The organism is Neobacillus jeddahensis (assembly GCF_000612625.1).
GTDB classification, from domain to species: domain Bacteria; phylum Bacillota; class Bacilli; order Bacillales; family Cytobacillaceae; genus Neobacillus; species Neobacillus jeddahensis.
Genome location: NZ_CCAS010000026.1, coordinates 1 through 57,525 on the forward strand (window position 1 = coordinate 1; position 57,525 = coordinate 57,525).

59 protein-coding genes and 1 other RNA gene are annotated in these 57,525 nt (G+C 37.7%); 17 read left to right on the forward strand and 43 right to left on the reverse strand.

The window, feature by feature from the left end:
• Positions 1-185: 185 nt before the first annotated feature.
• Positions 186-446, reverse strand: a complete 261-nt coding sequence (locus tag TY15_RS12690; protein ID WP_040208445.1) for a hypothetical protein — start codon at positions 444-446, stop codon at positions 186-188.
• Positions 447-723: 277 nt separating this feature from the next.
• On the opposite strand from TY15_RS12690, the gene cspD reads away from it, so the two are divergent.
• The gene (gene cspD, locus TY15_RS12695) at positions 724-924 is read left to right on the forward strand and encodes a cold-shock protein CspD (RefSeq protein WP_007084796.1); all 201 of its coding nucleotides are present in this window, start codon (positions 724-726) and stop codon (positions 922-924) included.
• 59 nt (positions 925-983) lie between these two features.
• Here the strand turns inward: cspD and TY15_RS12700 are convergent, their stop codons facing one another.
• Both TY15_RS12700 and TY15_RS12705 read right to left on the reverse strand, forming a co-directional pair.
• The gene (locus TY15_RS12700) at positions 984-1,169 is read right to left on the reverse strand and encodes a zinc-finger domain-containing protein (protein WP_040208444.1); all 186 of its coding nucleotides are present in this window, start codon (positions 1,167-1,169) and stop codon (positions 984-986) included.
• Between the two features lie 19 nt (positions 1,170-1,188).
• Complete coding sequence (locus TY15_RS12705) at positions 1,189-1,845, reverse strand: reverse transcriptase-like protein (RefSeq protein ID WP_040208442.1); 657 nt, start codon at positions 1,843-1,845, stop codon at positions 1,189-1,191.
• A 170-nt stretch (positions 1,846-2,015) separates the two neighbouring features.
• Here TY15_RS12705 and TY15_RS12710 point away from each other — a divergent pair, with 170 nt between their 5' ends.
• Both TY15_RS12710 and TY15_RS12715 read left to right on the forward strand, forming a co-directional pair.
• Complete coding sequence (locus TY15_RS12710; RefSeq protein ID WP_040208440.1) at positions 2,016-2,435, forward strand: RNase H family protein; 420 nt, start codon at positions 2,016-2,018, stop codon at positions 2,433-2,435.
• Entirely contained in the window at positions 2,432-3,352 is a 921-nt protein-coding gene (locus tag TY15_RS12715; RefSeq protein ID WP_040208439.1) for a DMT family transporter, read from the forward strand. Before TY15_RS12710 ends, TY15_RS12715 begins: the two co-directional genes overlap by 4 nt.
• Before the next feature lie 37 nt (positions 3,353-3,389).
• On the opposite strand, the gene TY15_RS12720 is transcribed toward TY15_RS12715, so the two are convergent.
• On the reverse strand, positions 3,390-3,659 hold the full coding sequence (locus TY15_RS12720; RefSeq protein WP_040208488.1) for a DUF6123 family protein: 270 nt from the start codon (positions 3,657-3,659) through the stop codon (positions 3,390-3,392).
• 39 nt (positions 3,660-3,698) lie between these two features.
• The gene (locus TY15_RS12725) at positions 3,699-4,190 is read right to left on the reverse strand and encodes a divergent PAP2 family protein (protein ID WP_040208438.1); all 492 of its coding nucleotides are present in this window, start codon (positions 4,188-4,190) and stop codon (positions 3,699-3,701) included.
• 84 nt (positions 4,191-4,274) lie between these two features.
• On the opposite strand from TY15_RS12725, the gene sspL reads away from it, so the two are divergent.
• The gene (gene sspL, locus TY15_RS12730; protein ID WP_040208486.1) at positions 4,275-4,412 is read left to right on the forward strand and encodes a small, acid-soluble spore protein L; all 138 of its coding nucleotides are present in this window, start codon (positions 4,275-4,277) and stop codon (positions 4,410-4,412) included.
• 92 nt (positions 4,413-4,504) lie between these two features.
• Here the strand turns inward: sspL and TY15_RS12735 are convergent, their stop codons facing one another.
• The 5 genes from TY15_RS12735 to TY15_RS12755 form a co-directional block, all read right to left on the reverse strand.
• Positions 4,505-5,374, reverse strand: coding sequence for a 5'-3' exonuclease (locus tag TY15_RS12735; protein ID WP_040208485.1), 870 nt, complete (start codon positions 5,372-5,374; stop codon positions 4,505-4,507).
• A 92-nt stretch (positions 5,375-5,466) separates the two neighbouring features.
• Positions 5,467-6,288 carry a sulfurtransferase gene (locus tag TY15_RS12740; protein ID WP_040208437.1) on the reverse strand — a complete coding sequence of 274 codons (822 nt, stop codon included), beginning with the start codon at positions 6,286-6,288 and terminating at the stop codon, positions 5,467-5,469.
• A 25-nt stretch (positions 6,289-6,313) separates the two neighbouring features.
• On the reverse strand, positions 6,314-9,967 hold the full coding sequence (locus TY15_RS12745) for a dynamin family protein (RefSeq protein WP_040208436.1): 3,654 nt from the start codon (positions 9,965-9,967) through the stop codon (positions 6,314-6,316).
• Positions 9,968-10,355: 388 nt separating this feature from the next.
• Positions 10,356-10,925: an isoprenylcysteine carboxyl methyltransferase family protein gene (locus tag TY15_RS12750; RefSeq protein WP_179301838.1), complete on the reverse strand. Its 570-nt coding sequence runs from the start codon at positions 10,923-10,925 to the stop codon at positions 10,356-10,358.
• Positions 10,926-12,014, reverse strand: coding sequence for a type III polyketide synthase (locus TY15_RS12755; RefSeq protein ID WP_040208434.1), 1,089 nt, complete (start codon positions 12,012-12,014; stop codon positions 10,926-10,928). It abuts the gene before it with no gap.
• Between the two features lie 700 nt (positions 12,015-12,714).
• Here TY15_RS12755 and TY15_RS12760 point away from each other — a divergent pair.
• From TY15_RS12760 to TY15_RS12770, 3 genes are read left to right on the forward strand one after another with little or no spacing between them, the layout of a single operon-like run.
• Positions 12,715-12,870: a cytochrome c oxidase subunit 2A gene (locus TY15_RS12760; RefSeq protein WP_040208433.1), complete on the forward strand. Its 156-nt coding sequence runs from the start codon at positions 12,715-12,717 to the stop codon at positions 12,868-12,870.
• A 21-nt stretch (positions 12,871-12,891) separates the two neighbouring features.
• Positions 12,892-13,368 carry a cytochrome c oxidase subunit II gene (locus TY15_RS12765; RefSeq protein ID WP_040208431.1) on the forward strand — a complete coding sequence of 159 codons (477 nt, stop codon included), beginning with the start codon at positions 12,892-12,894 and terminating at the stop codon, positions 13,366-13,368.
• A complete protein-coding gene (locus tag TY15_RS12770; RefSeq protein WP_040208430.1) occupies positions 13,368-15,035 on the forward strand; it encodes a b(o/a)3-type cytochrome-c oxidase subunit 1 in 1,668 nt (555 codons plus the stop codon). The genes TY15_RS12765 and TY15_RS12770 overlap by 1 nt, the downstream gene beginning before the upstream one ends.
• 66 nt (positions 15,036-15,101) lie before the next feature.
• On the opposite strand, the gene TY15_RS12775 is transcribed toward TY15_RS12770, so the two are convergent.
• Together TY15_RS12775 and TY15_RS12780 are read right to left on the reverse strand one after the other, a co-directional pair.
• Positions 15,102-16,622 (reverse strand): carboxypeptidase M32, encoded by a 1,521-nt coding sequence (locus TY15_RS12775; RefSeq protein ID WP_040208429.1) that lies wholly within the window; start codon positions 16,620-16,622, stop codon positions 15,102-15,104.
• A 291-nt stretch (positions 16,623-16,913) separates the two neighbouring features.
• The gene (locus TY15_RS12780) at positions 16,914-19,280 is read right to left on the reverse strand and encodes a nitric-oxide reductase large subunit (RefSeq protein ID WP_040208428.1); all 2,367 of its coding nucleotides are present in this window, start codon (positions 19,278-19,280) and stop codon (positions 16,914-16,916) included.
• Between the two features lie 219 nt (positions 19,281-19,499).
• Between TY15_RS12780 and TY15_RS12785 the strand changes: the two genes are divergently transcribed.
• From TY15_RS12785 to TY15_RS12805, 5 genes are read left to right on the forward strand one after another with little or no spacing between them, the layout of a single operon-like run.
• A complete protein-coding gene (locus TY15_RS12785; RefSeq protein ID WP_040208482.1) occupies positions 19,500-20,192 on the forward strand; it encodes a Crp/Fnr family transcriptional regulator in 693 nt (230 codons plus the stop codon).
• Between the two features lie 48 nt (positions 20,193-20,240).
• Positions 20,241-20,474 carry a DUF2249 domain-containing protein gene (locus TY15_RS12790; RefSeq protein ID WP_040208427.1) on the forward strand — a complete coding sequence of 78 codons (234 nt, stop codon included), beginning with the start codon at positions 20,241-20,243 and terminating at the stop codon, positions 20,472-20,474.
• Between the two features lie 31 nt (positions 20,475-20,505).
• Positions 20,506-20,712: a DUF2249 domain-containing protein gene (locus tag TY15_RS12795; RefSeq protein ID WP_040208426.1), complete on the forward strand. Its 207-nt coding sequence runs from the start codon at positions 20,506-20,508 to the stop codon at positions 20,710-20,712.
• A gap of 14 nt (positions 20,713-20,726) precedes the next feature.
• Positions 20,727-21,971 carry a hypothetical protein gene (locus TY15_RS12800; RefSeq protein WP_040208424.1) on the forward strand — a complete coding sequence of 415 codons (1,245 nt, stop codon included), beginning with the start codon at positions 20,727-20,729 and terminating at the stop codon, positions 21,969-21,971.
• Positions 21,972-21,984: 13 nt separating this feature from the next.
• Complete coding sequence (locus TY15_RS12805; protein WP_040208423.1) at positions 21,985-22,284, forward strand: metal-sulfur cluster assembly factor; 300 nt, start codon at positions 21,985-21,987, stop codon at positions 22,282-22,284.
• A gap of 85 nt (positions 22,285-22,369) precedes the next feature.
• On the opposite strand, the gene TY15_RS12810 is transcribed toward TY15_RS12805, so the two are convergent.
• The 8 genes from TY15_RS12810 to TY15_RS12840 all read right to left on the reverse strand — a co-directional run bounded on the left by TY15_RS12810 (position 22,370) and on the right by TY15_RS12840 (position 31,653).
• Complete coding sequence (locus tag TY15_RS12810) at positions 22,370-24,292, reverse strand: ATP-dependent DNA helicase (protein WP_040208422.1); 1,923 nt, start codon at positions 24,290-24,292, stop codon at positions 22,370-22,372.
• Between the two features lie 22 nt (positions 24,293-24,314).
• The gene (locus tag TY15_RS12815) at positions 24,315-25,469 is read right to left on the reverse strand and encodes a THUMP domain-containing class I SAM-dependent RNA methyltransferase (protein WP_040208421.1); all 1,155 of its coding nucleotides are present in this window, start codon (positions 25,467-25,469) and stop codon (positions 24,315-24,317) included.
• Between the two features lie 184 nt (positions 25,470-25,653).
• An RNA gene (gene rnpB / locus TY15_RS23670) (RNase P RNA component class B) lies at positions 25,654-26,056 on the reverse strand.
• Positions 26,057-26,135: 79 nt separating this feature from the next.
• Entirely contained in the window at positions 26,136-26,438 is a 303-nt protein-coding gene (gene gpsB, locus TY15_RS12820; RefSeq protein ID WP_040208420.1) for a cell division regulator GpsB, read from the reverse strand.
• Between the two features lie 126 nt (positions 26,439-26,564).
• The gene (locus TY15_RS12825) at positions 26,565-27,134 is read right to left on the reverse strand and encodes an SLOG family protein (protein ID WP_040208419.1); all 570 of its coding nucleotides are present in this window, start codon (positions 27,132-27,134) and stop codon (positions 26,565-26,567) included.
• A gap of 125 nt (positions 27,135-27,259) precedes the next feature.
• Positions 27,260-27,631, reverse strand: a complete 372-nt coding sequence (locus TY15_RS12830) for a CotD family spore coat protein (RefSeq protein WP_040208418.1) — start codon at positions 27,629-27,631, stop codon at positions 27,260-27,262.
• 456 nt (positions 27,632-28,087) lie between these two features.
• Positions 28,088-29,359, reverse strand: a complete 1,272-nt coding sequence (locus TY15_RS12835; RefSeq protein ID WP_040208417.1) for a ribonuclease H-like domain-containing protein — start codon at positions 29,357-29,359, stop codon at positions 28,088-28,090.
• Between the two features lie 2 nt (positions 29,360-29,361).
• Complete coding sequence (locus TY15_RS12840) at positions 29,362-31,653, reverse strand: DEAD/DEAH box helicase (RefSeq protein ID WP_040208416.1); 2,292 nt, start codon at positions 31,651-31,653, stop codon at positions 29,362-29,364.
• Positions 31,654-31,869: 216 nt separating this feature from the next.
• Here TY15_RS12840 and TY15_RS12845 point away from each other — a divergent pair, with 216 nt between their 5' ends.
• The gene (locus tag TY15_RS12845; RefSeq protein WP_040208414.1) at positions 31,870-32,568 is read left to right on the forward strand and encodes a Crp/Fnr family transcriptional regulator; all 699 of its coding nucleotides are present in this window, start codon (positions 31,870-31,872) and stop codon (positions 32,566-32,568) included.
• 61 nt (positions 32,569-32,629) lie between these two features.
• On the opposite strand, the gene hcp is transcribed toward TY15_RS12845, so the two are convergent.
• Positions 32,630-33,928, reverse strand: coding sequence for a hydroxylamine reductase (gene hcp, locus TY15_RS12850; RefSeq protein ID WP_040208412.1), 1,299 nt, complete (start codon positions 33,926-33,928; stop codon positions 32,630-32,632).
• 188 nt (positions 33,929-34,116) lie between these two features.
• On the opposite strand from hcp, the gene TY15_RS12855 reads away from it, so the two are divergent.
• A complete protein-coding gene (locus TY15_RS12855; protein WP_306454197.1) occupies positions 34,117-34,602 on the forward strand; it encodes an Hsp20/alpha crystallin family protein in 486 nt (161 codons plus the stop codon).
• Positions 34,603-34,674: 72 nt separating this feature from the next.
• Here TY15_RS12855 and TY15_RS12860 read toward each other — a convergent pair whose 3' ends face one another.
• A complete protein-coding gene (locus tag TY15_RS12860; RefSeq protein WP_040208411.1) occupies positions 34,675-35,232 on the reverse strand; it encodes a YppG family protein in 558 nt (185 codons plus the stop codon).
• 187 nt (positions 35,233-35,419) lie between these two features.
• Here TY15_RS12860 and yppF point away from each other — a divergent pair, with 187 nt between their 5' ends.
• A complete protein-coding gene (gene yppF / locus TY15_RS12865; protein ID WP_040208410.1) occupies positions 35,420-35,629 on the forward strand; it encodes a YppF family protein in 210 nt (69 codons plus the stop codon).
• Positions 35,630-35,662: 33 nt separating this feature from the next.
• Here the strand turns inward: yppF and TY15_RS12870 are convergent, their stop codons facing one another.
• The 3 genes from TY15_RS12870 to TY15_RS12880 form a co-directional block, all read right to left on the reverse strand.
• On the reverse strand, positions 35,663-36,019 hold the full coding sequence (locus TY15_RS12870) for a DUF1798 family protein (RefSeq protein WP_040208408.1): 357 nt from the start codon (positions 36,017-36,019) through the stop codon (positions 35,663-35,665).
• A 90-nt stretch (positions 36,020-36,109) separates the two neighbouring features.
• A complete protein-coding gene (locus TY15_RS12875; protein ID WP_040208407.1) occupies positions 36,110-36,379 on the reverse strand; it encodes a hypothetical protein in 270 nt (89 codons plus the stop codon).
• Positions 36,380-36,720: 341 nt separating this feature from the next.
• Positions 36,721-37,698, reverse strand: a complete 978-nt coding sequence (locus tag TY15_RS12880) for a DUF2515 domain-containing protein (protein ID WP_042374544.1) — start codon at positions 37,696-37,698, stop codon at positions 36,721-36,723.
• 196 nt (positions 37,699-37,894) lie between these two features.
• Here TY15_RS12880 and recU point away from each other — a divergent pair, with 196 nt between their 5' ends.
• Both recU and TY15_RS12890 read left to right on the forward strand, forming a co-directional pair.
• Positions 37,895-38,497, forward strand: a complete 603-nt coding sequence (gene recU / locus TY15_RS12885) for a Holliday junction resolvase RecU (RefSeq protein WP_040208404.1) — start codon at positions 37,895-37,897, stop codon at positions 38,495-38,497.
• Between the two features lie 101 nt (positions 38,498-38,598).
• Positions 38,599-41,220 (forward strand): PBP1A family penicillin-binding protein, encoded by a 2,622-nt coding sequence (locus tag TY15_RS12890; protein WP_040208403.1) that lies wholly within the window; start codon positions 38,599-38,601, stop codon positions 41,218-41,220.
• 174 nt (positions 41,221-41,394) lie between these two features.
• On the opposite strand, the gene TY15_RS12895 is transcribed toward TY15_RS12890, so the two are convergent.
• The 18 genes from TY15_RS12895 to TY15_RS12975 form a co-directional block, all read right to left on the reverse strand.
• Positions 41,395-41,757, reverse strand: coding sequence for a YpoC family protein (locus TY15_RS12895; RefSeq protein ID WP_052353770.1), 363 nt, complete (start codon positions 41,755-41,757; stop codon positions 41,395-41,397).
• A complete protein-coding gene (nth, locus tag TY15_RS12900; RefSeq protein WP_040208400.1) occupies positions 41,750-42,412 on the reverse strand; it encodes an endonuclease III in 663 nt (220 codons plus the stop codon). The genes TY15_RS12895 and nth overlap by 8 nt, the downstream gene beginning before the upstream one ends.
• Positions 42,413-42,606: 194 nt before the next feature.
• Positions 42,607-43,305, reverse strand: coding sequence for a DnaD domain-containing protein (locus TY15_RS12905; protein WP_040208398.1), 699 nt, complete (start codon positions 43,303-43,305; stop codon positions 42,607-42,609).
• 141 nt (positions 43,306-43,446) lie between these two features.
• Complete coding sequence (locus TY15_RS12910; RefSeq protein ID WP_040208478.1) at positions 43,447-44,634, reverse strand: pyridoxal phosphate-dependent aminotransferase; 1,188 nt, start codon at positions 44,632-44,634, stop codon at positions 43,447-43,449.
• A 32-nt stretch (positions 44,635-44,666) separates the two neighbouring features.
• On the reverse strand, positions 44,667-45,140 hold the full coding sequence (locus TY15_RS12915; RefSeq protein ID WP_040208397.1) for a cell wall elongation regulator TseB-like domain-containing protein: 474 nt from the start codon (positions 45,138-45,140) through the stop codon (positions 44,667-44,669).
• Positions 45,141-45,153: 13 nt separating this feature from the next.
• Positions 45,154-45,324 (reverse strand): YpmA family protein, encoded by a 171-nt coding sequence (locus TY15_RS23675; protein WP_074432810.1) that lies wholly within the window; start codon positions 45,322-45,324, stop codon positions 45,154-45,156.
• A gap of 129 nt (positions 45,325-45,453) precedes the next feature.
• Positions 45,454-46,305 carry a ComEC/Rec2 family competence protein gene (locus TY15_RS12920; RefSeq protein ID WP_042374540.1) on the reverse strand — a complete coding sequence of 284 codons (852 nt, stop codon included), beginning with the start codon at positions 46,303-46,305 and terminating at the stop codon, positions 45,454-45,456.
• Between the two features lie 48 nt (positions 46,306-46,353).
• The gene (gene dinG, locus TY15_RS12925; RefSeq protein WP_040208396.1) at positions 46,354-49,155 is read right to left on the reverse strand and encodes an ATP-dependent DNA helicase DinG; all 2,802 of its coding nucleotides are present in this window, start codon (positions 49,153-49,155) and stop codon (positions 46,354-46,356) included.
• 259 nt (positions 49,156-49,414) lie between these two features.
• Positions 49,415-49,798 carry an aspartate 1-decarboxylase gene (gene panD, locus TY15_RS12930; RefSeq protein ID WP_040208394.1) on the reverse strand — a complete coding sequence of 128 codons (384 nt, stop codon included), beginning with the start codon at positions 49,796-49,798 and terminating at the stop codon, positions 49,415-49,417.
• 26 nt (positions 49,799-49,824) lie between these two features.
• A complete protein-coding gene (gene panC / locus TY15_RS12935; protein WP_040208393.1) occupies positions 49,825-50,673 on the reverse strand; it encodes a pantoate--beta-alanine ligase in 849 nt (282 codons plus the stop codon).
• Positions 50,670-51,506: a 3-methyl-2-oxobutanoate hydroxymethyltransferase gene (gene panB / locus TY15_RS12940; protein WP_040208392.1), complete on the reverse strand. Its 837-nt coding sequence runs from the start codon at positions 51,504-51,506 to the stop codon at positions 50,670-50,672. The genes panC and panB overlap by 4 nt, the downstream gene beginning before the upstream one ends.
• A gap of 272 nt (positions 51,507-51,778) precedes the next feature.
• On the reverse strand, positions 51,779-52,756 hold the full coding sequence (locus TY15_RS12945; protein WP_040208390.1) for a biotin--[acetyl-CoA-carboxylase] ligase: 978 nt from the start codon (positions 52,754-52,756) through the stop codon (positions 51,779-51,781).
• Positions 52,741-53,940, reverse strand: a complete 1,200-nt coding sequence (locus TY15_RS12950; protein ID WP_040208388.1) for a CCA tRNA nucleotidyltransferase — start codon at positions 53,938-53,940, stop codon at positions 52,741-52,743. The genes TY15_RS12945 and TY15_RS12950 overlap by 16 nt, the downstream gene beginning before the upstream one ends.
• A gap of 12 nt (positions 53,941-53,952) precedes the next feature.
• Positions 53,953-55,080 carry an N-acetyl-alpha-D-glucosaminyl L-malate synthase BshA gene (gene bshA, locus TY15_RS12955; protein ID WP_040208386.1) on the reverse strand — a complete coding sequence of 376 codons (1,128 nt, stop codon included), beginning with the start codon at positions 55,078-55,080 and terminating at the stop codon, positions 53,953-53,955.
• Between the two features lie 3 nt (positions 55,081-55,083).
• Positions 55,084-55,794 carry a bacillithiol biosynthesis deacetylase BshB1 gene (gene bshB1 / locus TY15_RS12960; RefSeq protein WP_040208383.1) on the reverse strand — a complete coding sequence of 237 codons (711 nt, stop codon included), beginning with the start codon at positions 55,792-55,794 and terminating at the stop codon, positions 55,084-55,086.
• Entirely contained in the window at positions 55,784-56,203 is a 420-nt protein-coding gene (mgsA, locus tag TY15_RS12965; RefSeq protein ID WP_040208381.1) for a methylglyoxal synthase, read from the reverse strand. The genes bshB1 and mgsA overlap by 11 nt, the downstream gene beginning before the upstream one ends.
• Before the next feature lie 10 nt (positions 56,204-56,213).
• Positions 56,214-57,017 carry a 4-hydroxy-tetrahydrodipicolinate reductase gene (dapB, locus tag TY15_RS12970; protein ID WP_040208378.1) on the reverse strand — a complete coding sequence of 268 codons (804 nt, stop codon included), beginning with the start codon at positions 57,015-57,017 and terminating at the stop codon, positions 56,214-56,216.
• A gap of 6 nt (positions 57,018-57,023) precedes the next feature.
• Positions 57,024-57,368, reverse strand: a complete 345-nt coding sequence (locus tag TY15_RS12975) for a nucleotide pyrophosphohydrolase (RefSeq protein WP_040208377.1) — start codon at positions 57,366-57,368, stop codon at positions 57,024-57,026.
• Positions 57,369-57,525: the final 157 nt, after the last annotated feature.

Genomic DNA, 57,525 nt, shown 5'->3' on the forward strand with positions numbered 1-57,525 from the left:
CGTAGACAAACTCGAAATTTTCGAGTTTGTCTACGGTCTGAGAAGACTCCTTCACAATGGAGTCTTCTACGTGATGCCGATCATTGACAACAGGTTTTATTTAATTAAATGAAAAGAGTGACTACCCTTATTTGTGGCCATTATTGAAATTCCACCACCAATAACTCAATTGTTATCTAAAAGGTTCATTCCTGATTATACCAATTTTCTTCTGGAATAATATTTGATACGGTTAGAATCAGCGATGGGATTCGCTCAACATCAAAAACAATCGCACCAATTTTCTTGGCAAACATAATGAATGCAGTTCCATGAGCAAAATTTGCAATTCGATTCCCAATTTGAAGCAGTGACATCAAAATGGCTTGCTTTTCATCTGCTTCAATATAAACTTGTGGTGCGAATCGTAAGATCCAATCTTCCCCTTCAATTGAAAATCGATACATTCTTGCTCCCACCTCTCATATGAACAATTGATTAATCTAACATATGAGGAAGTCCCCAAAATATGTTTATCAAAGTATTAATTCAAACCTTTAATAAATTTATAAAATCCTGTATATTTTCTGAAAAAAGCGATTATCATTCTTGACTGTCTTTTTTCATTATTGTATATTTAAAGCATCATGTAACCGAATAACATTTTTGCTAATTTGCTACATGATAATATTGAACTATGACATTCGATAAAAGTGTCATGAAAGGCTTAGGAGGAAGACGTACATGCAAAACGGTAAAGTAAAATGGTTTAACAACGAAAAAGGTTTTGGATTTATCGAAGTTGAAGGTGGAGACGATGTATTCGTACATTTCAGCGCGATCCAAGGCGAAGGCTTCAAATCTTTAGAAGAAGGTCAAGAAGTTTCTTTTGAAATCGTTGAAGGAAACCGTGGACCACAAGCTGCTAACGTGGTAAAACTTTAATCCATAACTGATAATGACAATCGAAGGCTGACGATCATCGTCAGCCTTTTTAAATGGTTTCATATTAGTTTTTTACCATACTCCTGGAGCTTTTCTCCCACCGTACATTCAGATATACAAAAACGATGCGCCGCTCTCCGGCCGTTCTCTTTGTTTAAATGCTGATGTAAAAAGCAGCCATCACAATATTGATTCATCAAGCCTTCTACCTTGCTCAATAATTCTTTTCTTACTGAAGGCTTCATTATACAAAGCACCCTCTTCTCATAAAATTAGTGTTTTGGCGAAAATTTCTTTTCCCTCTAATGCCTGTGTAGCCAATTTATCTGCTTCCTTATTATCCTTTCTTGGAATCACAGAATATTTAGGCAGCAAATCGAGCATTTTTAGTTTTTCTTCAATTCGATCGAGCCAACGATTAAGTGTTTCTTCATAGCATGGCCATTCCCCTTCGAGTTGCTTTAAAACGCCCTGTGAATCGCCTTTAAATTCACATGTTAAATGCGTAACACCTAAATCCTCTAAAATATTTAACGCAAAATAAAACGCTGCATATTCCGCTTCATTATTTGATTCTAATTCATCAAAGCGTTCATTTGCCCGAATCCGATATTTCTTTTTTCCTTGCTTAAAGAAAATAACTGCACCGAGCCCTGCTTGATTTGTATCCTTATGGAAACCTCCGTCAAAAAAAACGGTTATGTCATGGGGGTCTTCTTCAATTTCAGTTAATAGTTTTTTCATTTCCTTTAATATCCATGATGTTCCTTTTTCATCATAAAAATACAAATCCGTTATTTTTCCAGTCCCCTCTAATTCTTCAGCCATTTGAACAGCTAATTCACCTAGCACCCATTCGGATGAACATTGGACTTTTTCATTACTTTTCACTTTGTAATTCCACTCAAGCCTATATTTCATTTTTTTCAGCCTCTCAAGCATGATTTTCTTATTCTTACCAACTAGCTTATTCATTTAGTGGAAAAATATATATACTATTATACCCTCGTGGCTCGTTCTGATTTAAATTCCCTGCATGACAAGTATAAATATGGTAAACTTTCTATATTAATAAGATGGAGGAATCGGCATTGATTGAAGTATATATTGATGGGGCAAGTGCTGGTAATCCTGGACCAAGTGGAGCTGGGATTTTCATAAAAGGAAATGGACTGGCCGAAACATACTCACTGCCACTTGGCCACATGTCAAACCACGAAGCGGAATTTCATGCTTTTATTCAAGCATTACATATATGTATAAATAATGGCCTTGCTGATTCGGTCATTTCGTTTCGGACTGATTCTGAATTGGTAAATAAGGCGATGGAAAAAGAATTTGTCAAAAATAAATTATACGCTCCTTTGTTTGAAGAAGCATTATCCTTAACAAGAAAAATTGATTTATTTTTCATGAAATGGATTCCTAGTGCTGAAAACAAAGTTGCGGACGATCTTGCCCGCAAGGCTATCCATAAAAATAAACGTGAGGAGTCCCATAAACCAACATGAAAAGACCTATGTTTGCTGATTTAAGTTTGCTTCTAGTTACACTTATTTGGGGTACTACCTTTGTATTGGTGCAAAACGCAATTGATTTTCTTCCACCGTTTGCTTTTAACGGGATACGTTTTGCCATTGCGGCCGGATTATTATTTCTTTGCTTACTTATTTTTAACAGGCAGCAACTTAAACATTTAAACCTTAAATTTCTGTTGTCTGGGGTGTTCATCGGATTTTGGCTTTTCCTAGGTTATGTGACCCAAACCATTGGTCTATTATACACGACCACCTCAAAGGCAGGTTTTATCACGGGACTAAGTGTCGTTTTAGTTCCCTTATTCTCGATGATCTTACTTAAACAATTTCCAAGTAAAAATGCCGTAGTAGGAGTCTTAACGGCAACCATCGGTTTATTCTTACTGACACTTACTGATGTAACAGTACTTAATGTGGGTGATGGTTATGTGTTTATTTGTGCGATTAGTTTTGCCATGCATATCATTTTAACAGGAAAATTTAGCAATAAATATCCCACACTACTTTTAACGGTAATCCAAATTTCGACAGTTGCCTTATTTTCACTTTTCTCTTCTTTACTCTTTGAGGATTGGCGAAAGTCGATAACGAAAGACGTTCTCTTTTCAACTGATGTGATCATCGCCTTATTGATCACGAGCGTCTTCGCGACAGCAATAGCATTTTTCATTCAAACCAATTTCCAAAAATACACTTCAGCAACAAGGGTGGCTTTAATTTTTACAATGGAGCCTGTTTTTGCAGCTGCTACTGGTTATTTTTGGGCACAAGAACGTTTATCCATTAGTGCTCTCTTTGGGTGTGTTCTCATTTTTATAGGCATGATCTTTGCTGAGATGCCAGCAAATAAACTGCTTATACTTAGAAAAAATAAAGGTCTCGAAAGCTAAGTAAGCTCCCTTCATTGAAGAAGGGAGCTTTTCTGTACTAAATTGCGAGTAATTCATTTTCCTTTACAAACTTTATGGCAGCATTCCTAGTGTTTACTCTGTTTGAAATTAACGTTTCCAATAATGATACATAAAAACTGCCATCAAAGCTTTTTTGCGCCTTTAAGGTAAGCTCAATCGCAGTATTTATAATTTCATCGGAAGCATTGGTATAGTGTTTTCCAAAGAATATAAAGCCAATTGCGTCTTCTTGAAATTGAAAGCCTTTCCCCTCCAAGTGAAGTAAGTAATCATCCACTGTTTGCACTGAATGAACCATCCCTCTCCCAACATATCTGAATATCCTTTAAAATTTTAACCGAAATTTAGAATATTTTCTATCCTTTTTTGTGAATAGGTGACCGATAACCCCCACTACAATCCCTAATAATGCACCACCAACTACCTCCTCTGGTTGATGCCCTAACATTTCTTTTAACTTTTTAGGGGATTCTTGCTTAAATTCTACACTTTCTTCTTTATGAATTTTTTCAATTAATTCATTCATGGAATTAACTTTTAAGGTCAGTTCTCCAGTTTGTCTCCGTACTCCTTGCGCATCATACATAACAATCAACCCATATACAAGAGAAAGAGCAAAGTCAAACGTTGGTAATCCCCTTTGTAAAGCAATATATGTTGTAAGTGTTGACACCCCTGCTGAATGGGAGCTAGGCATACCACCGGTACCAAAAAACAAATCTGGTCGCCATTCTTTCTCTTTCATATAATGAATGGGAATTTTTACGCCTTGGGCAAGCCCAATACTAAAAAGGGCCAAATAAACACCTTTGTTCATTTCATCACCTCTACCATTATTGTTTAGAAAGTGGAGTTTTATTATTCCGACTGGAAATACTAAAAAGGTGGGAGGTGTTGGATGATGAGCAAAAATGGCCATGTAAATCGAGGAGTCAAAGCACCAGGGGTTAACCCCCAAGGATATGGGCAGGATGCAGAAATGACTGAGAGTCCAAAAAGCCAATTAGAAAATGCTGCTAAAAAGAGTAACACCAAATAATCGCGATAATTGGATGTCCTAGTTGTTGTATGAACCTTACAAAAGTGAGCATGTAAAGAGGGTGTCCCAAAGTTTGGAACACCCTGTTCATATTAGGAGATAATCGCTTCCTCCAAGGGAAGCAGTCTTTGTAAACCACGAAGTTCGATTTCCATTAATTTATTGACTGCCTTTTCTTTTTGAATGAGAAGTCCTGCTTCCTCTAATTCACAACAAACAGGCACATCACATTTTATTTCTGCCAATGTCCTGGACAGGTGGAGCATATCTAAATCCTTCTCAATTTTTGTTTTATTGGATTTTGATAGGCTGTCCAGATTTGTAAGGATTCCTTCAATATGTTCAAATTCCTGCAAAAGCTTAAGGGCAGTCTTTTCACCAATTCCTCTGACTCCAGGATAATTATCGCTAGTGTCTCCCATCAGTGCTTTTAAATCAATCATCTGCCTCGGTGAAATCCCTTTCTCTTCAAAAAAAGTTTGTGGCGTATGCACAAGATAATTCCCATACCCTTTTTTCAACAAGATAACAGAAATGCTTTCGTCTAAAAGCTGGAGAATATCCTGGTCTCCCGTTAAGATGGACACATGGGCAAATTCCTTCATTTGCTGTGCGATTGTTCCGATGCAATCATCCGCCTCATAGCCTGCCAAGCCAATATTAGGTATATCAAAAGAAGACACAACGTCTTTAACTAAATCAAATTGTGGGATTAGTTCTACTGGTGCCTCTCCACGATTCCCTTTATAATCCGGGAATAATTCTGTTCGAAAGGTTTTACTACCCATATCCCAACAAACAGCAAGGTGCGTCGGTTTGAAGGAAGATACCGCTGTAAATAGATGTTTTACAAAGCCATGAATTCCATTGGTCGGAATTCCTTTTGAATTTATCATAAATTGCCCTGTAACAGCCGTAGCATAAAAAGCACGGAACAAAAGGGCCATTCCATCAACTAGCATTAGTGAAGGCTTTTGATTTTCCAATTTTCCAGTCCCCCTATTTAGTGGTAAAAACAACAGAATACCATTATAACATAAGAAGAACTAAAAATTTATTCGACATTATTTTCCGGATACGAGATCCAATCGCTAAAGCTACCAACATAAAGCTGGACATTTTCGAACCCAGTTTCCAGTAAAGCAAGGAAATTAGGAACAGCCGTAACTCCAGATCCGCAATACACAATAATCGGACTTTTCTTATCAATCTCTGAAAACCGTTTGCTTTGTTCTTCTAGCGGTAAATATTGGTTATCCCTTACCCCTTCCATCCATGGTTTATTAATCGCATTAGGAATGTGCCCCGCTATCTTATCAATCGGTTCTTCCAAGCCCTGATATCGTTTTTCCTCGCGGGAATCGATTAAGATTTTGCTGTTCTTTTCAATCGCCTCTCGAACTTCAACCATCGTTACCATTAACTCCGGCTTAAGATCGACTTGAAAGACTCCTTTATCAAAGGTCGGGATATTTGCTGAAACTGGCAGCTTCCCTTTCTGCCACCTACTATATCCACCATCAAGTACATACACATTTACATGCCCAAGATAGCGAAGAAGCCACCAAAATCGTGCAGCATAGGCACCTTCTCCGTTATCATAGGCGATAACGATCGTGTTATTACTGATTCCAGCCTGTTCTAGTTTCAAAACCAAGTCTTCTACCTTTGGCAAGGGATGTCGACCACTATGCTTTTTAACCATTCCAGACAAGTCTTGTTCTAGGTCGAAGAAAACAGCACCTGGCAGATGATCTCGCTTATACTCGTTTTCTCCCTTTTGAGGTTCCGCCAATGAAAATCGACAATCAACAATTCTCACATTCACATCATATAAATTTTTCAATAACCATTCCTTATCTTTAACATATTTCAAGCAAAAGCGCCCCCTCATATAGTGTTTATTCATTGATAAGTCTTTGTTGGATTTCAGTTAGATGCTCGACGGAAACTCCTCCTTCTAAGGTAGCAAGAAGACTTAAATAAAAATCATCTGACTGCTCATTCGTTTCCGTTAATAATCGAGTGACTTCATTCTTCAAGTCTGAACTATAATGACCAGTAAGGCGATTCGTTTCTTGTTTTAAATAATCATCTGCAAGTGACGAGAGAACCTGATAAAGTTCCTCACTCATGAATTTCTTCTCATTTTTTTCAAAAAAGGACTTAGGATTTCGGAAGTACGACAATGCTTTCGTAAACAGTTGCGGATTTATATCCTTAAAGGCGTTAGGAAAATCAATGTCCTCCTTTTCTCCCTTTTCAAATGCAGAAAAAGAAAGGTCACTATTAATTTCCAGAAGATTCCTTGTAAGGACAGCTTGATATTCGGTTATTAATATTTCAATAAATCGGTCTAACCTTACCGTTGTTGCTCTCATTTCCTGTGCAAAATCATAGCCAAGATTCTCTAGAAATTCATCGAGAGCTGCTTGCAACACTTTTTTCAAGTTCCGACCGTCATCCTTTAAAGTTGATGGGTTAAAATTTTCTTTAAAGAAATCACCGAACCGTAAAAACACTCTTTGCTTAATGTAAAAAATTAATTCTTCTGCCTCCTGGAGCAACCGGTTTTGTAAGTGTTCCATAGTTTGGTTTCCAATAAAAGAACTGACCAACGCCTTTTGCGTTTCAAGCTCTGTTCTCCTTTGTTCTTTATTCTTTCTATCCTCCTGTGAGGTTTGAATAAGCTTACTTACTACATCATTTACTCTAGTCAATTCCTTTTCAGCTGAGGAAATGGCCATTTCTGCGAGGTCATTGGAAATGAACTGATAGAACCCCAGCTCAAACTCATTCATTCCTGAAGACCTATTACCTGTTTGTGTCGTTTTTTCTTCAATAGCAAGCAGACTTGATAGTGAATAAAGATGTGGATGCCTTATCCCATATTTAATTAACTGTTGCTCGACATATTCGACAACCGTTTCCTTTTCTTGATCATTTTCTGCAAGATCAATCGCGTTAATGATAAAGAACATTTTATCCATTTGAAAGGATTCCTTTACCCGTCCTAGTTGGATTAAAAATTCGCGATCTGCTTTTGAAAAAGCATGGTTGTAATAGGTAACAAACAAGATAGCATCAGAATTTTTAATATAATCAAAGGCAACCCCTGTATGCCGAGCATTAATAGAATCTGCCCCCGGGGTATCCACAAGGGTGATCCCTTTTCTAGTTAACTCACAATCGTAATAAAGTTCAATCCATTCGACGTAGCAAGATTTTTCTTCCTTGGCGACAAACTCATGAAAGTCGTTTACATCTGTCTCTAAAACAGTTCCTAGCAACGGTACAAAGGAGATAAAACCCTTTCTAAATGCTTGTAAAAAGGCAAAATGTGTTTTTTCTAGAACCCCCACCTGAGCCTTCCCAAGCATAATCTTATCGATTATTGTTGCGGCCTCATCAAAATCGGCGGCATGTAGGTCAAATACTTTTAAGGACCGATTAACATCGGCCATCATGGATTCTGGTTCCTTAAACTTCACCAGGACGGTACCATGCGGTAAATCCTCCGTCACAGGCTTGATTTTATTTATGGCAGCCGTAGTGGGGTTTGGAGAAACAGGTAACACCTTTTCGCCCATTAGCGCATTGGCAAAAGAAGACTTACCTGCACTAAATGCACCAAATAACGCGACAGTAAAGCCTTTATTATCGAGCCTCATAGCTTTATGTTCTAATTCTTTTGCTAACTGATGAAAACCAGGCACAGCTTTAATTAAGCCTGCCGCACGATTAAGTTTTGCTGCTGTTCTCTTTAAATGGTCTCCCTCTTGACGGCGAGGATTTTTTTCATTTTCTGAAATGGTTTCAGTACCCTTTGTTTTCACAAGGACTTCTTTTTCCTTCTTCTCCTCCCCTAAAGAATTGACCACCATGTATTCTTCTTCTTTCGCATCAAAAAGTTTGTAAACATCCTCGAGGAAGTTAGCAGATTGTGTAAGCAATTTCGCTATTTGTTGCTCTCTTATTAGAAAGCGATCTTCATGATTTTTGAGTGCTGTTAATGCATTTACATAGCGCTCCAGCTTGTTAAATTCCTGTTCGGATTGTTCCTTCACTTTTGTCGATTGTTGATTTAATGCTTTTATAAAGCTTTCTTTAAAATCAACTAACTGAATTCTTGTCATTCTTTTTATTTCATTGGCTACATCTTCTGTATAATGAAGGACATAATCTCCGGTAACTCGAGCTCCTGACTTTACGGTCTTTATTAATAAATCAAGTGGAACAGAGATGGAAAAGGATTGTGCTAAGTTTTGGAGCTCAGCATGATCAAGTTCCGTTTCCTTTAAGGCACGGAGTAAATATTCTCGTACGTGCCACTCAAGTTGTGATTTTGTTTTTTCAAGAAGATCCTGATGAAACCTTTCAAGTCTCATCTGCCTTTCATCGATGGTTTTTTGCTTTGAGAACAGAAAGCCTACCTTAAATTCAGGTTGACAACTTTCCAAATACTTTTCGGCTAATTCCCGCGTTTGAAATGGCATCAGATAGGCATTTTTCAAAATTTGAGTTACTTCATCTTCAAATTCCCTTTCTTTTTCCCTAGTACCTTCTGATAACTTCTTTAAGTTTGTACTTAGTCTTTGATAGGCTGTTTTTAGATTACGCCTTTCCTGGTCTGTCAAATCATTCAATATCTCAAGTTTTGGCTCAAGCTCTTCCTTTTCCATCTCCCTCTTTTGATGCAGATGGTCTTGAGTAATTTTTCTTAACGAATAATAAATAGAAGGGACTAATAATCGCTCTTGATTTGCTATTTTTTCAGCAAGAAATCCTTGCAGTTCCGGGAACTGATTATAAGGGTGATCTTTATGTTTTAATGAAGTATAAAAAATCCGAGCTGGCCTCACTCCCCATGATGCAAAAGAATCCATTACACTTCTCTGAAATTCAGAAAAACTCAGCTCATCTTCTTTATGTTTATCAATTTGATTAATGACTAGATAAACTTCTTTACCCGCCTCGGTTAATTCTTTAGTGAATAAAAAATTCAACTCTGCTTGGACATGATTATAGTCCATTACATAAAAAATCAAATCAGCTAAATGAATGGCTGATTCTGTTGCAATCCTGTGAGCATCATCAGCCGAATCAATTCCAGGAGTATCCATAATAATTGTATTTGAGGGTAAACGGGAATCACTATGACTAATCTCTAGTTCTTCAATGTTGTCACCGTCTTTACAATGATTTTTGACTACTTCAAAATCATAGGGTGCCAAATAGAGTCTTGGTTTTTCATTTTTAAAAAATACCTTGGCATAATCTTCACCAGACTTTACTTTCACTAAATTTGCACTAGTTGGAATCGGACTGGATGGCAGTAAGTTTTCTCCCACAACTTGATTGATCATCGTCGATTTACCCGCCGAAAAATGACCACAAAAGGCAATAAGGAATTCTTGATTCTCTAATTTCCGGGCTAGTTGTTTTACTTTATCGGCCTGGACCATATCTTGCTGTTCAAGTAAAAATTCATATATTGAAGCAATTTTTTGTTTAAGAGTTTGCACCGTTTCTTGCTGTTTAGCTGTTTGCACCATTTCTTTTATTCCCCTTAGCAACATATTAATATTTTTTATTTTATACGATAATTCTAACTTTTCCTATCATGATCTCCCGGTTGCACTCACAATTTTGCGAATTAGCATAAGCACCGCATGCCTTTCAGTAACTTCTGGAACTTTTTCCTTAAAACAATAAAAAGCCAAGGATTTCTCCTTGGCTCCATCATACTATTTATTATTGGGTAACATTTTTTAAAACGTGCTTCATGACAAATGCATAAATAATAACCGTTCCTCCAACAAAAGCAAAAGCCATATGTAACACCGCCCTTATTAGCCTCACAATTGAGAATGATTTTCATCGTTAGATTTATTTTAGCATGATTGATAATCATTTTCAATAGTCCTCATTTAACTGTCACATTTATTTAACAATCTTGGGAATAAAACGATTACAGTCTTGGAATGCTCCCTCATACTCTGTTAAGGAACGAAGTGCCTTTTCTTCCTCAGGGATCCGAATCCTCAGCATCATAACATTGAGGAATGTAAAAAGTGCTGCCGTATAAAAAGCATTAAATAAACTCGGAACAACCAATAGTTCCAAGGCTACCACAAAATAATTAGGATGCTTTAAAAAGCGATATGGCCCTTTTCTAATAACCTGCGCATTTTCAAGGACAAGAATCCTTGTATTCCAATACTTTCCTAGTGATGTTATAGCCCAAATTCTTAAGAACTGGGCAAAACCAAATACAACTAGAAACACAGGCCATATTACGGATAAACCTCGGTCAAACCACACCTTTTCAATTGTTAATACAATCAAAAAAAGGACATGCATCAAAACGATATACTTGTAGTGCTTTTGGCCAAACTCTATGGCACCACGTTGTTTCATCCATTTTTCATTCCCCTTTGCAATAAATAGCTCCACGATTCGTTGAAGGATTATGAACACCATTAAGATGATAAATAGAATGAAGTCAATCATCTAGTTCCACCTCAAAAGGAGTAATTCTGAACTAAATCCTGGACCTAATGCCGTTCCTAGTCCAAGTGCATTTTCAGGAATCTCCATCTCTAAATATCTCCTAAGAACATAAAAAATGGTTGCAGATGACATATTTCCATATTGTTGCAATACCTCTAACGAGACTTCATTCATGGAAGATGGAATTCCCAGTGACTTCACATAGGCATCCAATACTTTTTTTCCACCAGGATGAGCAATAAAATGGTTGATTTGATCAAGCTCAATTTGATGCTTTGCTAAAAAACTAAGTACATTGGGCTTTAACCATCCTTCTATAATATGCGGAATATCACGTGAAAATATGACAAATAGGCCACTATTTCTTATTTCCCAGCCCATCACATCTAATGAATTTTCCATCAATGTTGATTGAGTTGCAAGGATGGAAGGTGATGTAGCCTTCCTACTAAAATTCTCTCTCCCTGAATCATCACCACAAATTAACGCACAGGCGACTCCATCTGCAAATAGTGAAGTGCCAATTAAATTACTTTTTGAAAGATCGTTCCTCTGAAACGTTAAGCTGCAGAGCTCAACGGAAAGAACGATGACTTTTGCCTTTGGAAAAGCTAAACAATACTCATACGCTCTAGATAAACCCGCAGCCCCACCCGCACAGCCAAGTCCCCAAATGGGCACTCTTTTTGTATGAGGATTAAATGCTAGCTCATTCATGATTCTCGCGTCGATACTTGGGGTTGAGATGCCGGTTGTCGAGATAAAGAATATCGCGTCAATCTCATTGTAAGAAATGGGGACTTTAAGGAAGCTGGCATTATGTAGACATTTTACAATCGCCTCTTTTCCAAGCATTACCGCAGCCTCAATATAGGCCTTATTCTTCTCTTCAAAGGAATGATCCACTTTAAACCATTCCATATTTTTGACAAAATGTCTTTTTTGGATTTTGCCATTTTGAAAGGCCTTTAATAATCTCTCAATATCTTTAAACGAGTCAGTAAATAACTCCTTAGCAAATGCAGATACATGATCTTGGCTTATTTCGAATGGAGGTATCGCCTCTGAAACAGAAATAATCGCAGGCATCATCATTCTCCTTCCACATATGTACGGATATTTTTTCCAGTAAATATAAGAATTATTCAAGTGGAATAACATGCAGAAGAGCAAAAAAAAAGCCTCCCTAAAAAGGGAAGCAAACGTTTTGAAGGTTGTTGTTGTGCTTTTAAATTATAGCGTGATTTTCATTTTTGTTCATCATATAATCTTTTCCAATTAAGAATAAATGAAATGACAACTGTTTTTCCTGTTTTTTAATGTTTTTCTGTTTGCGTTTGAACTTCAATTTTAATTTTATTGTTCGCTAATAACCCACAGACTTTACAAAATTCTACTTCATTATATAAGAGACGACAATATTCGCAATAATATTTCTCCAACTAAACCACTCACTTCCATCAAAATTACTGAATGTTTTTATTATTTTATTTTCAATTTTCCAGTTTGTTACATGTAGTTAAAAACAAACGCCTCGTAATTTATAAAAGATTTTCAATTACTTTAATCACATATAAGGTGTGATCGTTCACATTTAATTCACATTTACCCCGTGGTATTTGTGATAAAAATCACTGTTACAGTAGGTTTTTAACTTTAACATAGTAGATACCTAAGGAATGAACAATTTGTGAACTTTGAAATTTCGTATTTTACTTTCGCAATTGTTTTGTATTATGAAAGAGAACTTATTAATAATTTTCACATTTTCTGAAGGGAGTGGAAAGAGATGGCGAAAGCGGAACTGAAAACAAAACAAAAAACAGAAGTAGAAGTTGAAGACAGCTCTTCTCTCAAAGGGACTTTAGCATCTGTTTTCTTTTTGGGGGCGTTTATCATTGTGACGTGGGTAAGTGTCTATTACTTATTTGTTGATCGGTTTTAATGTTTGAAGGGGGGAAAAACCATGCATATTCATAAATTTGAAAAAATTTGGCTAATTTTCGGAGTTAGCTGTCTCGTTATTTTTCTATCAGTAGTTGGTGTTAGCGCCTTCTATCTTGGAAACAAACCACCAAGCTGCTTAACAACAATTAACCCTGAAAAGGTTGATCAAACTAAACCATTTAATAAGCCTGGTCTAAATAAGGTTGAAGGAAAAGAATGGGATTATGAGTTAGTATTTGTAGCTTCTGCTTTCTCCTATAATCCTGCTCAGGTAGAAGTACCTCTAGGTGCAAAAGTGAAAGTCATTGCAACAACAAAAGATGTCATCCATGGCTTCGAAGTAGCTGGGACAAATATTAATATGATGCTTGAACCAGGATACGTCAGTGAATATACGACTACTTTTGACAAGGCCGGAGAATATTTAATTGTCTGTAATGAATACTGTGGTGCTGGTCATCATTTAATGAGTTCGAAGATTGAGGTGGTAAAATAATGGTTAACTCTACAGCATCAAAAATAAAAGTGGACCCACGTGATGCAAAGTTATCAATGGCACATTTTTTCGTTGCCTTTTCTGCGCTTGCACTAGGCGGATTAATGGGACTTCTGCAAACTCTTGTTCGTTCTGGTAAATGGGAACTTCCTTGGGGTATTGATTATTATCAAATTTTAACTGTCCACGGTGTATTAATGGGACTTGTGTTAACAACCTTCTTTATCATGGGATTTCAATATGCTGCCGTTAGCCGAACCACAGGGGGACACTCGAACGCGGCTAGACGGACCGGCTGGATTGGCTTTTGGATTATGCTGGTTGGAACCTTAATGGCTGCCACAATGGTATTACTTAAGGAAGCGTCTGTTCTGTATACCTTTTATGCACCATTAAAAGCACACTGGATTTTTTATCTTGGCCTGACATTCGTTGTTGTTGGAAGCTGGATTGACGGTGCAGCACAAATTATCACCTATGCAAGATGGCGCAAGAACAATCCTGGAAAACCAAGTCCACTATTAAGCTTTATGGCTGTAATTAATACTGTTCTTTGGATTGTCGCTACACTAGGGGTCGCCGCAACAGTTCTGTTCCAGTTGCTACCATGGTCACTTGGATTAGTGGACACAGTGGATGTATTAGTAAGTCGGACCTTATTCTGGTATTTTGGCCATCCATTAGTATATTTTTGGCTACTCCCAGCGTATATGTGCTGGTATGCAATTATTCCAAAAATAATTGGCGGAAAGATTTTCTCTGATTCCTTAGCTCGTTTATCCTTTATATTGTTCCTTCTTTTCTCAATCCCGGTTGGTTTTCACCATCAATTAACTGAACCTGGTATTGACCCAGCATGGAAGTTTTTTCAAGTTATCCTAACTTTCATGGTTATCATTCCATCCTTAATGACTGCCTTCTCATTGTTCGCAACCTTCGAACGGTATGGTCGCTCTAAAGGTGCAAAAGGGCTATTTGGGTGGTTTAAAGTACTTCCATGGAATGATGCACGTTTCACTGTACCATTTATTGGAATGGCATCATTTATCCCTGCCGGTGCAGGTGGGATCATAAATGCATCCAACCAAATGGACCAAGTGGTTCATAACACGATATGGGTAACAGGCCATTTCCATTTAACTGCTGCAACATCTGTTGTCTTGACGTTCTTTGGAATTTCCTATTGGCTTATTCCCCATTTAACAGGACGTACATTAACGAAGGCAATGAATAAATTAGGTATTATTCAAGCATGGATTTGGTTTATTGGTATGGTATTTATGTCTGGTGCTATGCACATCGAAGGTCTTCTTGGAGGACCACGACGTTCTGCGTTCTCAACTTACGGCGGAGCAAAGCAAGCTGCTGAGTGGATTCCTTATCAAGTAGCCCAAGCCGTTGGTGGATCTATTTTATTTCTTGGTATTATCCTAGTACTGATTATTTTTATTAATCTTGCTTTCTTTGCTCCTAAAGGTGAGGAAGAATTTCCAGTCGCTGAGGCAGAGAATACTGAAGAAAAGGCTCCGATGGTATTTGAAAACTGGAAATTATGGCTTGGTATTACTGCTGTACTTATTCTATTCGCCTACACGATTCCATTTATCGACATTATTCAAAATGCACCACCTGGATCAAAGGGCTTCCAAACTTGGAGTAAGTGGTAGCATTTATAAAAGAAGGCTTCAATCGACTAGATTGAAGCCTTTTCTTTGTCATTATGAATCATATCTTTATTTCTGTGGTTCTTCCTTATTTAATCGGTATATTTCCCCATATTTCTCATAAAGATAATTAATTAAATAAGTGGGATTTAACCCCTCTCCTGTCACATCTTGCAAGATTTCTAATGGCTTTTTCATTTTTCCGTATTGATGGATATTTTTAGTTAACCATTCTTTAATTGGAAGTAGATTTCCGTTCTCGACTAATTGATCGTAATGTGGAAGCTCCTCGAGCATTTTATGCTTAAATTGGGCTGCATACATATACCCTAGGGCATAGGATGGAAAATAACCAAAGCTTCCTCCTGACCAATGGACATCCTGAAGAACTCCATTTGCATCATTCTCTGGACGTATACCTAAATACTCTTCATACTTGTTGTTCCAAATAGTTGGTAAGTCTTTTACTTCAAATTCATCATTGAATAACCCTTTTTCTATTTCATACCGAATAATCACATGTAGTGGGTACGTTAATTCATCGGCTGCAATTCTTATCAAAGAGGTTCTAGATTCATTCACTGCACGATAAAAATCTTCAATAGAAACTTGATCAAACTGATCATTTGCATAGTCCTTTAAAAGATCATAATTATTTTTCCAAAAGGAAAAACTTCTTCCAAGAATATTCTCATAAAAAAGAGACTGGGATTCATGAATTCCCATTGAAGTTCCACCACAAAGCGGGGTCCCGATTAGATCTTTGGAGACATTTTGTTCATATAAAGCATGACCGCCTTCATGAATCGTTCCAAACACGGCTGTACGGAAATCATTTTCATCATAATTCGTTGTGACACGAACATCACCAGGGTTTAATCCAGTAGCAAAAGGATGGACCGTTTCATCTAGTCTTCCAGCATTAAAGTTATAACCCATTTTTCCTAAGATTTTCAAACTAAATTCGCGTTGGTTTTCCTTTGAAAATCTTTCGAATAGAAAACCTGTATTAGGCTTATGCGGAGATTCAGAAATTTGTTTAACCAAGGGAACAATACACTCCCTTAGTTCCGCAAATACTTGATCTAATACTTTCACCGTAACACCTGGCTCATACATATCTAATAAAACATCATATTTATTTTCTTCGTAACCCCAATAGCTAATAAACCTTTTCGTCATGGTTACTAGCTTTTCTAAGTATGGACTAAATAAAGCAAAATCCGACGTTGCTTTCGCTTCCTCCCAGACACTTTCCGCTTTTGATTGGAGAATAACAAACTCTTTATATTCCTCTGCAGGTATTTTCTTATTTCGTTCATATTCCTTTTTGCATTCTTCAAGAATTTTGATCGTCTTTTCCGGTAAATCCTGTTTTGACAAATTAGCAATATAGGCTGCCATTTCCTCTGAAGTAGACATTTTAAATACCTCCGAAGACAGCATTCCGATTACTTCTGAACGTTGAGCCACCCCTTCTTTGGGTGCACCGGTTCTTAAATCCCAATAAATTAGTCCTAGCGCTTCATTATATGCGGATATTTTTTTCACATAATCCAAAAAATCTTTCTCTAATTGCTCAAGCTTCAAGCGATATTCCCCCTTTTCTACCCATTAAATTTTAACATATTATTCTGAAAAATATATATCTGTACAGTTATGAACAAGATATAATATAAATTGGAGGGTGAGGATTTTGCGAGAATTAGTGGGTTCATGTAAAGATTGCAAAAAAGAAATTTATTGCATTGACGGTTTTTTTAATGGTGTCCATACGGATGAAAGAGAGATTTACTGTTTCGAATGCTATGATTGTGTGAAGGCCGCTATATCTAATGAAAAGGAAAATCCGCAAAGCTAAGCTTTACGGATTTTTTTAAACTACTCTTCGTCATCCAATGCCAAATCTTTTACAGGGAGTCTTTCTCCCTCTTTATGGGTTGGTTTACGTAAATTGAATAATGCTTTCACACAGAATACCATTAATATTACTACACCAATAAGGAAAATGGTGTCAGGCACCGCACGCCATGTTAATAGAGTTTGCACAATATCCTTTTGAAGGAAGGCTGCTGAGCGTGATGCCGCATAGCCATGATCAAAAGCTTCTTTAATTTGGATGATCCCAACAGGTAGTAATGATAGGAATACCATTCCTGCAAGACCAACATTTAGTAAGATGCAGCTAATTTTAAGCCATTTATCGTTCCAGCTTTCAGGTTTCACTATGTTTCTCAACGAGTATAGGAGTACGGCACATGCAAACATTCCATATACCCCCATCATAGATCCATGACCATGTGCCGGTGTTAGGAATTGTCCATGTTCAAAATAGCTGACTACTGGAAGGTTAATTAAGAAACCAAGTACCCCTGCTCCAACCAAGTTCCAGATGGCAACGGAGATGAGGAACCAAAAGGTTCCTTTGTATGGGAAATTAACTCCACCTTCACGCATCATTTTGTACTGTTCATATGCTTCAAGTATTAACAAGGTTAACGGAATTACTTCTAATGCAGAGAATACAGCTCCAAGTCCAAGCCACACTTCTGCAGAACCATTGTAATAGTAATGGTGTCCAATACCAATTACACCACTGCCGAGTAAAAGAATTAATTGGAAATACAACTGTCTTACTGTAGATTTTTTCGTTACAAGTCCTAACTGCACCAATAAGAAACCAATTACAACAACGGCAAATACTTCGAAAATACCTTCTACCCATAAATGGATAATCCACCAGCGCCAATAGTCAGCGAATGTAAAACTAGAGCTTGGGTTAATGAATAAGGCAAACACGTAAAATGCAGGAACCGCAATCGCAGAGTAAAATAATAGATGAATAAGTCCGCCCTTATCTGTTTCTCTCTTAAGCCCCGCACGAATGCCTCGATAGACGATGAATAGCCAGATTAACATACCTACAATTAGAATCAGCTGCCAAATACGTCCTAACTCAATATACTCCCAACCAGTGTGACCAAATAAGAACCAATTATTTCCAAGGTAGCCATTTGCTCCAAGCCACTCACCAATCATACTACCGGCTACTAAAACAACTAATGCCCAGAAGAGAATGTCTACTAATAGACCTTGTTTTTTAGGCTCATAACCACCGACAAGAGGAGCTACGTATATTCCCATACCAAGCCATGCAGTTGCAATCCAGAAAATAGCAAGTTGCAAGTGATACCCTTTTGAAATATTAAAAGGAAGAATCTCGTGAATCCACTTTATTCCAAAGAAACTATCAGGTTCAATATAATAGTGAGCTAGTAGAGCCCCAAACATACACTGTACAAAGAATAATGCCGAAACGATTACAAAATACTTCCCACTCTTTACCTGAGAATTCGTCAACGGCATTTTACCAACATCAATACGTGGGAAGTTGCCTTCTTTATAGGCTTCCTGCATCCCAAATTTATAGCGGTAAAACACAAACAGAATAACTCCGACCATTAAGACAAATAGTGTGATACTCGCACCACTCCACCAAACAGCAGAGAATGATACATGATTGCCGGCATCTTCATAATATGGCCAGTTATTAGTATAGGTAATTTTATCCCCCTGACGAACAGTACTTGATAACCACGCAGTCCAAAAGAAGAAATCAGAGATTTGCGTAATTTGGTCCCCCGTCGCGACGTAGGCACGATCGGTTTTTGGCATATCGCCTTCTTTTATTAGGTTTGCCTTTAATCCCCATCCATCACCTTTTGTAAATATATCTTTATAATAGTCTCTTACCTTCTCAAGTCCAAATGCCTGAGCATTCGTTAACACCATTGTATCTTTTTTACTATCATAGCGATTTTTACGCATTTCTTTTATTACATTATTTTTTATAACAGATTTTTCATCCTCATTTAATGCAGTAAACTCTTTTCCAAACTTATCGTTTGCTTTATAATCTTGCATTCCTTCTGTATATATTTTAAGAGCTTCAGCTGTATAGTCCGGTCCCATATAGGATCCGTGTCCCAAAACTGTACCATAGTCCATCAATCCATACTTTTGAAAAACAGCTTGCCCACCCATGATCGAGTCCTTTGTAAAAAGAACATCACCCTTTTCATTGGTAACCTCTATAGGTCTTGGCGCTTGCTCCTTAAATATCCAATAGCCACCAACAAGCAAGACGGTGAAGCTTAGTAAGATTGTAAGTACTAAAATAGATTTCAATAAGCCATTTTTATTGGTCTTCACCACTTTTTTTGTTGATGTCCCCCGTTGTATCTCCATGCCAATTCATCCTTTCTTATTTCGTCACATTTCCTTTCGTATTGTAACGTTGAATCAAAATAGATAAAGTGAAGCACCTCATTCCATCACTGTGATAATTCTCACTCCACTGAGAATTATTTTCATAAATTCCTCCAGCTATGATGGAGGTCACATATTGACTGGTGAATCATTGCTACAATGATGATAAATCGAATTAATAATATGAAGGTGATGTTAATGAGGCAAGAAGACATAGTTAAAAGGTTATCACATGTACCTATTTTTAAAGAGTTGTCGGTGGAAGAGCTTGATCCAATTGTTAAAATTGCTCAAACTCGCTTTTATAAGCATAAAATGTATGTTTTTATGCAAGATGATCTTCTAGATCGAGTGTTCTTCATTCATAGTGGGAAGATAAAAATTTATAAAACGGACCAATCAGGCAAAGAACAATTAATTTCTGTGCTTGAGCCTGGAGAAATGTTTCCACATGCTGGATTTTTTAGAACCGGAAATTTCCCCGCACATGCGGAAGTAATGGAAGATGCTACTCTCATAGTGATTCCCATTGATAAATTTGAGGAAATACTCATCTCTTATCCAGAACTTTGTATAAAGCTATTTAAAGTGTTAGGAGAAAAGATTATTGACCTCCAAGGACGTTTAGAGGCGCAAGTTCTTCATAATACGTACGAACAAATTATTTTACTTCTAATTAGACTCTGCAAATCAAATGGGGAAAAGATGGGAGATCGTTATAGACTGACCACCCAGTTCACCAATCGAGAGCTAGCTAATATGATTGGCACCTCTAGGGAAACAGTCAGCAGAACCATTAATCAAGTTAAAAAAAAGGAATATATCACCCAGGACGAGAATGGATTTTACCTCATTCACCGTGAGGCACTGCAGCAGGAATTATTCTATTAAACATATATTGGGTCAGATATATTCATCAAATGCGAGGAGTTGATAAGGTTGGAATACAAAACAATTGAGCTAGATGTACGAGAGGATTTAAAAAATAAAATCGAACCATTTCAAAAAATTATGGAGGCGATTAAAGAATGTAAGGAGAATGACAAGTTTATCCTTCATGCCCCCTTTAAACCCGTCCCACTTTTTGCAGTATTAAAGGCCAAAGGATTTATTCATGAGGTCGAAGAATTAGAGAGGAAGCATTGGAAGGTCACATTTACAAAGAAAAGTTAATGTATCTATTAAATGATGGAGGGGAATTGCCATGATATTAGATAACCGGGGATTAGAGCCGCCGCAGCCGATGATGAGAACATTAGCTGCCTTGGAGACATTAGGCGAAAATCAGGTCTTGACAATTATTAATGACAGGAGACCTATGTTTCTATATGAACAGCTAGAAGAATTAGGCTATCAGCAACGAACAGAACAACAAAATGACGGAAGCTTTAAAATTGAGATTTTCCGATAAGAAGGTGAACAACTATGCTTCCACAAAATATGGGTAGTGAAACAAACATCAAACTTCCTTTCTCATTTATCTTTTTTAGTTTAATCGCCCTGGTTCTTTCGCAAATTCTCTTACTAGTAAATGGACAAATGATGGTAAATGGAAGCTTTAGAATTCCTGCTATCTGGTCCTCAGCCCATTTATTAGTCCTAGGTTGGGCGTTAATGGTTGCAATGGGATCGATGTACCAGCTCGTTCCTGTTGCCTTCCTCACGAAAATATGGAATGAGAAATTTGGATATATCCAATTTATTGTTACGGCTGCGGGTATATCTACATTTTCAGCAATGCTCTATTGGGCTCCTCAAAGGGCACTCATTCCTGGAATCCTTACCTTACTAGGAATCCTTATGTTTTTATTTCAGATGTTTATGACACTTAAAATGCAAAAAAAACCAACCATTTTGACGGCCTTTGTTGGTTCTGCCTTAGTTTGCTTATTTATTACCATAACTTTGGGGATTACCTTAATCTATTGCTTAAAAACAGGTGTTGGAGCAGCATATTACCAAGCTATTTTCAAAAGTCATTTATTAATGGGGATAACTGGCTGGTTTACACTATTAATCTTCGGGTTTTCTTATAAGATGGTGCCAATGTTTGCTTTATCCCATGGATTCCCGATGGTCCACGCTAGATATGTGTATGGATTATATATAGTAGGGCTTATCGTGTCACTCATTTCATTTTTTACTGGTAGTAGCATCCTACTAAAACTAGGTTTCCTATTATTATTAGCTGGTTTTTCAATCTTCAGTTGGCATATCAGGTTAATTGTTAAAAAGAGGTTGAAGAAAAGGTTGGATAAACCGTTTACCTTCTCTCTAATTGCTATTTGCATTGGTAACATCATTCACTTAGTTGCCTTTATAACATGGTGTAGTCATGATAGTAGTGCACTTATTGGACCACTTGTCTATGTATACCTATTACTGTGGATTGTCCTGAGTATTGTTGGATATTTGTACAAGATCGTTCCATTCCTATGGTGGACCTATAAATATAGTCAGGAAATTGGCAAAGCTAAAGTACCTTCCCTAAAGGATATGATGAATGAAAAAATCATTACTCCCATCCTTTCAATATTTATAGGTGCAGTCATTACGGTTTTCTGTGCACTTGCCTTTAAAATAACCATTCTTTTTAATATAGGGCAATTCGTTCTTTCGATCATATTTATCATAATTTCACTAAGCATCTTTAGTGTCTTTAAAAAATAGTGAGGTGTTTCATATGAATTTACAAGAAAAAGTCTTTGAAGCGTTAAAAAGTGTTTATGACCCAGAATTAAATATAAATGTTGTTGACCTAGGCCTAATTTATCAGGTTGAAATTACGAACGAAGCTGATGTTACAGTTACCATGACCTTAACAACACCCGGCTGCCCCCTTCATGATAGCATCACAAGAGGTGTCCGTTATTGTGTTGAAGCAATGGAGGAAACAAGAAAGGTAGAAGTCAATCTCGTTTGGCAGCCAGCTTGGTCGCCAGATAAAATGACAGCAGAAGGGAGAAGTTATCTAGGACGGTAAATCATTAGGCAGAAGTTACATTCTTATTCTTTAAAAGGAAAAGCGGAAACACCATTGGGTGCTTCCGCTTTTTCTATTTTGCCTGCTATTCTTTTGGATCTGTTGGAAGTACTGCTACAATTTCTTTTAAAACACTTGGTTGTAAATTATCATCAAGTAAAATATGAACCGTTCCTTGATCGTTTTCACTTCTAATTAATCTCCCAACTCCCTGCCGCAAACGAAGGAGCATATAAGGTAAATCCACTTTTTGGAATGCGTCCTCGATACCATTTCTTTTTGCTGTAAAAACAGGATCATTAGGAGGAAATGGCAAGGAAAAAATCATCACATTTTCAAGTGATCTTCCTGGGATATCAAGACCTTCCCAAAGATGTAAAGAACATAGCACTGCATGTTCCTCGTTTTGAAATTTCGAAACAAGCGTGCTAATTTCCTCGCTTCCTTCAAAATAAATAGGATATGGAATGGCCGCTGGCAATTGTTCCTTCAAAAGACTGAGCTCTTCCCTATTATTCAATAGGATTAGGGCCCGGCCCTCCGACTTCTTTATCATTTGAATCAGATAATCGATTTTACTGTTCATATCCTCAGTTGAGAAACGTGGCAGATAAATCTCCATCTTTTCCTCATAATCAAACGGTGATGCCACGGAGAAGGATAGAAATTCAGTTATTCCCAAGCTATTTGCCATATAATCAAAGGACTTTTGGTTTGACAATGTCGCTGATGAAAAAATAAACGGCTTTTTCTGCGTGAACACCTCTTCCCTCATCACTTCTTCTACCATTTTCGGCATGATGACAAGGGTTCGTTCTACGCCACTTTCTTCAAACCAAGTGATTCCATTTAATTCTTGAAGGAAAAGTGATAAGGAGTAAGTGATTTGCTCCAAATACTCTTCAACAATTTTCAAATCGTACTCGTTGATGACGTATAACTCACTTTCAAAAACCAATTCTTCCTCTAATGCTTGGAGGGTAGCCAATAGCTTCCGGCAGTTCTTCAAGACGATAGGATGCTTTGTAATGACCTGTTTATCGGATCCTTTTGATTGGGAAGAGAATTGAGAAATAGCATCAAAAAATGCTTCGTTTTCTAAAAGTGCAACCTCAACTGTGTTTAACGTTTTTTCCCGCACTTCATTTTCCATTAATCTCTTTAATAACGTCTCTAGCGTATAATCAGTAAAGCGGTAGCTTAATGCTTTCTGTGCTGCATATTCTAGCAGGTGTCCCTCATCAAAAACAACAGAAGAATGTTCTGGCAACAATGGCAGCTGTCCTTCTCGTTTTCGTGATTCCTTTGTCCAAATATGCTCCATATAAAAATCGTGGGAACAAATAATTAAATCTGTAGAATGTCGATAAAATTCACGATGTAATGTCAACCCGCAACGATGACGCTTTTCACAGGAAAAACAATCCTGAAGGGCGTCCCAATTGACATTATTCCATTTTTCATCTGATAAAGAAGGGTAATCTCTTCGATCACCATACCGCTCAAATGTTTGCATCGAACCGACTGAATGGACGAAGTCCGGCAATTTTTGGTACACATCCGAAATTTCATCTGAAAAGTCATTATTTCGATACTGATCTAATTTTTTCAAGCAAAGGTATTGATCTCTTGATTTTGCCAAACGGACATCTACATTTAACTCTAATATGTTCTCAAGTTTTGCAATGTCCCCTTCTTTTTTTACAAGCTGCTCGATTAAAGTCTCATCTGCGCAGGCAATTATAGCAGGTCTGTTGGTGTATCGTGCATACATGATTGCGTAAAGTAAATAAACAATGGTTTTTCCTGTTCCAACACCAGCTTCGGCAAACATAACTTTTTTTTCTTTAAAGGCTTTTTCTAATTGAAAGGCCATGTAAATTTGTTCATCCCTTAGTTCAAAACCTGCTTCCGGCAAAATATCGTAAAATATGTCGCCAATCCATTCACTTAATTTATCGTAAAAGGATTCTGTTTTAGAAACCTCAAACGGCATTCTGTTCTGCATCTAACCCCTCCCTCAAAAACACCTATTTAATCAAATCATCAGTTTGACGCGGGGGTCTTTTTCCCCAATATTGATATAAATCTGTGCGGATAAATCCATTAAATAGTTTCCGTTTCTTTGTTGCAGGTTTTCCATATAGCTGTTCAAACTCTTCATTGGAAGTCATGATATAGATGGACCAAGTATCAAGCTTTTTGAATGCCTGCCCCATCTCCTGATACATCTGTTCAACAGCCTTCTTATCTCCAAGTCTTTCACCATATGGAGGATTGCCGACAATGACACCGTATTCCTTACTGGTGGAAATGTCTCTGACTTGCATTTGCTTAAAATGAATTAGCTCACCAAATCCAGCCTCAAAAGCGTTTTCTTGTGCAATCTTTACCATCCGGTGATCAATATCTGAACCAGTTATGTCTATTGGTTGGTCATATTTTGCCAAGTCCTCTGCTTCAATCCTAGCGTCATCCCATATCTTCGAGGGAATCCAATTCCAGTTTTCCGAAGCAAACTCTCTGTTAAAACCTGGAGCAATATTTTGTCCAATCATCGCTGCTTCAATTGGAATAGTACCAGACCCACAAAATGGATCAATAAACGGGCGATCTGCATGCCAATTTGTTAACATCACAAGTGCTGCAGCGAGCGTTTCCTTGAGTGGAGCTTCACCTTGATCAATTCGATAGCCACGCTTATGAAGTCCCTGACCACTGGCATCTATCGTGATCGTGGCAACATCCTTTAACAAAGCCACCTCAATACGGTATAGTGCACCAGTTTCATCAAACCAGGTACTTCTCTTATAATGCTTTTTCAGTCGTTCGACTACTGCTTTTTTTACAATAGCCTGACAATCAGATACGCTAAAAAGCTTTGATTTCACAGATTTCCCGATAACAGGAAATTCTGCATCTTCTGATAGGAATTGTTCCCATGGCAGCGCCTTTGTTTTTTCAAATAATTCATCAAACGTATATGCCTTAAATTCACCGACCTTGATTTTAATTCGATCAGCTGTTCGCAGCCATAAATTACTGCGGGCAATAGCCGTTTCGTCCCCAGTGTAGGTAACCTTACCGTTTTCAACTTCACAATCATAACCAAGTGCTCTGACTTCTTTTGCGACTAAAGACTCTAGCCCCATCGCCGCAGTAGCAATTATTTGATAATTTCCCATTCTTATCTTCACCCTTAACCCAATCAATTGTATGTATAGTTCACTTGCAAAAATAACGTCATATTTGCTTTCATTATTGACAAGAAACAGCATGCAAATGCACAATCGTAGTTATTATAATAATAAAAAAGCTCCCCTATTCAGGAGAGCCGTTAATATCCAGCATTCAATCCCATTAATAACGTTCTGTAAGCCATGTTCTGTACCATAGTACTGCAAACGACTATTAAGTCTCGTACTGAGGTGGTAATCATCTATCTACAGATTCTAAATAGAATCTGTCCTTCTCCTCGTTCAATTCCTCAGAGAAAGTGCCCCTACCATTATTTGGGTTTCTCGCTCGTGGGGTTTACCCGTTCCACTCTTTCCATTTCTGGAAAGACTACGTCACTGTGGCACTTTTATAGGTATTCATACCATATCCTTGTAGGACTTAGGTATTTTCCCGGCCGTCAGCTGAATGCTAGCCTCAGCTGCCCTAGCTTATGAATTCACTAGGCACGAACACTACGAGCATCTCAGCTCGTGCGAGCATGGACTTTCCTCTGCAATTCACAAAATGATCCTTGCAGCGATTACCCGAACGTCATTAATGATACTTTTCTATTATATGTATTTCCTATTGTTTAATCAATGGTTTTTATTAGGAAATAACGGTACAATTTGTTAATCGTAAAGTTTATTACCAAAAACATGCTTTTCTAAATTTGACAATCGCTTTAAAATATCAAAATTTGTTGTCCCAGCAGGTTGGGCAACCGGCTGTCTCTTAGAAGAGTCCTCAAGTTGTTTACGCAAACGTAAATTTTCTTGCTGAAGATCCTCAATTTCTTGATGAAAGGTTTCATAATCTTTAATAATTAAATCCAAAAATTTATCAACATCTTCTTGTTTATAACCTCGGACGCCTGTTTTAAACTCTTTTTCCAAAATGTCCTTAGCAGTTAATTTCACTTTATCAGCCAGCATCAAAATCACCTCAGTATTCGCCAATCATTTCCTATTATTTTTTCAAAAATAAGTGCTTTTGTCAATTTTCTTGTGTTTTGTTTGTAAAGGTTTCATAATTCAATTCATTATATGGATAAAAAAACTTTACATTCCTGAAAAATCTGATAGTTTCATTTGTTCTTCTTCGACAATCATTTGTAAGTCGTAGAATGTGATAAGTTGAATTTGATATGATTGTTTGTTTTGGTATTCGATTGCCAATTCATACAGATACTTCGGGCTTCCTTCCGTTTCAGGATCATACAGAAGGAGAAGTCCTTCACTTTTTTCAATAAAAAATTGGTTTTTCAAGCGAAATTGCCATGGCTTCTCATACCCTCTTTTTGTAACAGATTCAATAAAATCTGCCCGGGCAAGGATAGAAGCATACCACTCTTTATTCGCTTCATTCCAAGACGCTTCTTGATCCAAAAAGGGCGTGATAATAGCAAGCTTTAAATCAGGAAACTCCACTTGCAAGTCAAATACAACCTCGGCTGCCCATAGTTCAGTACCTAATTGACCACTGATTAACACCCATTCTAGGCCTGCTTCTACCATGGGCATAAGCTCCTTTTTGAGCGCAGCCTTAATAAACAAGGCAGATGGATCGTCTTTTTTAAATATCCCTATTTCAAAAGGTTTATATCCCGATATGGCCAGTACTTTAACCAAGAACATAATCTCCTCAATTTTTATAAATTTATTAATTGGACAAACATTTTTATAAAATGAGCATACCATATAGTACAACAATAAAAAACAAGGGCATAACTGCCCTTGCATGGAAACAAGCCTTCTTATGGTCTAGGTCCCATGAATGGTCCTGGTCCGAAGCCCGGACCCCCTTGACCGAAGCCTGGGCCTCCTGGTCCGAAGCCTGGGCCTCCTGGTCCGAAGCCTGGGCCCCCCATGCCCATACCTGGTAGAGCATTTGAAGTTGGCATTCCACCTTGAGCACATGGGTTACAGCAGTTAATTTGTTGATTACATACCTCTTCAGCACAAGAAGATGTTTGTGGACAGAAGTGTTTATGTTGGTACATATGATGATTAACCGTTGTTGTGTGGACAGGATGGATATGTGGCACCACCGTCGTTGAGAACGTATGATTCACAATTTGTTGAGTCGGATGAATGACTGGAGGCATGAAATTGGTTCCAAGATACATATTATAATCTCCCTTCAATATTATTGTTTACATTTACAGCCTATGTGAAGGGAGCTACTCTTGTACTAATGAAAATACCTATTTTTTGTTATTCCAAATTTATTTACCAATATTCTCAGTATTTGTATTTAGAAATGTATCATGTACCGCCCTTTAGGGCTTGTAAGTTGCTCGAGATACTTTTAAAGCACTGAATTAAAGGTATCTTTTAAACTAGTAAACACGACGGCAGTCAAACATACGACAATAAAAAATAAAAATAAAATCGCTTTATACATATTACCAGCTCCATATGGTTTTTAGAGTCGTTTTTTCCTCAATCCAATTTCCCATTTTACCTTCTTCGACTCAGATAAACAATATGAAATTACTGGTTTTTCTTCAGAAATTATTAAGAATTTGTGTCCATTTATAAAACCTTGTTTAAAAATACTGTTATTCCTCAGTTTATAGTGCCTATTCCTTAAACAGTAGTTTAGCGCTTTTTTGTTTTAAACGTTTTATTCTAGTATGAAGTAATTCTTCTGAAAAAAATTTTTTTATTTTTGTTAGATTCGTTTCCTTTGTTAACAAAGAAATTGCATTTTGACAATAGTTGATGGCAAGCTCATAGTCTTTAAGTCTATGTTCATATATTTTTGCAAGTTCCAAATTTGCCTCTATCATCATTTGCCTATCTCCAGAATCGGCAACGCTCAAGAATAAATCACGTGCTTGAATCCAATTACGTTCCTTTTTATACTGATATGCCAAGATTAGCTTAGCCTTATAGGAGGTAATATCTCCATCGGTAGTAAGATTAGTTAAAATTTTTGTTGCTTCGTTTTTTTCTCCCAGGGAAGAAAACCACCGTCCTACTTCAAACGATTCTGGTCGCGTTTGCTTTTGATCAATCCCGTATAATTGAAAGGTTAAATGGGTGTATAAGGTTACTAGTGATAATATATCAATCTCGTTATGTTTAATAATTCCCAGCATCCCCTCAGGCTGCTTCCTTTCAATAAAATCGAAATAAATCATCGGAGCCAAAAAGCCAGGAATATCATCCACTCTTTCTACTCCTAGGACCTCTTTTTCGACAATAGACAATTTCATCCGCTCTAATTTATGCTTCCAAAGCCTTCGTGCTGCATGAAATAGATCAAAATGGCCAAACTCAGGTAGTTTAGGTACATTCTCTCTTACTAAAGTATGTCTTGTTTTGACTTGTGGCCAATCAAACGATTTACCATTATAGGTAACAAGGGTTCGATAATTCACCTTTTCTAAAAAGCTTTGATATAAGGGAACTTCTGCACCAGGATGTGGCAGGATATGTTGTCTTAAAATAAGGTGTTCACCTGAAACACTAGCATATCCAAGTAAAAAAATGGTATTCCCAACTCCTCCACCAAGCCCGGTCGTTTCAGTATCAAAAAAGAACAAATCCTCTGCTCGATGCCCTTCAGCTGCTAATGGATGGCTAATAGGGTGTTGGTTCCATAAATCAATTGCTGTTAAAAAATCCTGAAAACAGTACCGTCCATGTTGCTGCGATAGTGGGTATTTCACTTCACGTATTAAGCAATAATCTTGTTCTAAGAAAAAAGGTTTTACTTGTTCTTGTTCCCACTTCTCCCGATATGGGACATCAATGAAGGGCAGTTCGGGTTTGTTGCTCCCACTTTCAGTCTGACTCCCGCCTGTCAGATGAGGTTTTAAGCGATTTAATTTATTCTTTAACGACATTTCTACACTTCCATATCTGTTAGAGATGGTTGCAAGAAAGACTCAATAATATTTATTGCATCATTTTTTGCTGTTTCACTTGCTGTATCTGTGCCAATACAAGATGGACACCCCGAATGACATTGACAATGGTTAATCATTTTTAATGTCTCAAACAGTACTTCCGCCATACCGGAGTGAATCTTTTCACTTAAACCAATTCCACCAGGGTAGCGATCATAGAAGAAAATCGTTGGTTTTTCGTTATGATCCGCCTTCACTTGTGGTATTACATGGATGTCTTGAGGGTCTGCCATCACAAATAATGGAGAAATGTGATTGAGGGCATGGGCGGCTCCAATTAGACCTTGCTCGAGCCGTTCATGGCCCATTTCGGCGAATGACTTATTTAATGAAATCCATGCTGCACTCGTATGGAGCTCCTCTTCTGGGAGATGGATTGGGCCCGAACCGATATTTTCATGTGACTCGAATTTGATTTTTTTAAAAATTGTCGCCATAGCCCTAACACTAACATCCCCATAACCAATTTCAGCCCCATCCCTGGATTGTAGTTTATCTACTTCCAATACTTTCAATTGGACCGCTAAATTAGCATCAGTGTAATAATCAACATCCACCTCTCGTACAAACGCCTTTTTTTCTTCCCAATCGAGCTTTTCAACCTGGAATTGTACCCCTTGGTGTAAATAAATGGCTTCATCGTGGAGAAGTGTCATGGAAGAAAAGCGATCCATTTCGCCGATCACTTTAACATTAGCTACATCTGATTGATCAACGATAATGACATTTTCCTGTGAAGCGGACCGCAAACTAATATTATGGGCTGGAAAGGAATCATTCATCCAATACCATTTATCGCCGTTACGGTATAGTACTCGCTCTTCTGTTAAGTATTCCAATAATTCTTCTGTGCCAACATTTCCAAATTGCTCTCCTTCCTTGAATGGAAGCTCATAAGCCGCACATTTCATGTGATCAATTAAGATAATTAGATTATCCGGATTGATTCTAGCCGTTTCTGGACTTTTATTAAAAAAGTAATCAGGGTTCTGAATGATATATTGATCAAGTGGACTTGAACTTGCCACCATAATAACCAATGCTTCCCCGTGCCTACGCCCCGCTCTACCAGCTTGCTGCCAGGCACTTGAAATGGTTCCTGGATAGCCTGTCATAATGCAAACCTGCAGCTGACCGATATCAACCCCCAGCTCCAGGGCATTTGTGCTAACAACCCCATAGATGTCTCCAGAACGTAACCCTTTTTCAATCTTTCTCCGTTCTGTTGGCAAGTATCCACCGCGATACCCCATAATAGATTTTGCTCCTAATTGGTTTTTTACCAATTCTTGTAGATAGGTTAGAATAATTTCCACCCTGACGCGACTTCTAGCAAAGACGATTGTTTGGATTTTATTTCTTAAAAGTTCACCGGCAAGATTTCGTACTTCAAGAGTAGCACTTCTCCTTATATTTAATGGTTTATTAATAATTGGCGGATTGTAAAAGAGAAAATGCTTCGTTCCACTAGGGGCTCCGTTGTTATCAATCAGAACCATTTTTTCTTCCGTAAGTGTCTCTGCAAGCTCCAGTGGATTTGCGATTGTTGCCGAAGTACAAATAAACACTGGGTTACTCCCGTAATAATGACAAATCCGCTTTAAGCGTCTAATCACATTTGCGACATGGCTACCAAAAACTCCACGGTACGTATGGAGCTCATCTATCACGACAAATTTTAGATTTTCAAATAAAGAAACCCATTTTGTGTGATGTGGAAGGATCGCAGAATGGAGCATATCTGGGTTCGTAATAACGACATGGCCCGCTTGTCTCACCCGTTGACGAATATTCGCAGGTGTATCTCCGTCATATGTATAGCTGTTTATTTCCGCACCCGAAGCCTCAATCAACTCATTGATTTCACTTTTTTGGTCTTGAGCTAAGGCTTTAGTAGGAAACATATATAAGGCCCTCGCGCTCGGATTTGTAAGAATGGATTGGATGACGGGCAAATTATAACACAGCGTTTTTCCAGAAGCAGTCGGTGTGACTGCAACAACACTCTTCCCTTCCATCACTTTCTCAAATGCTGAGTTTTGATGCGTATAAAGTTGTTCAATTCCTCTTGTATGTAAGGATTGTCTTAATAACCGATGGATCCCCTCTGGCATCGGCACAGCATGCGCCGGCTTTTTGTCAATTGTGTGCCATGTGACAATATTTTCATTAAATTTTTTGTTTATTTTTAAGTCATTCAATACTTCCTGTAGACTTTTTCTTAACTTCACGTTCCTCACCCCGTTACACTTATTTTAGCGAATAAACGTTCGTTACAAAAGAAAAAAACCAAAATTTTATCCCTTTTTCAGAGTGGAACATTCTTCCAACCCTTTAAATCATGATTATTCCTATTTTTTTATTTAATTTGACATGGTTCTAATTAAACTATATCAGTTATTTTTGTTACAATAGGAAGTAACTGAAATGAAGATGAAGGTGAGCAAATGAAGATAGATGATATTAAAAGGGTACTCGCAGATTTCTCTCTTTTCCGCGAATTAACGGATGCTGAATTAACGAAGATAACTGACATTGCTATTGTTAGGGAATGGAAAAAGCAGAGCCATGTCTTTCTCCAAGGTGATCCATTAGAAAATGTTTACTTTATTTTTAATGGAAAAATAAAGATTTACAAGAGTGACGTCAATGGAAAAGAACAAATTGTAGCAATGATGAAGAAGGGTGAAATGTTTCCACATGTCGGTTTCTTTAGAAAAGGTGACTATCCTGCCTATGCTGAGGTCCTTGAACCAAGTACACTTATTACGATTCCAATTTCAAAGTTCGAATCGGTACTCATTGATAACCCTGAACTATGTATCAAAGTATTTAAGGTTCTGGGTGAGAAAATTGTTGATTTACAAAACCGACTCGAAGAACAAATTTTAAATAATACATATGAACAAATTGTTAAGCTTCTCATTCGGCTTGCACAAAAACACGGAGTGGATCAAGGTGATGGAACAATCCTATTAAAATCCGAATTTACAAACAAGGATCTTGCCAATATGATTGGAACAACTCGAGAAACGATTAGCCGTACTTTAACAAAAATGAAAAAAGAGGAATTAATTGAAGTCGATGAGGATGGGGACATGATCGTTGATGTTGATATTCTCATGGAGGAAATAAATTTATTATAATGCCAACGTAAGATGCCTATTTACACAAAAACACCACAGTCATGACTGCGGTGTTTTGTCATTATTTTGCTGTCAGTTGAAGCATATCTTCCATGTCTTCTTTAGCTGTACTAATTAACTTTAGATTAAAGGTTTCTTGGAGTACGTTAAGAACACCTTCTGAAATAAATTCCGGTGGTTTAGGTCCAATTCGGATATCCTTAATGCCTAAACTGAATAGTCCTAACAGAATCGCTACTGCTTTTTGCTCAAACCAAGATAAGACAATGCTTACTGGAAGTTCGTTCACTTCACAGCCAAATGCATCAGCTAATGCCATGGCAATTTTCACCGTAGAGCCAGAATTATTACACTGCCCTAAATCGATATATCGTGGAATGTCAGTTCCTGGTACCACACCATAGTCCACATCATTAAAGCGAAATTTCCCACAAGAAGTCGTCAAGATAACGGTTTCTGGAGGAAGTGATGTTGCAAGTTCACGATAGTAATCTCCACCATGACCAGGTGCATCGCAGCCGGCAATCACGAAGAAACGCTTGATTTTCCCTGACTTTACCGCATCAATTACTTCTGGTGCAATCCCTAGAACCGTTTCATGGTGGAACCCAGTTAACAAGGTTTCATCAGACTCTATGGCTGCTTCAGGAAGTTCCAATGCCCGATTGATTAAAGGGGTGAAGTCATCATTGATAATTTTTTCAACATTCTCGAGCCCTGCAACCTCATATGTAAACATTCTATCTGCATAACTGCCTTTAATTGGCATCACGCAGTTAGTTGTGGCCAGAATGGCTCCAGGGAATTTCTCAAACAAACGGCGTTGATCATACCAAGCCTTACCAATATTCCCCATTAAATGCGAATATTTTTTTAATGCAGGATAGCCATGTGCTGGCAGCATTTCAGAGTGTGTGTAAATATTAATCCCTTTACCTTCTGTTTGCTTTAATAATTCCTCTAATGCAAATAGGTTATGACCGGTTACAACAATACATTTTCCTTCAATCTTATTTTGGCTAACCCTGATAGGCTCAGGAATCCCTAAACGCTTCGTATGTGCCTCATCAAGCATACCCATGACTCGAACAGCAGATTGACCGACTTTCATGGCCATATCAATATGCTCCTGTACATTAAAATTAGAATTGGTCAATGTCATGTATAGTGCTTCATGTGTAGTTGCATCTACAAAAGGATCCGTATAACCCAGTTGGTTCGCGTGTGTCCGATAAGCAGCGATCCCTTTTAATCCAAAAATGATGGTATCTTGTAAGCTTGCAATTGTTTCATCTTTTCCGCAAACTCCCATAACCGTACAGCCACCAGTTGGTGTTTGCTCACATTGATAACAGAACATTTCTCTTCATCACCTTCCATTAAATTACTGCTATAGCGTACAAATTTTTTCACTTTCATAGTGTGATTCAAATCACACTATTGCAAATTGTAATAAATCGTTCAAAAAGTTATTGCAATAATATGACGGCACCTACCTAGTTTTCTTAGCATATGATACAGAGTAAATTATTGGAAAGAGAGGGAATGATGATGTCATCCATTCATCCGAATGATAATAATAATTCCAAAAAGCCAGTACCTGAACCTTTTCGCGAAATCGTAAAATCAATGAATGACTTTTTAACAGAAAAACCGATTCGGGGATTTTTACAATCCATTGATGATTTTTTCAAAACTCCTTTTCCTGTTGGAGCAGGATTTCATGTGGACAAAGTAGAAACAGGAACAGAATATATTATTACTGCTGAACTCCCAGGTATTAAAAGGGAGCAAATCAACTTAAATATCTCAGGCAACTATTTAACAATATCAGTAGAAAATACTGAGTTAGAAACCGAGGAAAACGATCAAACTCTTTTTTACCGCCGAAAATCTACTCGACAGCAATCATCAAGAACTATTTCCATTCCACATGTGATTAATGAAAAACTGATTAAAGCTTCCTACCGTGATGGTCTATTACAAATCCGCATCCCGCAAGAAAAAGGGAAAGTTATTGAGATAGACGATTAGCAAACCAAAGCAAGTAATGTGATTCAATATCTTGCGAACATGCAAAAAGACGGCTTATGTGGCCGTCTTTTATTACGCTTTAAAAAATCCGCCGAACCCTTTTACTAGCGATGACACTTGGTTTACTGCATTCATCATTTGTCCTGCTGTATTTACCATCTTATTTAGATCCACTGACCCATCCTGTGACTTGAAGGAATTCATAAATGATTGCACACCGCCTGGTTGTTTAGCCATAACACTGTTTTTTGGGTATGGATTCATCATTGGATATCCATTCATTGGCATATAGGCTTGCTGTTGCATCATCTCGTCCTTTGGTTGCAATGGGTTTTGAAAAAGGAACTGAGCATCTTTTTGTGCACCTTGCTGATTTGAATATGGCACATTTTGCGGACCGAAACCTCCTTGATAGCCTTGACCATACATCTGGATTGGTTGAGAGTAATATGGATTTTGTTGTTGATATGCCATCCAATCATTGTTTTGCGACTGGTTATGGTATGGTATAGGTTGATTTCGATACAATTGTTGTTGCTGGTTCCATTGCTGATTCATCGGAACTTGATGCATCATTTGCCCCGAGTATCCATAATGAACGTGATTATTTGGTCTTTTATTTCCAAACATGGGCAAACATCTCCTCTTTTTATATTCTCTATTACACATTATGAAGAATATCGAGGAAAGGTGATTCACTAAAAACAATTAGCAATGTCAAAATCACAGGAAATTTGTCTAAAGTTTAAATATTTTAAAAACTAGAAATCCTTTTATTTCGTGGTACGATTTAATAAAGATGAAGGAGGAGCTAATTATGGACATTCGTGAATTAAAAAGCAAATTTATTCAAAGTCGGGATTACACTACAGATGATGTTAATGCTTTAATGGATTTTGCTAAGAAAGAATATATTCATAATGAAATCAGCATTACTGAATATCGTCTTCTTGTCCGTGAACTTGAGAATCAAGGCGCAGTTATACCTGAAACTGATAATGAAAACTCCCTCATCCAAAATTCATAATGTAGACAAAAGAGATGCGATATGCATCTCTTTCTATTTATTAACTTCCTTTATTATTTCTAAAAGGAAGTATTCGACTGTACGGTGGGAATTTAAAAATCGTGATTTGCTAGTAGCCGGGAAAAAAGATTGAATCGAGAGTTGTTCAATGTGTTCCGAAGTTGTATCTATTTGCTTGAGATGCAAGTGTTTGTGATTTGTCGTTGTTAGCCATTTCCTCATCGCACTTTTCCACTCATCATTAATTAGTTTGACTTCATTAGCAAATGGCTTAATGACCACGTGAAAATCGTAGGATTTTCCAGTTTCTCTCCCCTCTTGATAGTACTTTAAGAATAAGTGGTTATACTGTAAAAGTTTCTCCGTTAACTGAAATATTTCTGTAGACATTTGTTTGTTCCCTTCTCATCAGCAAAAATAAAAAAGTAGCATAAGTGTTTCCATGCTACTCTTAATCATTACGATCCATTTTAGCGTTAATTAAAATCCTAATTCAAGTTTTAAGGGTTGATGACTTAATGTAGAATCCGAAAACTCTCCATCAGCAAATGGGTCTGTACTTGCACACTTTCGTTCAAGTTCTGACAGTCTTTGAACTGGTTCTACTAATTTTTGTTCTTCCTCCCGGTTTAAACTAGTGCGAAGATCGGAGAATGATGCTTCAAGAACCGACTCCAATTCTTCCAATTGATCGTAAATACCTGTCAGCATCATAAGCAGTTTTTCCTTTTCGGACAATGCCTTATTCATTTTCAAAACCCTCCTCGCGATTATCTATTAGGTATTATTCTCTTCCTTTCATCTGCCTCCTCCCTCCTTGACAAAACTAGAAGAAGTTCGTCAAAGAAAGTGTCAAATCTGCATGATTCTAATCCCTTTCGACAAGACCTTTTACCGCATGAAAAAATGGAAAACGGCACATGCTAGGATAGGAGGTGTTTTTAATGTCTAAAAAGAAAAATCAACCAAACAAATCAACACAATCTGAAGTTGAAAAAAAAACAGGCTATGGTGATAAAAAACTTGAAGGACCAAATCGTCCCGCTGAGTGAAAATCAGACCAAAAAGCAAGGAGACCTTTCCTTGCTTTTTTATTTCCATTTTTCTAACTGTAATGTCTTTTGGAATGATACTAATAACTGCAGTTGATTTAATTTAGAAAAATACCAGTCCGTAAGATGGATGGGGTGCCGGTGATGGACAGGAAAATGCAACCACATAGGTGAAATTTTTCGTTGCTTACTCCAATCTTGATACTGATTCTGATGATGTTCTATGATAGGAAAGGTCGTTCGTAGCAATGGCGTTTTTCTACCAGTCTTTATTTTAAAATATTGTTCATAGTCATTTCTTGAACCTGTATGGGTCGTCTTCTCGGCAAATTCAAAAAAATACGGAAACAACCGGGGTTGAAACAGAATATGTGCTAGCCTTTTCCCTAAGTTGATTCTTTTTGATAAAGTCTTAAATCCATTTACACTAGCGCCATACACTTCTCCACCACAGGTTGGAAACAGGACGCAACTGAAATGAAGCCAGTCTTGGAAGGAAAAAATCAGGGAATGAAATACCTTTTTTTTATAAACAGGATGTTCAATGACAGGAGTTTGGATTACATTTTGCTCATTGATAATTAATGCCGTGGTTAACCTTTGTTTATCGTTTCCCTTCCAAAAATGCTGCCATTCTTTTTGAATAAATGCAGAAACATTTAAATAAGGAAGTAAATGAAACATTGGTCGATTTATTTTCGTCGAATATTGATAGAGCAATAATTGGGGAAACACATCATGAAAAATGAGCCAGTTTGCTCGTTCATATGTTAGGAAAAGTTGTTTTCTCATGTTGGCATCCAAAAGGCGGGGGAAAATGGACCCTTCTAGATCACACATATTCCATCCCCCATTTCTTGATACCATACTCGCCAAAAATGACCAAATAATATCTGGATGGTTTTTAAAATAGGTAAAATAGGCGTCCGTTCTTGAAATATTATCTTTATTTCTTTTATTTGTTTCCTTTAGTATTTGACGAATGATTGCTTGTTCCTGTATCGTAAGATGATTCATATTCATATTCTTCTTCCCTCAATTTTTAGTAGTGTAGGAGTAACAAGATTTGAGCCCTTTTTTACGAAAAATGAATCATGCTTATATTGGTCTTTAACGTTACAATTATAATTAGAGTGTGTAAACAAATCTATTTTATACACACCCATTTCGTTAAGATTTGTTATGATAAGGGATAGCTTGAGAGGTGTATAACATGACTGTAAACTATCCAAATGGAAAAAAGTTTAAACCGAAAGAACGTGAGAGTGAATTTTCGATCAAAGCGAAGAAAAATGGTTCCTACAGCAACAGAGGTATGACACTTGAAGAAGATTTAAATGAAACCAATGAATATTACCGGGAGAGAAAAATTGCTGTCATACATAAAAAGCCTACACCGGTTCAAATCGTCCAGGTTGATTATCCGAATCGTAGTGCTGCCGTTATAAAGGAAGCCTACTTTAAATTAGCATCGACTACAGATTATAACGGAGTGTATAAAGGAAAGTATATAGATTTTGAAGCAAAAGAAACCCAAAACCCCACTTCATTTCCCTTAAAGAATTTCCATCAGCATCAGATCCAGCATATGGAAGAGGTTTTGAACCAGGGTGGCACTTGCTTTGTTATTCTTCGCTTTACGAGATTTGAGCACGTTTATTTACTTGAGGCTAAGCATCTATTGATGTTTTGGGAGAGAATGAAGAATGGGGGCAGAAAATCAATGACAAAAGAAGAAATTGAACAAAATGGTCATCATATCCCGCTTGGATTTCAGCCCAGAATTGACTATATTAAAGTAATAGATAGACTATAAGATAAGGTCTTACCATCCATTGGTCCAGGAACTTACTATTAATTGAAGAAGCGTAGTGTACTTTCTTATCATTGAGAAAGTAGAAAGGAAGGAAGTTTATTATGTCTGACCAGTATCAATCAAGAGAGGAGCGCCGAAAGCAACTCCAATCCAAAGGTAAGCAAAAGCCAAAAGCTAAGAAAAAATCCGGAGGCCTTTTCAAAAAAATCTTTCTTAGTCTTGTGGTCCTCGGGATCGTTGGAATACTTACAGGATTGGGTACTTTCGCCTATTTAGTTAAGGATGCTCCCAAACTTGATCCAAAATTATTAAAAGATCCCATCCCATCGAAGATTTTAGATAAAAATGATAAACAGATAGCCGAAGTTGGTGCGGTAAATCGAGAATATGTAAACTATGAGGATATCCCAAAGGTCTTGGAAAATGCGGTTTTAGCAACAGAAGATTATCGCTTTTACAAACACCATGGAATCGACCCAATTCGTCTTGGTGGTGCCGTTCTCGCTAATTTTCAACGAGGATTCGGAGCAGAAGGCGGCAGTACCATTACGCAACAAGTGGTTAAAAATGCATTTTTAACCCAGGAAAAAACATTAAAGCGTAAAGTACAAGAAGCATGGCTCTCCTATCAGCTCGAACAGCAATACACAAAACATCAGATCTTTGAAATGTACGTAAATAAAGTATACGTATCTGAGAATAGTCATGGACTTGCTACTGCAGCAAAAATCTATTATGGAAAACCATTAAAAGATTTAACCTTAGCCGAGGCGGCACAAATCGCTGGTATGCCGCAAAGTCCAAATAATTATAATCCCTTTACACATCCAGATTTGGCGGAAAAACGACGCAACATTGTCTTAACGTTAATGGAACAACATGGATTTATTACAAAACAAGAAATGGAAGATGCTAAAAAAGTTTCTGTTGCAGCGACAGTTTTGAAGGAAGATCAACGAACAGTTGATGTAAAGCCTTTCGATTCTTTTGTGGATGCTGTCATTGATGAAGTAAAGGAAACAACGGATTTTGATATTTTCACAGATGGTCTAACCATTCATACGACGTTAGATAAAGATGCCCAAACCTATGTTTATAAGATGCTTAATTCATCCGAAATCATTAATTATCCTGATGAAGCTTTCCAAGCAGGAATTGCTCTTCTAGATACGAAAACAGGTGAAATACGTGCAATCGGAGGTGGTCGGAATCAACAGGTTAGCCGTGGATTTAATTATGCCATAGACCTCCAGCGGCAGCCTGGATCCACGATCAAGCCTATTCTTGATTACGGCCCAGCGATTGAATATTTGAATTGGGGCACGTATGAGATGATCGAGGATAAACCCATCACGTATTCCTCTGGGAAGAAATTTGGAAACTGGGACCAAAATTATAAAGGACCCATGACGATTCGTTCTGCATTGCAATTATCGCGAAATTCGCCAGCCGTTCAGGCCCTTCAACAGGTTGGTCTCGATAAGGCGAAAGATTTTGCCGTGAATCTAGGCATCCCGTTAAAAGAGATTTACGAATCTTATGCTATTGGAGGATTGGGCGGTAAAACGGTAGGTGTGTCTCCCCTTGAGATGGCTGGTGCCTACTCGGCATTTGGTAATAACGGTTTTTATAACAAGCCACATGCGGTTAAGAGCATAACCTTACGTGACGGAACGGTGATTGAAACAGCACCTGAACCAAAAGTGGTGATGAAAGATTCTACTGCCTTCTTGGTTACCGATATGTTAAAGAGTGTACTCCAATCTCCTGGGACTGGAACGAAGGCTAGCGTACCTGGACTTCCGATCGCTGGTAAAACAGGAACGACAAACTATACCGATGATGAATTAAAAACATTGAATATAAAAAGTAGTTCCGTACCTGATGCTTGGTTCACTGGCTACACAACCAATTATACTGCCTCAGTATGGACCGGCTACGAGAGCCGAAAAACACCAATTACGGCAGTTGGAAACAATCAAAGAATCGCACAGTTAATCTTTAAGAATTTATTGGCTTATATGTCTAAGGATGTCGATACTCCTGATTTCACAATGCCTAATAGTGTGCAAAAAGTTAGAATTGAAAAAGGGACAATGCCACCAGTGTTGGCCAGTGAATTTACTCCTGATAGTCAAGTATCTATTGAATATGCTGTTAAAGGTCATGCCCCTAAGAAGGTATCTGAGAAGTATAATAAGCTTGGTGCACCCGGAAATCTCTCAGCCAAGTTCGACCCAGTTAATAAAAATATCACTTTATCGTGGAATTATAATAATCCCACAAACGAAAATATACAGTTTGATATCACAATAGACAATCCTTCACAACCGAAGCATCTGGTTCAAACTGAAAACAGTTTAACGATTCCAGCTACTCCTGGAGAGAAATACAATTTTTCTATTTTTGCCTTGAGTGGGGATAAAAAGAGTGATCCTGTTACTACTTCAATTGAAATACCAAAAGAGGAAGTAGATAATGACCAAGGAGATCAAAGTGGGAATGGTAACGAAAATGAGAACGGTAACGGTACCGGTACCGGAAATGAAAATGGGAATGGCACCGGAAATGAGAATGGTACTGGAAATGAAAATGGTACTGGAAATGAGAATGACAATGGCAATAGTGGAGGTAATCAAGGCGGGACCACTCCACCTGCTACTCCCGTCACACCAACAGGTGGACAAAACACCGGATCGCGGGAAAATGAATCAAACCGATAATATAAGAAAAGCGCAAGGCGCCCGCCTATCAGGGACCAGCACAAGACGCGCCGGCGGGAAGGTTGTTCTTTAACCTTCTCGACGGATTGGCTTGTGACCTCGAGCCGATGGCGCCTGGAGCTGGACAATTATCAAAGTCAAAATTTATGCTTTCCTATCTGCTAAAAAAATCGTCTAGGCATGTGGCCTAGACGATTTTTTTATGATAGTACTTTTCACAAATTGCTTTTGTTGTTCCACCATTAGTTCAGAAAGTTGGCGATAGGAATGATATAGATTCGGCCTAGAAATAATAAAACTCAATCTTTCTTCAATATTAACTGGTTTAAAATGAAATTGATGGTATGGAATCTGCTCAGATTGTGATGGGGTTTCCTCATTTGTAAAACACAAAAATTGTTTGAATATGGAGATTCCCTTTTCCATCCATTCTTTTACATTGTTGTGGTCACGCTCCCGGAATAAAGGCTCAATTTGTGCCTTTATTCCTTCCCATTCCCGTAAAATATTTTCAACTGTCTCTGCTCGTCTATCCATTGACAGTGTCCTTCCCCTTCATACGTTTTTTTCCTTCTCTACATAGCTCTAGTAATGGACAAGTTGTACACTGTGGATTTTGAGCTTTACAATGATAGCGACCAAAAAAAATCAACCGGTGATGGGTTACCGACCACTCCTCTTTAGGTACCTTTTTCATTAACGTTTTCTCTACTTCTAGTACAGAATCCTTCCACCGGCATATACCAAGGCGCTTACTCACTCGTTCCACATGTGTATCAACTGCTATTGCCGGAATGTCATAGGCAACTGACACGACGACATTCGCTGTTTTCCTACCTACCCCTGGTAGTTTCGTTAGCTCATCCCGATCCTTCGGGATTTCTCCGTTATATATCTCTAAAACCATTCGACAAAGGCTTTGTATATTTTTAGCTTTATTTCGGTAAAGTCCAATAGAACGAATATCATTTTGAAGTTCCTCAAGTGGAACCTTTAAATAATCTTCTGGTTTTTTGTATTTTTGAAATAAATCTTTTGTCACCTTATTCACGAGGACATCCGTACATTGCGCAGATAACGAAACAGCAATGACCAGTTCAAATGGATTCGAATGATTCAACTCACAATGAGCTTCTGGAAACAGCTTGCCCATTTCATCTAGACAATAACGGACTTGCGAATTATTTAGCAAACCAATCACCTACTACTTTATGAAATTGCTCTGTTAAACATGGCTGCTGACTTAAGCCCCAATCACCTTAGGAACAAAATTAACCATGTGCTTGAACAGAGCCTATGAAATAAAATAAACAAGAAAAAAACTCTCGTTTCTATATTTTTTCCACCAACAACAATAAAAAGACTCCCAATGATGGAAGTTTCATCTTATTGCTCCAACCAGTTGTAAAATGGGACGGCAGATTGATGTGTTTCGTCTTTGACATGTCCTTTTGGAGTTTGTTTTTGACGAAATTTTTGACCGTGGTTTTTCGCTTGTTCAAGGGTGTTAATTCCATTTTTCTTCCATTCAAAGAGAATTCTATCAATATAGCGAAAGTTTAATTTCCCTGACATAACGGCTTCACGTAGAGCAGCTTTGATAATAACCGGATCATGGTGATCGTCATCCATCCACATTCCAAGAGATTCACATTCGAACGGGGATAAGGGGCGGCCAAATTCCTTTTCAAAACAAGTATAAAGATCTGTTTCATCCGACTTCTTTTCGATTTGTTTGGTAACTTTATTTTTGAGTAAAAATTGGTCCACTAACTTTTCCCAAAAGGGGTTTACTGAATATTTTTCGAATCGGATACCATCATTAGAATATAGATCAATAATTTCTAAAAAGCCTTTTTGAATTAATCTTCTAAGCAATTCGTTACAGTCTGAGATTGAAACTGTCATTCTTGTTGAAAGCTCTTCTGGTGTAGGAAATTCATTTCCCTTTTCGATAAAGGATAGGATATTTAGTAAGAGAACTAACTCAGTTTCATTCAATTGGAGATTTCGATATTCGGAAATTAATAATGTTGGAATCGTTATGGTCCCTTCCTGGAGCCATGCTAAAATATTTGATTTCATTCTTGGACACCTCCTGATTAGTATAACATGAACATTCTATTCGAGTAAGAGTAATAGGCATCCATCTTTGGAAAGGAAATCAAAAAGCCTGCATTATGCAGACTTTTTGTATCTTATTTATGAAAAAATATCTTTTCTCTGTTAAATTTGAATTCTAGCAGCCACAAACTGGTGAATCCTGTTAACTGCTTTTTCTAATTGTTCTAAAGATGTTGCATAAGATAGGCGAATATTTTCTGGTGCGCCAAAGCCTGAGCCAGGTATAACCGCAACCTTAGCTTCTACCAGTAATGCCGTTACAAAATCATCCACTTGGTTAAAGCCTATCATTTCACTAGCCTGCTTCACATTTGGGAACAAGTAAAAAGCTCCTTGGGGTTTTACACATGTAAAGCCCGGAATAGAAACCAATTGATCATAGATAATTTCCAACCTTTTTTCAAAGGCTTGACGCATTTCTTCTACCGGCTCTTGAGTACCATTATAAGCTGCGATAGCGGCGTACTGGGCAGTAGTTGTTGGATTTGATGTACTATGACTTGCAAGATTGGTCATTGCCTCAATCACCTGTTTATTGCCGGCTGCATACCCAATTCTCCAGCCTGTCATAGAATGCGATTTTGAGACTCCATTTATTACAATCGTTTGCTCTTTAAGGTCTGGAGTAAGTTGTGCGATGGAAACATGCTGTGCCCCAAAGTAAACAAGCTTTTCATAAATTTCATCCGAGACAATGAAGATATTTTCCGCTACACATATTTTCCCCAACTCTAAAAGTTCTTGAGCAGTATACAAGACTCCGGTTGGGTTGCTCGGCGAATTAATGATAACAGCTTTTGTTTTGTCTGTTATGGAATTTTTTAATTGGTCAGGGGTAATTTTAAAATTATTTTGCTCATTTCCCTCGATATAAACAGGTACTCCACCTGCTAATTTGACTTGTTCGGGATAACTTACCCAATAGGGGGTAGGAATGATTACCTCATCACCATCGTTTAAAAGAACCTGAAATAAGGTATATAGAACGTGCTTTGCTCCATTACCAACGATAATCTCATTGGGTTTATAAGTTAGCTGTTGATCCACCTCAAACTTATTGATAATCGCCTTCTTTAATGCCGGTAACCCAGCCGATGGGGTATATTTTGTATGTCCCTCATTCATCGAAGTTAATGCGGCATCAATAATATGTTGAGGCGTATTAAAGTCAGGTTCACCTGCTCCTAACCCTATGACATCCTCACCTTGTTCCTTTAATTCCTTTGCTTTTGCGGTAATTGCTAACGTTGATGATGGAGTTAGTGCCATCACCCGATTTGCTAGTTTCACAGCCATCCCTCTTCCTCCCATCTCAAACCACTCTATAGATTTTCAATTTTCTTAAGCCACTCTCCAGTTTCGAAGTGAACATAGTAATAATTTATTAAATTATTTTCAGAACGATAATAAATTTCCCATAATGGAATATTTTTTTCCATTCCAAGTCGAACTGAAATAATTTCCTTTGGATTTTTTTCTTGCTGTAATTTTTGTATCGCTTCCTCTTTTGAAATACCATCTGTTGCCTTTTTCACAAAAATCTTTTTACTGCTTTCAGGAATCCAGACAATTATATTTTCATTCTTGCTATTTTTCCCTTCAATCACATTAACTGTTTCTAGGCCATTATAAATATGAAAATCCTGCACCTTTTGCAATTGAATTTCCTCTTTCGCACGTGCAACAGCTTTCTTTTCTGCAGCCTTAACAGGATCTAAGGCAGAAAAATAGATTTTTGTCCCAATCCCGATTATAACAACTATAAATATTACAAATCCAATAATCCATTTTTTCATTCAAATCACTTCTTTATGTACGATATATGGTGAAAATTGCTTTACTTTGATCAGCTTTATCAAGGGCAAGTCCAAACATGAGATCTTTTTGTTTTAAAGTTCGATTTAGCGCATCAACAATTTTATATAAATCCGAACTATATTGAATTTTAACTGTTGATAATACTTCTATTTTACTTTCCATCCATATTTCTCCTTTTTCATACAAAAACTTTGCATTGTGAAGAATCTTTCTCATAATTATAACAGGATAGAACACAATTTGCTGATAATCTTTTTCAAAACTTGTGATTTTTTTATTAAGGTTATCGCATTATTCTTCGTCCTCTCCATGGACTGTGATGACTTCATAATTGGTTTTTGTAAATTTTATCGTAACCGTTCCATGATTTTTTGGTACATACACTTCTGACCATATCCCATGCAATTCATGAAGTAATTTTTCATTTCGTTGATTCTTATCCGCGGCAAAAAAAATAGAAATTTCTGGATTAAGTGTCTGAATTAATTGATCAGATAGTGCTTTTTCATGAATACTATATGGGATTTTTAATACATGGATATCCTTAAGATTCTTCTTTAGAAGCGTTTGCTCCGAACGATTGCTATAAGAAGTCATCAAAAAAATGTGGTGCCTATGAAAATTCAACAGCAAATCCATCCCTTCATTTTGTTCATTTCCACTGAACTGAACTTCTGCAACTAACTCAGGAAGGAGTTCTTTCTTTGTACCTTCTTTCCAAATATGGAGTGGAATTGGGGTTGCTTGATCCATCTGCTCTGTCAATTGGCTTAAAATGACAGGAGTCGTGATGATTTCCTTAATATTATACTTATCGATCAGCTTTTTCAGGTCATTGTATGAAGGGTCTGAGCCATCATTTGTTAGCATTAGGGTTGAAATTTCTTTCACATCATAAAGTGAAAGCCATCTTTCTAGTTCTCTAATGGTTCCCTTCCCACCAATATTAACCAAAATCGATTCACCATTTGGGCCTTGAATTAATGTCGCTTCGCCTACAGAAAGACCTAAAAAAGTCACCACTGCTTGATGATCGTGAATGTTTAAATCAATATTCTCAACTTGGCTAGGTAAAGATGATTCAGCACTTGCCATCATGCAGTTAGGAATAATAAGAGCCAAACAGAAGAGCAATATTTTCATACACTGGCCTCCCCTGAAATTTTTAGGGTGTGTCATCTCCAAGTATTATCATAACCAATTATGAATAAACTCCACTAATTCATCCATTATTCCTTTTTTAACTGGTACTGAAGGAATCGATTTTAAAAAGGCCTTTCCATATTTTGTTGTCACGATTCTTCGATCAAATACGATTATAACACCACGATCTGTTTCTGTTCGTATTAAGCGGCCAAATCCCTGTTTAAACCGGAGAATGGCTTCTGGAAGCGAGTATTCAGAGAAGGCATTTCCTCCTTGCTCAACAATTAATTGGCATTTTGCTTCTGTCAATGGTTCACCTGGTGGACTAAATGGGAGACGAACGATAACAAGACAGGACAAATCCTCTCCTGGGATATCAACCCCTTCCCAAAAGCTGCTTGTCCCCAACAATAGGGCCTTCTCATAACGCTGAAAATTCCTTGTCAATCTTGTCCGGCTGCCACTTGTAATTCCTTGGGCAATCAAGACATATTCATTAAGGAAACCACTTTCCTTTATTAATTCATACGTTTTCTTCAGCATATCATTGGCTGTGAATAGGATAAGCATCCTTCCTTTTGTCGCCTCAGCAATTGTGATAATATGTTCCGTAATAGCGATCACATATTCATCCAATGTCACACTATTAATTTCCGGCAAATCATCGGGGATGAGAAGCTGAACTTGATTCTCGTATTCAAATGGAGACGGAATCGTCATTTGAAGGGTTGTGTCAGTATCAAGTCCGATTTCCCTCATGATATAATCAAATGAATGATTAACTGATAAGGTTGCAGATGTTAAGACAACTGCTTTTTTTGTTTGAAAAAATTTCTCCTTTAATTGTTCTGCCACTGTTGCTGGCTGGGCCAAAAATGTTGTAATATTTTGCGGAGACCGAATATCCATTTCAATCCATTTAACATCTTTCGTCTCCGCCATAAAACAACTAATCACAGTCTTTCGAAGCTGCTCTAATTCATTTGAAAAACTAGAAATTTCTTCAATTTTAGTCACTTCCACAGTCGTTAATAGCGGTTTCTCTTGTTGAATCCAGTCAAGACGTTTAATGATTGCAGAGTTAATATCCTTTAGTAAAAAAACAAACCTCTCGGCACTGTGGACAAGTGCCTTCTTTTCCCTTCCGTTTTCTGATGAAGAAAACCGCGCTTTTATCCGGTTAGGTCCCTTTTTATTAGAAATCTTTGTCTTCGCAAAAAGGGCAATCAATTTAAAGAATTCATCCATTTCATAGGTTGCGTCTACCACCAGTTGATTTAACTCAGATCGTTGAAGCAAATTTGCGGCATGTTTTGGCATAGTAGAAAGGAATGTTTCCAATTCATAAAAGAGCTGTTTTTGTTCGTAAAGACCCAATTGATTTATTAGTAGCCGTGTTGATAGATAATCCAAAGAATAGCCAAAAAACTGACTTGCTACTTTTTCAAACTGATGTCCTTCGTCTATCACGACATAATCAGAAGCAGGTAATATCGATCCTTCCCCTTTTAAATCACTTAATAGTAATGAATGGTTGGTAATGATAATGTCAGCATTATTTGCTTTAGATTTTGCTTTATAATAAAAATCTTTTTCTTGCCATTCTTGATTTTGTTTATAAACATTCGGTTCATCCTTAATCTTATTCCAAAAAATTTGACCGCCGCTTGACAGATTCAATTCATCCTTATCACCGGTTTCTGTTTCAGTCAGCCAAACAAGAATTTGCATTTTGGTTAACGTAGTATCATAATTATCGTTCTCTTCAAGTAGCGTTTGATGGAACTTTGCTAAACTTAAATAATGATTCCTGCCTTTTAGGAGGACCGAACTAATTTTGAAAGGCAGGATAGTAGCTAATAGTGGGATTTCCCTTGTCAAAATTTGTTCTTGAAGCTGAATAGTATGGGTACTAACTATTATTGGCGTCTTTCGCTGTTTGGAAAAGTAAGCGATGGGCAGTAAATATCCAAGTGATTTACCAACACCCGTTCCAGCCTCTATTAATGTATGCTTTTGACTTTTAAAGGCGTTATAGACCGTGTCCATCATCTTAAACTGTCCAGACCTTTTCTCATAAACTTGAAAGCCATGTTTGATGACCTCTATTTTATCCTCTTCACTTAAAGGGTACTGTACCTCTTTTTGCTCAGTGTGAGGATCATCTACAACGACCACTTTCTTTAAGGCCATTTCTTTAAAAATCTCAATTGAATCTGGTATTTCCTCTTTATGCTTGTGTAATCTTTGATTGATTTCATCTAGAAGCTGTTGCAGATCACTTTTTAGTCCTCCGGCCAACTGGCATAGTTGTCGACGGGTTATGTACGGTAATAAGGTTAATTGCTCTAACATGATCAAGAATAATTCTGCGGTCACCAATGCATCACTATCAGCCTGATGGGGGCGATCATGTTGTAAGTTTTCTTTTTCTGCTAAATCGGAAAGTTTATAACCATCAGCGGTGGGATAAAGGATTCTGGCCATTTCAACTGTATCTAAAACAGATCCATAAAACCCTTCGCATCCAGCTTGAAGTAATTCTTCTTGAAGAAATGATAAGTCAAAAAGTACATTATGTGCGACAAAGTATGCTCCATCTAGCAAGGCTTTCACCTTCTCTGAAATATCACAAAACAATGGTGCATCCTTTACCATATCATCATTAATTCCTGTCAATTCCTCAATAAATACAGGTATGGGTTTTTGTGGATTGATAAGTGAAGAGAATTCTTCTGTAATTTTTCCATTTTCAATGACAACCGCAGCAAATTGAATTATTCTATCGCCTTTTTTTGGAATGTTTCCTGTGGTTTCCAAATCGATGACAACAAATTTATTTATCATTTTATAACACCCCAAACTTTCATTCATTACACGGTATCACATAAGTCTTAAAAATGTAAAAGAAAAAAAACTTATATGGTTCAAATTCTACCATTGTCTCGACAAATTTAAAATAAGCCTCGCGGAAAGCGTCCACTCGCAGCGCAAATCTAATTAGACAGTTTTTACTATATTATATTTTTAAATAAAAAAATGACTGTAGACAAACTTGATATTCCTTGAGTTTGTCTACAGTCTTAAATCCCTAATTATTTGGGTTTTACATAATGGTTAGTGCTGGTTCTGCATGGAGAAGTTCTTTAATCTGGTTGTTTTCATCCATGATCGCTACTTTAGGAGTATGTGTGTTGACCTGTTCTGCAGGCACCAGTGCATAAGAGATGATAATGACGATATCTCCTGGTTGGACAAGTCGTGCCGCCGCACCATTTAAGCAGATAACCCCGCTCCCTCTTTCACCAGGAATAATATATGTTTCCAGTCTGGCACCGTTATTGTTATTGACAATTTGTACCTTTTCGTTTGCGACCATTCCTACAGCATCTAATATATCTTCATCTATCGTTATACTGCCGACATAGTTTAAATTAGCCTCTGTTACTGTTGCGCGATGGATTTTGCCATTCATCATCGTACGAAACATGTGTATTCCTCCTCTGCTGCCACTTTCTAATCTATATGAATAATAAAATTATCTATTAAGCGAACCTTAGAAAATTTTACTGCAAGAGCAATGATAATGGTACCAGCTAATTTTTCCAATGGCTTTAACTGTGGATAAGAAAGTACTTCGACATAATCGATTTGTCCATTAGAATCATTAGAAATCACTTCGCTAACCAAGTTACTAAGTCTTGCTGGGCTCCGTTCCCCTTTATCAACCGCTTTTTTAGCCATTTGCAAGCTTTTAAATAGGACCGTTGCTTGCTGTCTTTCTTCCGGGAGTAAATTGACATTACGTGAACTTTTGGCAAGGCCATCTGGTTCGCGGACAATATCAACCGCTGCTAATTGAATGGGAAAATGAAAATCCGTGATTAACCCATCAATCACAGCTACCTGTTGAGCATCCTTTTTCCCAAAATAGGCTCTAGTCGGCATCATAATATGAAATAGCTTCGTAATCACCGTTGCAACGCCATCAAAATGCCCTGGGCGTGATTTGCCACACAATACATCCGTCCTTTCTTGGACAACCACTTTAACGGACGGTTCATGAGGATACATTTCCTCCACTGACGGATAAAATAGGTAATCTGCCCCTTCTGCTTCTGCTAAAGCACTGTCCCGATCAAAATCACGAGGATAAGTAGAAAAGTCCTCGCTAGGACCAAACTGTAAAGGATTGACGAAGATGCTGATGACGACAATATCATTTTCCTTTCTCGCATGAGAGAGCAGTGTTAAATGACCTTCATGGAGAAATCCCATTGTTGGGACAAAGCCAATTGATTTCCCCAGTCCCTTTTGTTTGCTAATTTCAGTCTGCATATCCTTTATGGTAGTGATGAGCTTCATTTGTTACCTCCATAAAGTACTTTTAATTCTTCATCCTTCATGGTGAAAGAGTGTTTATCTTCCGGAAATTGCTTGGATCTTACCTCATTGACATAGGCCTGAATCGATTCAAGCATAAATGGATTAACAGCATGATATTGCTTCACAAATTTTGGAACTCGCTCGACACCATACCCTAATATATCATGATAAACGAGCACCTGTCCGTCAACATTAAGTCCTGCCCCAATTCCGATGACAGGGATAGTGATCGACTTTGAGACTTCCTCAGCTAGTTGCTTCGGCACACATTCAAGAACAAGCGCAAAAGCCCCAGCTTCGGCTATCCTTTTGGCATCATTAATTAATTTTTTAGCCGCTTGAGCATCTTTTCCTTGCACTTTATAACCGCCTAAAACCCCCACAGATTGTGGCGTTAACCCTAAATGTCCACACACCGGTATGCCTGCCTTTGTCAAAGCAGCGATATTGTCAATGACTTCATCTGCTCCTTCAACCTTAACCGCATGTGCTCCCGTTTCTTGGATAAGTCTTCCCGCATTAAGTAAGGTATCTCGGACGGAAAGATGATAGGTTAAAAACGGTAAATCTGCAACGATAAATGTATCTTTTGCTCCTCTCTTAACTGCTTTCGTATGATGAATCATATCCTCAAGAGTGACTGGGATGGTAGAATCATATCCTAACACGACCATTCCGAGTGAATCACCTACTAAGATAAGGTCAACGCCGCCCTGTTCAGCTTGTTTTGCGGACGGATAATCGTAGGCTGTAAGCATGACGATCTTTTCATTTTTTTCCTTCATTTTCAAGAAATCCGTTGTCTGCTTCATTATTTTCCCTCCTTTTGATATGGGAGAGGTAATAAAACCATTTGCAAGCAAATAAAAAAAGATCCTTCTGAAGGCAGAGGATCTTTATTACTCATTGCATGTTCCATCCCTCTGTCCCGGTCCGTAGTACGGATCTAGGCAGAAACCTTTTTAATTGTCATTTTTCTACAAAAAGGTGCAGTTCTAAGAAGATACTGCCCAAGAAAATTATAGCAAATTTCAAGAAAAGCGCAAGCATAAACGGCATATGGATTGAACCGCATAACCGATCTTCATACCTCTATATCAGCTGAATAAATATGGTGAACAAACCCAGTTTCGTCTTCTAGCTTTAATACACCTTCATCGGTGATTCCTAATGCCTTACCCTCAATTACATTTGTTAAAGTTCTTGCTTTCAAATTTTTACCCAAACTGATTGCATACCCTTCCCATAAAAGCTTTATTGGGAAAAAACCCTGTTCTAAGTAAAGCAAATATAACCTTTCGAAGTTCTTGAATATACAGCGGATTAATCCAGATCGAGAGATATCCTCCCCTTTTTCAATTGAAAGTGAACTGGCCTTATCTTGTAATTCACTTGGAAAATCATCCATCTTTTGGTTCACATTAATGCCAATCCCAATAATGATGGAATGGATTCGATCCGCTTCAGCTTGTAATTCCGTTAAAATGCCCGTTACTTTTTTTCCGTTCAATAAAATATCGTTTGGCCACTTTATTTCAGTCTGCAGGCCCGTTTCCTCTTCGATTGCTTGAACAATTGCCACAGCTGTTAAAAGTGTCAATTGAGGCGCATTGTTAAGGGGGATATTAGGTCTAAGAATTAAACTCATCCAAATGCCAGTATATTTTGGAGAATACCATGTTCGGTTCATTCTTCCCTTCCCTGAGCGTTGTTCTTCCGCGATGATTACGGTTCCCTCTGGAACATTCTCACTGGAAAGGTGATGAGCAATTTTTTGTGTAGATTCTACACTCTCTTCATAATAAATGTTGCTACCGATAATATTCGTAGTCAAGCCAAGTCTGATTTCATCTGCTGTTATACTTTCCGGTGTTTTTATAATTCGATAACCTTTATTTCTAACTGCCTCTAATTCAAAGCCTTCTTTTCTCAATTCCTCTATATGCTTCCAAACAGCCGTCCTTGAGCAGCCAATTAATTCGGCTAAATATTGTCCAGATAAAAAGGCTTCACCAGCATTTGTAAAGGCATCGAGCAGTTTTTTTCTTAGTTCTGACTGCACGTCATTAGCCACTCCTTAATTTTCTGTTTATCGTTCATTACTACACCCATTAATATGGCATACTCAATTTTCAAAATGGTCTCTTTTAACCATGGTCCACCATGTCGTTGAAACCATTCCATTAAATCCCCACCTGTAACAGATATGTCTGAGCGCTGTTTAATGGGAAGGGCATCATAAAGGTTCAACCATTGTTGTTGAGACTGCAACCCAGTCAAACCTTTTATCACATCGTGAAGTTTTTCAGTTGAGGTTACAGTATTCCTGCCAGCGGTATATAAATCATAAACAGACCATTCTTGTTCGAGTCTTTTTTCTAAATACTCGACGATCTGCTGAATTTCCTTTATGTCTTTAACAGGAAGGCGCCAGTTTCGCAAAAAAACCTCAATTGCTTTTCCGTGTAAATTTAGACAAAATAGAAGTAAAGACCACATTTCTTTTTTACTTAGGTTCTTTGTATTATAAGCCATCAATCCTTCAATCAGCTTTTTCTGATTTTCTAAACCTGGTAAAAAAGAAAATAAATTTGTTTCCAGTAAGATCTCCATTGCCTTATGACAATTTTCACCAACAAGTAACTTTTCAAACTCAACTCGCTTCCGTTCTATCGCGATATTTTGCAGTAACGGAACTAGCTTTGTTAATGCCTTTAGTGTATCAGCTTCTATCGAAAAGGAGAGCTGGCTGACAAATCGAACCGCTCTCATTATTCGCAATGCATCTTCTTGGAAACGTTCAGTAGCAGAACCAACCGTTTGAATCATCTTTTCTTTAATTGCAAGCTGGCCATTAAATGGATCTATGAGCGTCCCATAGCGATCCATCGCCATAGCATTCATGGTAAAATCTCTACGCTGCAAGTCCTCATTAAGATTTCGTATAAACGCGACCTCTTTTGGTCTGCGATAATCTTGGTACTCTCCTTCTGTCCGAAAGGTCGTAATTTCATAGGAATGATTATGAATTAAGACCAGAACCGTTCCATGCTCAATCCCGATATCAACCGTTTTTGGAAATATCTTTTTTACTTCCTCTGGTGTTGCTGACACAGCAATGTCAACATCACTAATCGGCCTTTTCAAAAGGTAGTCTCTCACAGATCCCCCTACAAAATATGCCTCGTAGCCAGAATCCTCAAGTCGTTTTAACACAGGTATGGCTGATAAAAAAGGTTCATTCATTTCTCATTCACCTTAATTCAGCAGCTTCCAATAAAGCTGCTCATATTGTTCGACAATTTGATCTGCCTTGAATTTTGTCTTAACTACCTCTAATGACTGCAAAGAAAAACGTTGATGAAGGTCGCAATCATTTAAAAGAGAAATAGCCTTTTGAGAGATATCATCAATATCGCCTACATCACAAATATATCCTGAAACGCCATGTTCAATCACTTCTGGCATTCCGCCAACATTTGTCCCGATACAGGGAACGCCACATGCCATCGCCTCTAAAGCAACTAGGCCAAAGCTTTCTTTTTCCGATAGTAACAACATCAGATCACTAATAGAATACAATTCCTCGAGATTCTCTTGTTTGCCTAGAAAGATGACCTGTTCCGCAATTCCTAGCTGTCTGACTAATTTACATACAATGGTCATTTCCGGCCCGTCACCTACCAATAATAATTTTGCAGGCATGAAAGCGGATATTCTTGCAAAGGTATTAACGATATCCGTTACCCTCTTAACCGCCCGGAAATTTGAAACATGGATAATTACCTTTTCCTCATCTTTAATCTGAAGCTGTTCTCTTAAGGATGTTGTATCGATCTTATGATAGATCCGTTCATCAATAAAATTATAAACCGTTTCAATCTGCTTATCCGGATTGATGAGTTCATAGGTTTGATTAACCAACGCATTAGAAACTGCCGTCACGGCATCTGATTTTTCTATTCCAAATTTTATCGCATCCGTCAATGATGGATCGTATCCTAATACAGTAATATCGGTACCATGTAAAGTGGTAACTATTTTCAAATCTCTATTTGACATTTGTTTGGCTAGGATGGCACAAACTGCATGGGGAATTGCATAGTGGACATGCAGAATGTCCAATTTCTCCCGGTTTGCTATCTCAGCCATTTTACTTGCCAAAGCTATATCATAGGGAGGATATTGAAAAACAGAATATTGATTTACCTCAACCTGATGGTAGTGGATATTATGGTACATTTTATTTAGGCGAAATGGGAGACTGGAAGAGATAAAATGGATTTCATGTCCTTTTTCAGCCATCATTTTTCCTAATTCTGTTGCCACAACCCCAGAACCACCCACGGTTGGATAACAAGTAATTCCAATTTTAAGCTTCTTCATTCATTATTCTCCCATCAAATCATGCTTCAAAAGAAGCGGTACTTTTGTCTTGAAGCCCTCTGCAAAGGAGACTCCCACCATTTTTCCAAACATTCTTTCACGTGCCTCCACTGTCTCAATATAGCCATTTACGAGCGGCGTATTATAACTTTGTTCAGATAACTCAAATTGACTTTTATAGGCACGTAATGCAGCAAGTTTTTTTTCGATAAATAGGGAGATATCAACGGTAAAATCCGGTTGATGGAAACCATTTATCATATAAAAATATAGTTTTTCGACGCGGTGCGGCTCGTTATTTTCATCCGTTTTATATTTTTTTACACCAGCAGAAAATACGGCCTCCTCAACGAGTCGTGCGCAATTTCCATGATCTGGATGACGATCTTCAAAATAAGGTGCGAACACAATTTTTGGCTTGGATGCACGAATAATACTTGCTACCTGTTGTATGTACTCTTCTTTAAGAAAAAGGCCTCTATCTGGGAACCCAAGTGAGCTGCGCGTAGAGACCCCTAAAATTTCAGCAGCCTTTCCTGCTTCTTCTTTTCTTAACGCTACATTCCCATTTGAGGATAGATCCGCATCGGTTAAATCACAAATACCAATTTGCTTACCTTCTGCAGCCAATTTCGCAATTGTTCCAGCCATGCCAATTTCTACATCATCGGCATGGGCACCGAAAGCTAAAATATGTAAATTCTTATCGTTCATTAATGTCACCATTCTTTTTAACTACATTTCTCCATTCTAACAACCCTAGTTCAAGTCCTCTTATTAATAATTCAGCTGTCCCCATATTCGTTGCAAGCGGAATAGCATAAACATCACAAAGTCTGACAAGGGCAGTCACATCTGGCTCATGGGGCTGAGCGGTTAAAGGATCACGAAAGAAGAAAATGGCGTCCATTTGATTTTTCGCAATCATAGAGCCTATTTCTTGATCTCCACCAAGTGGTCCGGAGTTAAATCGTGTCACGTTTAATCCTGTTGCCTCGTTAACTCTTAATCCAGTTGTCCCTGTCGCAAACAGTGTGTGTTTAGCAAATATCGCTTGATAGGCTGTTACAAATTGAACTAAATCATTTTTCTTTTGATCATGAGCGATTAATGCAATATTCATAAACTGACCCCTAATCTAATATATTTTCAAGTCCATAAACAAACGTATTTTGCTTCATGACGGTTTCAACAGCAACCTTTACTCCAGACATAAAGGAGCCACGGTGATAGGAATCATGCCGAATCGTAAGTGTTTGCCCATCGGACCCGAATAGAACTTGTTGATGAGCGATTAATCCTGGTAAGCGGACAGAATGGATATGCATACCATCGAAATCCGCTCCTCTAGCACCTTTTATGGTTTCTTTTTCATTTAGATGACCTTGTTTTTTAGTTTCTCTCACTTCGGCAATCATTTCTGCTGTCTTTACAGCAGTCCCAGAAGGGGCATCAAGTTTTTGATCATGATGCATTTCAAGGATTTCAACATCAGCAAAATATTTTGCTGCCAGTTGCGAAAACTTCATCATTAAGACAGCACCAATAGCAAAATTGGGAGCAATAATACAGCCTAAGTCTTTTTCAGTACAATTCTGTTGTAACTCCATTAAATCTTCTTTCGAAAAACCCGTAGTCCCTACCACTGGACGAACATTATATGCTAAGGCAGTTCGTGCATGATGCATCCCCACTTCTGGTGTTGTTAGATCTATTAGGACATCAGCCTCAACGTTTTGAAGGCACTTTTCGATTTTCGAATAAATCGGCACATTAGAAATGGATTGAAAGCCTTCCACATCACTCAGCATCATTCCATCATATTTATAGTCAATAACGGCAACTAGGGCAAAATTTGCTGTGTTTGTGACCAATTTAACCGCTTCACTCCCCATCCGACCACGAGGACCAGCAATGATAACTTTAATTAAATTCATTTTTCTTCACTCCATTTTTTCTTGATCTATTCTTGTCCAACGGTTCTTATCTCGAGAGTTAAATTTATTCATGACATAATCATGAGCTTCTTCTAAATCAATATTTAAGGCATTGGCAAAGCAGATGATGACAAATAAAAGATCTCCAAGTTCTTCTTCAATTGCCTTTTCTGTCTCTGTCGATTTTTTCGGTTTCTCACCATAATAATGGTTCACTTCCCTTGCCAACTCTCCAAGTTCCTCAGTCAATCTTGCAAGCATGGCAAGAGGACTAAAATAGCCTTCCTTAAATTGACTTATATATGTATCGACTTCATCTTGAAGGTCCTTTATCGATTTCCCATTTTTCATATTACCTCACCTCATTTTTTAGGAATCTCTACAATCCAAAATAATTATATTCCTTTTTTATGTTAGCTAAATTAAGCCTGTTTTACAAATGTTTTCGACTCATATTGACTCTTTTCCACTTCAGATTGCTCTTGATATTATTATTCGATATAATTAG

Bases quoted from the DNA above. Each gene is read 5' to 3' on its own strand.
- TY15_RS12805 (WP_040208423.1), top strand. From the start codon at position 21,985: ATGAATTTACAAGAAAAAGTCTTTGAAGCGTTAAAAAGTGTTTATGAC.
- TY15_RS12755 (WP_040208434.1), bottom strand. From the start codon at position 12,014: ATGCCTGCGATTATTTCTGTTTCAGAGGCGATACCTCCATTCGAAATA.
- mgsA (WP_040208381.1), bottom strand. From the start codon at position 56,203: ATGAATATTGCATTAATCGCTCATGATCAAAAGAAAAATGATTTAGTT.
- TY15_RS12800 (WP_040208424.1), top strand. From the start codon at position 20,727: ATGCTTCCACAAAATATGGGTAGTGAAACAAACATCAAACTTCCTTTC.
- TY15_RS12975 (WP_040208377.1), bottom strand. From the start codon at position 57,368: ATGAAAAATGGGAAATCGATAAAGGACCTTCAAGATGAAGTCGATACA.
- TY15_RS12690 (WP_040208445.1), bottom strand. From the start codon at position 446: ATGTATCGATTTTCAATTGAAGGGGAAGATTGGATCTTACGATTCGCA.
- TY15_RS12725 (WP_040208438.1), bottom strand. From the start codon at position 4,190: ATGAACAAAGGTGTTTATTTGGCCCTTTTTAGTATTGGGCTTGCCCAA.
- TY15_RS12950 (WP_040208388.1), bottom strand. From the start codon at position 53,940: ATGAATGAACCTTTTTTATCAGCCATACCTGTGTTAAAACGACTTGAG.
- TY15_RS23675 (WP_074432810.1), bottom strand. From the start codon at position 45,324: ATGGAAAGTAAAATAGAAGTATTATCAACAGTTAAAATTCAATATAGT.
- TY15_RS12745 (WP_040208436.1), bottom strand. From the start codon at position 9,967: ATGGTGCAAACAGCTAAACAGCAAGAAACGGTGCAAACTCTTAAACAA.
- TY15_RS12760 (WP_040208433.1), top strand. From the start codon at position 12,715: ATGGCGAAAGCGGAACTGAAAACAAAACAAAAAACAGAAGTAGAAGTT.
- TY15_RS12750 (WP_179301838.1), bottom strand. From the start codon at position 10,925: ATGATTGACTTCATTCTATTTATCATCTTAATGGTGTTCATAATCCTT.
- recU (WP_040208404.1), top strand. From the start codon at position 37,895: ATGACTGTAAACTATCCAAATGGAAAAAAGTTTAAACCGAAAGAACGT.
- TY15_RS12700 (WP_040208444.1), bottom strand. From the start codon at position 1,169: ATGAAGCCTTCAGTAAGAAAAGAATTATTGAGCAAGGTAGAAGGCTTG.
- TY15_RS12715 (WP_040208439.1), top strand. From the start codon at position 2,432: ATGAAAAGACCTATGTTTGCTGATTTAAGTTTGCTTCTAGTTACACTT.
- TY15_RS12835 (WP_040208417.1), bottom strand. From the start codon at position 29,359: ATGTCGTTAAAGAATAAATTAAATCGCTTAAAACCTCATCTGACAGGC.
- TY15_RS12905 (WP_040208398.1), bottom strand. From the start codon at position 43,305: ATGAAATCAAATATTTTAGCATGGCTCCAGGAAGGGACCATAACGATT.
- yppF (WP_040208410.1), top strand. From the start codon at position 35,420: ATGGACATTCGTGAATTAAAAAGCAAATTTATTCAAAGTCGGGATTAC.
- bshA (WP_040208386.1), bottom strand. From the start codon at position 55,080: ATGAAGAAGCTTAAAATTGGAATTACTTGTTATCCAACCGTGGGTGGT.
- panC (WP_040208393.1), bottom strand. From the start codon at position 50,673: ATGAAGCTCATCACTACCATAAAGGATATGCAGACTGAAATTAGCAAA.
- TY15_RS12895 (WP_052353770.1), bottom strand. From the start codon at position 41,757: ATGGATAGACGAGCAGAGACAGTTGAAAATATTTTACGGGAATGGGAA.
- panB (WP_040208392.1), bottom strand. From the start codon at position 51,506: ATGAAGCAGACAACGGATTTCTTGAAAATGAAGGAAAAAAATGAAAAG.
- TY15_RS12860 (WP_040208411.1), bottom strand. From the start codon at position 35,232: ATGTTTGGAAATAAAAGACCAAATAATCACGTTCATTATGGATACTCG.
- TY15_RS12735 (WP_040208485.1), bottom strand. From the start codon at position 5,374: ATGCTAGTTGATGGAATGGCCCTTTTGTTCCGTGCTTTTTATGCTACG.
- TY15_RS12915 (WP_040208397.1), bottom strand. From the start codon at position 45,140: ATGAAAAAATGGATTATTGGATTTGTAATATTTATAGTTGTTATAATC.
- TY15_RS12765 (WP_040208431.1), top strand. From the start codon at position 12,892: ATGCATATTCATAAATTTGAAAAAATTTGGCTAATTTTCGGAGTTAGC.
- gpsB (WP_040208420.1), bottom strand. From the start codon at position 26,438: ATGCTGGCTGATAAAGTGAAATTAACTGCTAAGGACATTTTGGAAAAA.
- TY15_RS12880 (WP_042374544.1), bottom strand. From the start codon at position 37,698: ATGAATCATCTTACGATACAGGAACAAGCAATCATTCGTCAAATACTA.
- TY15_RS12855 (WP_306454197.1), top strand. From the start codon at position 34,117: ATGATGTCATCCATTCATCCGAATGATAATAATAATTCCAAAAAGCCA.
- TY15_RS12870 (WP_040208408.1), bottom strand. From the start codon at position 36,019: ATGTCTACAGAAATATTTCAGTTAACGGAGAAACTTTTACAGTATAAC.
- TY15_RS12875 (WP_040208407.1), bottom strand. From the start codon at position 36,379: ATGAATAAGGCATTGTCCGAAAAGGAAAAACTGCTTATGATGCTGACA.
- cspD (WP_007084796.1), top strand. From the start codon at position 724: ATGCAAAACGGTAAAGTAAAATGGTTTAACAACGAAAAAGGTTTTGGA.
- TY15_RS12920 (WP_042374540.1), bottom strand. From the start codon at position 46,305: ATGAAAATATTGCTCTTCTGTTTGGCTCTTATTATTCCTAACTGCATG.
- TY15_RS12890 (WP_040208403.1), top strand. From the start codon at position 38,599: ATGTCTGACCAGTATCAATCAAGAGAGGAGCGCCGAAAGCAACTCCAA.
- TY15_RS12830 (WP_040208418.1), bottom strand. From the start codon at position 27,631: ATGTATCTTGGAACCAATTTCATGCCTCCAGTCATTCATCCGACTCAA.
- TY15_RS12705 (WP_040208442.1), bottom strand. From the start codon at position 1,845: ATGAAATATAGGCTTGAGTGGAATTACAAAGTGAAAAGTAATGAAAAA.
- dapB (WP_040208378.1), bottom strand. From the start codon at position 57,017: ATGAATTTAATTAAAGTTATCATTGCTGGTCCTCGTGGTCGGATGGGG.
- TY15_RS12815 (WP_040208421.1), bottom strand. From the start codon at position 25,469: ATGGGAAATTATCAAATAATTGCTACTGCGGCGATGGGGCTAGAGTCT.
- TY15_RS12795 (WP_040208426.1), top strand. From the start codon at position 20,506: ATGATATTAGATAACCGGGGATTAGAGCCGCCGCAGCCGATGATGAGA.
- panD (WP_040208394.1), bottom strand. From the start codon at position 49,798: ATGTTTCGTACGATGATGAATGGCAAAATCCATCGCGCAACAGTAACA.
- bshB1 (WP_040208383.1), bottom strand. From the start codon at position 55,794: ATGAACGATAAGAATTTACATATTTTAGCTTTCGGTGCCCATGCCGAT.
- sspL (WP_040208486.1), top strand. From the start codon at position 4,275: ATGAGCAAAAATGGCCATGTAAATCGAGGAGTCAAAGCACCAGGGGTT.
- TY15_RS12845 (WP_040208414.1), top strand. From the start codon at position 31,870: ATGAAGATAGATGATATTAAAAGGGTACTCGCAGATTTCTCTCTTTTC.
- TY15_RS12785 (WP_040208482.1), top strand. From the start codon at position 19,500: ATGAGGCAAGAAGACATAGTTAAAAGGTTATCACATGTACCTATTTTT.
- TY15_RS12770 (WP_040208430.1), top strand. From the start codon at position 13,368: ATGGTTAACTCTACAGCATCAAAAATAAAAGTGGACCCACGTGATGCA.
- hcp (WP_040208412.1), bottom strand. From the start codon at position 33,928: ATGTTCTGTTATCAATGTGAGCAAACACCAACTGGTGGCTGTACGGTT.
- TY15_RS12810 (WP_040208422.1), bottom strand. From the start codon at position 24,292: ATGCAGAACAGAATGCCGTTTGAGGTTTCTAAAACAGAATCCTTTTAC.
- dinG (WP_040208396.1), bottom strand. From the start codon at position 49,155: ATGATAAATAAATTTGTTGTCATCGATTTGGAAACCACAGGAAACATT.
- TY15_RS12780 (WP_040208428.1), bottom strand. From the start codon at position 19,280: ATGGAGATACAACGGGGGACATCAACAAAAAAAGTGGTGAAGACCAAT.